This window comes from Flagellimonas sp. L-11, from assembly GCF_056857735.1.
Genome location: NZ_JBSXNR010000061.1, coordinates 57,672 through 115,342, shown reverse-complemented (window position 1 = coordinate 115,342; position 57,671 = coordinate 57,672). Strand labels below are relative to the sequence as shown.

General features: G+C 41.5%; 55 protein-coding genes and 1 tRNA gene (2 of these 56 cut by a window edge). 24 read left to right on the top strand and 32 right to left on the bottom strand.

Translation table 11 applies throughout. From position 1 onward, the window contains the following. Positions 1 to 1,084, bottom strand: partial view of a gliding motility lipoprotein GldJ gene (gene gldJ / locus AC13CC_RS10835; protein ID WP_326279142.1) — the 5' portion only. The gene continues 566 nt to the left of window position 1, outside the view; only the first 1,084 of its 1,650 coding nucleotides appear in the window; the start codon lies at positions 1,082 to 1,084; its stop codon lies beyond the left edge, outside the window. Positions 1,085 to 1,477: 393 nt separating this feature from the next. On the opposite strand from gldJ, the gene porV reads away from it, so the two are divergent. The 10 genes from porV to AC13CC_RS10785 all read left to right on the top strand — a co-directional run bounded on the left by porV (position 1,478) and on the right by AC13CC_RS10785 (position 12,639). Beyond that, a complete protein-coding gene (porV, locus tag AC13CC_RS10830) occupies positions 1,478 to 2,623 on the top strand; it encodes a type IX secretion system outer membrane channel protein PorV (RefSeq protein ID WP_482875656.1) in 1,146 nt (381 codons plus the stop codon). 74 nt (positions 2,624 to 2,697) lie between these two features. Further along, a complete protein-coding gene (cdd, locus tag AC13CC_RS10825) occupies positions 2,698 to 3,189 on the top strand; it encodes a cytidine deaminase (protein ID WP_482875655.1) in 492 nt (163 codons plus the stop codon). 81 nt (positions 3,190 to 3,270) lie between these two features. After that, positions 3,271 to 4,269 (top strand): pyruvate dehydrogenase (acetyl-transferring) E1 component subunit alpha, encoded by a 999-nt coding sequence (gene pdhA, locus AC13CC_RS10820; RefSeq protein WP_326279139.1) that lies wholly within the window; start codon positions 3,271 to 3,273, stop codon positions 4,267 to 4,269. A 4-nt stretch (positions 4,270 to 4,273) separates the two neighbouring features. Continuing rightward, on the top strand, positions 4,274 to 5,914 hold the full coding sequence (locus tag AC13CC_RS10815) for a pyruvate dehydrogenase complex dihydrolipoamide acetyltransferase (protein ID WP_326279138.1): 1,641 nt from the start codon (positions 4,274 to 4,276) through the stop codon (positions 5,912 to 5,914). A gap of 111 nt (positions 5,915 to 6,025) precedes the next feature. Continuing rightward, complete coding sequence (locus AC13CC_RS10810; protein WP_482875654.1) at positions 6,026 to 7,015, top strand: M20/M25/M40 family metallo-hydrolase; 990 nt, start codon at positions 6,026 to 6,028, stop codon at positions 7,013 to 7,015. Positions 7,016 to 7,105: 90 nt separating this feature from the next. Further along, entirely contained in the window at positions 7,106 to 7,783 is a 678-nt protein-coding gene (locus tag AC13CC_RS10805) for an SDR family NAD(P)-dependent oxidoreductase (RefSeq protein ID WP_326279136.1), read from the top strand. A 48-nt stretch (positions 7,784 to 7,831) separates the two neighbouring features. Continuing rightward, positions 7,832 to 8,431, top strand: coding sequence for a SprT-like domain-containing protein (locus AC13CC_RS10800; protein WP_482875653.1), 600 nt, complete (start codon positions 7,832 to 7,834; stop codon positions 8,429 to 8,431). A gap of 105 nt (positions 8,432 to 8,536) precedes the next feature. Then, positions 8,537 to 9,616, top strand: coding sequence for a mannose-1-phosphate guanylyltransferase (locus AC13CC_RS10795; RefSeq protein ID WP_326279134.1), 1,080 nt, complete (start codon positions 8,537 to 8,539; stop codon positions 9,614 to 9,616). Positions 9,617 to 9,619: 3 nt separating this feature from the next. Next, a complete protein-coding gene (locus tag AC13CC_RS10790; RefSeq protein ID WP_482875652.1) occupies positions 9,620 to 11,077 on the top strand; it encodes a DUF389 domain-containing protein in 1,458 nt (485 codons plus the stop codon). A 203-nt stretch (positions 11,078 to 11,280) separates the two neighbouring features. Continuing rightward, positions 11,281 to 12,639, top strand: coding sequence for a transposase (locus AC13CC_RS10785; protein ID WP_482878268.1), 1,359 nt, complete (start codon positions 11,281 to 11,283; stop codon positions 12,637 to 12,639). A gap of 263 nt (positions 12,640 to 12,902) precedes the next feature. Here AC13CC_RS10785 and AC13CC_RS10780 read toward each other — a convergent pair whose 3' ends face one another. From AC13CC_RS10780 to AC13CC_RS10700, 17 genes are all read right to left on the bottom strand, one after another. Then, a complete protein-coding gene (locus tag AC13CC_RS10780; RefSeq protein ID WP_482876776.1) occupies positions 12,903 to 13,379 on the bottom strand; it encodes a hypothetical protein in 477 nt (158 codons plus the stop codon). Between the two features lie 81 nt (positions 13,380 to 13,460). Next, complete coding sequence (locus tag AC13CC_RS10775; protein ID WP_482876775.1) at positions 13,461 to 13,904, bottom strand: Hsp20/alpha crystallin family protein; 444 nt, start codon at positions 13,902 to 13,904, stop codon at positions 13,461 to 13,463. A 257-nt stretch (positions 13,905 to 14,161) separates the two neighbouring features. Next, positions 14,162 to 15,445: an argininosuccinate lyase gene (gene argH / locus AC13CC_RS10770; RefSeq protein ID WP_482876774.1), complete on the bottom strand. Its 1,284-nt coding sequence runs from the start codon at positions 15,443 to 15,445 to the stop codon at positions 14,162 to 14,164. An 84-nt stretch (positions 15,446 to 15,529) separates the two neighbouring features. Beyond that, positions 15,530 to 16,600, bottom strand: a complete 1,071-nt coding sequence (locus AC13CC_RS10765) for a M20 family metallo-hydrolase (RefSeq protein WP_482876773.1) — start codon at positions 16,598 to 16,600, stop codon at positions 15,530 to 15,532. After that, positions 16,597 to 17,376 carry an acetylglutamate kinase gene (gene argB / locus AC13CC_RS10760; protein WP_326277557.1) on the bottom strand — a complete coding sequence of 260 codons (780 nt, stop codon included), beginning with the start codon at positions 17,374 to 17,376 and terminating at the stop codon, positions 16,597 to 16,599. Before argB ends, AC13CC_RS10765 begins: the two co-directional genes overlap by 4 nt. A 1-nt stretch (position 17,377) precedes the next feature. Then, positions 17,378 to 18,124 carry an SDR family NAD(P)-dependent oxidoreductase gene (locus AC13CC_RS10755; protein WP_326277559.1) on the bottom strand — a complete coding sequence of 249 codons (747 nt, stop codon included), beginning with the start codon at positions 18,122 to 18,124 and terminating at the stop codon, positions 17,378 to 17,380. Further along, on the bottom strand, positions 18,121 to 19,059 hold the full coding sequence (locus AC13CC_RS10750) for a Rossmann-fold NAD(P)-binding domain-containing protein (RefSeq protein WP_482876772.1): 939 nt from the start codon (positions 19,057 to 19,059) through the stop codon (positions 18,121 to 18,123). Before AC13CC_RS10750 ends, AC13CC_RS10755 begins: the two co-directional genes overlap by 4 nt. Beyond that, positions 19,056 to 20,183, bottom strand: coding sequence for an aspartate aminotransferase family protein (locus AC13CC_RS10745; RefSeq protein ID WP_326277562.1), 1,128 nt, complete (start codon positions 20,181 to 20,183; stop codon positions 19,056 to 19,058). Before AC13CC_RS10745 ends, AC13CC_RS10750 begins: the two co-directional genes overlap by 4 nt. Positions 20,184 to 20,281: 98 nt before the next feature. Then, positions 20,282 to 21,076 carry a pyrroline-5-carboxylate reductase gene (gene proC / locus AC13CC_RS10740; RefSeq protein ID WP_482876771.1) on the bottom strand — a complete coding sequence of 265 codons (795 nt, stop codon included), beginning with the start codon at positions 21,074 to 21,076 and terminating at the stop codon, positions 20,282 to 20,284. A gap of 79 nt (positions 21,077 to 21,155) precedes the next feature. Beyond that, positions 21,156 to 22,130: an N-acetyl-gamma-glutamyl-phosphate reductase gene (argC, locus tag AC13CC_RS10735; RefSeq protein WP_326277565.1), complete on the bottom strand. Its 975-nt coding sequence runs from the start codon at positions 22,128 to 22,130 to the stop codon at positions 21,156 to 21,158. Then, positions 22,127 to 23,314: an argininosuccinate synthase gene (locus tag AC13CC_RS10730; RefSeq protein ID WP_326277566.1), complete on the bottom strand. Its 1,188-nt coding sequence runs from the start codon at positions 23,312 to 23,314 to the stop codon at positions 22,127 to 22,129. The genes argC and AC13CC_RS10730 overlap by 4 nt, the downstream gene beginning before the upstream one ends. 79 nt (positions 23,315 to 23,393) lie before the next feature. Next, positions 23,394 to 24,008: a GNAT family N-acetyltransferase gene (locus AC13CC_RS10725; RefSeq protein ID WP_293165546.1), complete on the bottom strand. Its 615-nt coding sequence runs from the start codon at positions 24,006 to 24,008 to the stop codon at positions 23,394 to 23,396. Positions 24,009 to 24,228: 220 nt separating this feature from the next. After that, complete coding sequence (mptB, locus tag AC13CC_RS10720; protein WP_482876770.1) at positions 24,229 to 25,581, bottom strand: polyprenol phosphomannose-dependent alpha 1,6 mannosyltransferase MptB; 1,353 nt, start codon at positions 25,579 to 25,581, stop codon at positions 24,229 to 24,231. A gap of 9 nt (positions 25,582 to 25,590) precedes the next feature. Then, positions 25,591 to 27,075, bottom strand: coding sequence for a cellulose synthase family protein (locus AC13CC_RS10715; protein ID WP_482876769.1), 1,485 nt, complete (start codon positions 27,073 to 27,075; stop codon positions 25,591 to 25,593). Further along, positions 27,075 to 27,764 (bottom strand): glycosyltransferase family 2 protein, encoded by a 690-nt coding sequence (locus AC13CC_RS10710; RefSeq protein ID WP_482876768.1) that lies wholly within the window; start codon positions 27,762 to 27,764, stop codon positions 27,075 to 27,077. The genes AC13CC_RS10715 and AC13CC_RS10710 overlap by 1 nt, the downstream gene beginning before the upstream one ends. A gap of 341 nt (positions 27,765 to 28,105) precedes the next feature. Continuing rightward, positions 28,106 to 29,716: a 4Fe-4S binding protein gene (locus AC13CC_RS10705; RefSeq protein WP_482876767.1), complete on the bottom strand. Its 1,611-nt coding sequence runs from the start codon at positions 29,714 to 29,716 to the stop codon at positions 28,106 to 28,108. A gap of 50 nt (positions 29,717 to 29,766) precedes the next feature. After that, complete coding sequence (locus AC13CC_RS10700) at positions 29,767 to 31,116, bottom strand: NAD(P)/FAD-dependent oxidoreductase (protein ID WP_482876766.1); 1,350 nt, start codon at positions 31,114 to 31,116, stop codon at positions 29,767 to 29,769. A gap of 129 nt (positions 31,117 to 31,245) precedes the next feature. Between AC13CC_RS10700 and AC13CC_RS10695 the strand changes: the two genes are divergently transcribed. From AC13CC_RS10695 to AC13CC_RS10685, 3 genes are all read left to right on the top strand, one after another. Next, positions 31,246 to 32,268 (top strand): glycoside hydrolase family 113, encoded by a 1,023-nt coding sequence (locus tag AC13CC_RS10695; protein WP_482876765.1) that lies wholly within the window; start codon positions 31,246 to 31,248, stop codon positions 32,266 to 32,268. 92 nt (positions 32,269 to 32,360) lie between these two features. Further along, positions 32,361 to 33,293: a hypothetical protein gene (locus AC13CC_RS10690; RefSeq protein ID WP_482876764.1), complete on the top strand. Its 933-nt coding sequence runs from the start codon at positions 32,361 to 32,363 to the stop codon at positions 33,291 to 33,293. 1 nt (position 33,294) lies between these two features. Next, the gene (locus AC13CC_RS10685) at positions 33,295 to 34,311 is read left to right on the top strand and encodes an N-acetylmuramoyl-L-alanine amidase family protein (protein WP_482876763.1); all 1,017 of its coding nucleotides are present in this window, start codon (positions 33,295 to 33,297) and stop codon (positions 34,309 to 34,311) included. Positions 34,312 to 34,314: 3 nt separating this feature from the next. On the opposite strand, the gene arsM is transcribed toward AC13CC_RS10685, so the two are convergent. Genes arsM through AC13CC_RS10670 form a run of 3 tightly spaced genes read right to left on the bottom strand, consistent with a single transcriptional unit; the run spans position 34,315 to position 36,703 of the window. Then, positions 34,315 to 35,280 carry an arsenosugar biosynthesis arsenite methyltransferase ArsM gene (arsM, locus tag AC13CC_RS10680; protein WP_482876762.1) on the bottom strand — a complete coding sequence of 322 codons (966 nt, stop codon included), beginning with the start codon at positions 35,278 to 35,280 and terminating at the stop codon, positions 34,315 to 34,317. Further along, positions 35,277 to 36,092 (bottom strand): purine-nucleoside phosphorylase, encoded by an 816-nt coding sequence (locus AC13CC_RS10675; RefSeq protein ID WP_482876761.1) that lies wholly within the window; start codon positions 36,090 to 36,092, stop codon positions 35,277 to 35,279. Before AC13CC_RS10675 ends, arsM begins: the two co-directional genes overlap by 4 nt. Further along, positions 36,089 to 36,703: a TIGR04282 family arsenosugar biosynthesis glycosyltransferase gene (locus tag AC13CC_RS10670; RefSeq protein ID WP_482876760.1), complete on the bottom strand. Its 615-nt coding sequence runs from the start codon at positions 36,701 to 36,703 to the stop codon at positions 36,089 to 36,091. The genes AC13CC_RS10675 and AC13CC_RS10670 overlap by 4 nt, the downstream gene beginning before the upstream one ends. A 190-nt stretch (positions 36,704 to 36,893) precedes the next feature. Here AC13CC_RS10670 and AC13CC_RS10665 point away from each other — a divergent pair, with 190 nt between their 5' ends. Next, a complete protein-coding gene (locus AC13CC_RS10665; protein WP_482876759.1) occupies positions 36,894 to 38,441 on the top strand; it encodes a glycoside hydrolase family 32 protein in 1,548 nt (515 codons plus the stop codon). Positions 38,442 to 39,055: 614 nt separating this feature from the next. On the opposite strand, the gene AC13CC_RS10660 is transcribed toward AC13CC_RS10665, so the two are convergent. Next, a complete protein-coding gene (locus AC13CC_RS10660; RefSeq protein WP_014032240.1) occupies positions 39,056 to 39,283 on the bottom strand; it encodes a hypothetical protein in 228 nt (75 codons plus the stop codon). A gap of 306 nt (positions 39,284 to 39,589) precedes the next feature. Here AC13CC_RS10660 and AC13CC_RS10655 point away from each other — a divergent pair, with 306 nt between their 5' ends. Both AC13CC_RS10655 and AC13CC_RS10650 read left to right on the top strand, forming a co-directional pair. Then, entirely contained in the window at positions 39,590 to 39,886 is a 297-nt protein-coding gene (locus AC13CC_RS10655; RefSeq protein ID WP_482876758.1) for a hypothetical protein, read from the top strand. Positions 39,887 to 39,969: 83 nt separating this feature from the next. Next, a complete protein-coding gene (locus AC13CC_RS10650; protein ID WP_482876757.1) occupies positions 39,970 to 41,493 on the top strand; it encodes a GH3 family acyl-acid amido synthetase in 1,524 nt (507 codons plus the stop codon). Here the strand turns inward: AC13CC_RS10650 and AC13CC_RS10645 are convergent. The 6 genes from AC13CC_RS10645 to AC13CC_RS10620 all read right to left on the bottom strand — a co-directional run bounded on the left by AC13CC_RS10645 (position 41,488) and on the right by AC13CC_RS10620 (position 45,739). Then, the gene (locus AC13CC_RS10645) at positions 41,488 to 42,120 is read right to left on the bottom strand and encodes a hypothetical protein (RefSeq protein WP_326277592.1); all 633 of its coding nucleotides are present in this window, start codon (positions 42,118 to 42,120) and stop codon (positions 41,488 to 41,490) included. The two genes, AC13CC_RS10650 and AC13CC_RS10645, sit on opposite strands and share 6 nt — an antisense overlap. 186 nt (positions 42,121 to 42,306) lie before the next feature. Continuing rightward, positions 42,307 to 42,771, bottom strand: coding sequence for a hypothetical protein (locus AC13CC_RS10640; protein ID WP_482876756.1), 465 nt, complete (start codon positions 42,769 to 42,771; stop codon positions 42,307 to 42,309). A gap of 93 nt (positions 42,772 to 42,864) precedes the next feature. After that, entirely contained in the window at positions 42,865 to 44,286 is a 1,422-nt protein-coding gene (gene cls, locus AC13CC_RS10635) for a cardiolipin synthase (RefSeq protein WP_482876755.1), read from the bottom strand. A gap of 136 nt (positions 44,287 to 44,422) precedes the next feature. Next, positions 44,423 to 44,665: a hypothetical protein gene (locus tag AC13CC_RS10630; RefSeq protein ID WP_163624837.1), complete on the bottom strand. Its 243-nt coding sequence runs from the start codon at positions 44,663 to 44,665 to the stop codon at positions 44,423 to 44,425. A gap of 44 nt (positions 44,666 to 44,709) precedes the next feature. Next, positions 44,710 to 44,871 (bottom strand): DUF1328 family protein, encoded by a 162-nt coding sequence (locus AC13CC_RS10625; RefSeq protein ID WP_207070961.1) that lies wholly within the window; start codon positions 44,869 to 44,871, stop codon positions 44,710 to 44,712. 172 nt (positions 44,872 to 45,043) lie between these two features. Then, complete coding sequence (locus tag AC13CC_RS10620; protein WP_482876753.1) at positions 45,044 to 45,739, bottom strand: SOS response-associated peptidase; 696 nt, start codon at positions 45,737 to 45,739, stop codon at positions 45,044 to 45,046. A 215-nt stretch (positions 45,740 to 45,954) separates the two neighbouring features. Between AC13CC_RS10620 and AC13CC_RS10615 the strand changes: the two genes are divergently transcribed. Beyond that, entirely contained in the window at positions 45,955 to 46,992 is a 1,038-nt protein-coding gene (locus tag AC13CC_RS10615; protein ID WP_482876752.1) for a helix-turn-helix domain-containing protein, read from the top strand. 53 nt (positions 46,993 to 47,045) lie between these two features. On the opposite strand, the gene AC13CC_RS10610 is transcribed toward AC13CC_RS10615, so the two are convergent. Further along, positions 47,046 to 47,118: transfer RNA gene (locus AC13CC_RS10610), tRNA-Phe, on the bottom strand. Between the two features lie 102 nt (positions 47,119 to 47,220). Here AC13CC_RS10610 and AC13CC_RS10605 point away from each other — a divergent pair. From AC13CC_RS10605 to AC13CC_RS10575, 7 genes are all read left to right on the top strand, one after another. Beyond that, positions 47,221 to 47,949: a type III pantothenate kinase gene (locus AC13CC_RS10605; protein WP_482876751.1), complete on the top strand. Its 729-nt coding sequence runs from the start codon at positions 47,221 to 47,223 to the stop codon at positions 47,947 to 47,949. After that, positions 47,950 to 49,215, top strand: coding sequence for a BamG family beta-barrel-assembly machinery protein (gene bamG, locus AC13CC_RS10600; RefSeq protein WP_482876750.1), 1,266 nt, complete (start codon positions 47,950 to 47,952; stop codon positions 49,213 to 49,215). 102 nt (positions 49,216 to 49,317) lie between these two features. Beyond that, complete coding sequence (locus AC13CC_RS10595) at positions 49,318 to 50,688, top strand: hypothetical protein (RefSeq protein WP_482876749.1); 1,371 nt, start codon at positions 49,318 to 49,320, stop codon at positions 50,686 to 50,688. Between the two features lies 1 nt (position 50,689). Continuing rightward, positions 50,690 to 51,289: an LPS export ABC transporter periplasmic protein LptC gene (gene lptC / locus AC13CC_RS10590; protein WP_482876748.1), complete on the top strand. Its 600-nt coding sequence runs from the start codon at positions 50,690 to 50,692 to the stop codon at positions 51,287 to 51,289. Position 51,290: 1 nt separating this feature from the next. Continuing rightward, complete coding sequence (locus AC13CC_RS10585; protein WP_482876747.1) at positions 51,291 to 51,494, top strand: hypothetical protein; 204 nt, start codon at positions 51,291 to 51,293, stop codon at positions 51,492 to 51,494. Between the two features lie 2 nt (positions 51,495 to 51,496). Then, positions 51,497 to 52,786, top strand: coding sequence for a hemolysin family protein (locus tag AC13CC_RS10580; protein WP_482876746.1), 1,290 nt, complete (start codon positions 51,497 to 51,499; stop codon positions 52,784 to 52,786). A 359-nt stretch (positions 52,787 to 53,145) separates the two neighbouring features. Beyond that, a complete protein-coding gene (locus AC13CC_RS10575; protein WP_482876745.1) occupies positions 53,146 to 55,266 on the top strand; it encodes a peptidylprolyl isomerase in 2,121 nt (706 codons plus the stop codon). Between the two features lie 180 nt (positions 55,267 to 55,446). On the opposite strand, the gene AC13CC_RS10570 is transcribed toward AC13CC_RS10575, so the two are convergent. The 3 genes from AC13CC_RS10570 to AC13CC_RS10560 form a co-directional block, all read right to left on the bottom strand. Continuing rightward, a complete protein-coding gene (locus AC13CC_RS10570; RefSeq protein ID WP_482876744.1) occupies positions 55,447 to 55,599 on the bottom strand; it encodes a hypothetical protein in 153 nt (50 codons plus the stop codon). 470 nt (positions 55,600 to 56,069) lie between these two features. After that, a complete protein-coding gene (bla, locus tag AC13CC_RS10565) occupies positions 56,070 to 56,807 on the bottom strand; it encodes a subclass B1 metallo-beta-lactamase (protein WP_482876779.1) in 738 nt (245 codons plus the stop codon). 2 nt (positions 56,808 to 56,809) lie between these two features. After that, a protein-coding gene (locus tag AC13CC_RS10560; protein ID WP_482876743.1) for a GYDIA family GHMP kinase crosses the window boundary here: on the bottom strand, positions 56,810 to 57,671 show its 3' portion. It continues 47 nt past the right edge of the window; 862 of the gene's 909 nt are visible here — the last part of the coding sequence; the start codon falls outside the window, past its right edge; the stop codon is at positions 56,810 to 56,812.

The following is a 57,671-nucleotide window of genomic DNA, read 5'->3' as shown; positions in this document are numbered from 1 at the left end:
CGTCATCAACAATAGGACGGTACACATCGGCCACCCATTCGTTTACGTTTCCGGCCATGTCGTATAGTCCAAAATCGTTGGGCTTGTAGGATTTGACCTCTCCGGTAATATCGGCACCATCGTCGGACCATCCGGCAATACCGCCGTAATCACCTTTACCTTGCTTAAAGTTGGCCAATTGATCTCCTCGGCCTACTCGTTGTCCGTTACGGGTGTAATCACCTTCCCATGGATATTTTTTTCTACCTCTGTAGTTGTTGTATTCTCTGGTTCCAACAAGAGCTTGGGCAGCATATTCCCATTCGGTTTCGGTGGGTAGCCTGTAGGCAGGCATTATTATGCCGCTACTTCTTTTGGCAAATGCATTGATGGAGTCTTTCTTTTGTTTTCCTTGCAGGGAATCTATTTCACCACCATAAACAGATTCTGGATTGTTTAAATAAGCCTCGGTACTAAAAGTGCCCTCAATTTCGCCGTTTAGAACTTTGTATTTGGAATCTTCGGCCAAATACCCTTCTCTTTCCAGCATTACTTCGTTGACCCTATCCGTTCTCCATTCGGCATATTGGGTAGCTTGTACCCAATTAACACCCACAACGGGATATTCTGCATAGGCAGGGTGTCTTAGATAGTTGTTGGTCATTGTTTCGTTAAAGCCCAATCGGTTTCTCCAAACCAAGGTGTCTGGTAGTGCGCCTTTGTATATATTGGCGTAATTGGGGTTGTCGGGAGGATAAACTTCTTTGAGGTAATCCAAGTACTCCAAGTACATTACGTTGGTCACTTCGGTTTCATCCATATAGAAGGATTGCACGTGTTGTTGGGTCGGGGTGTTGTTCCAATCGTGCATTATATCGTCTTGGACCTTACCTTTGGTAAACGTTCCTCCCTCTACAAATACGGTTCCTGGAGGAGTTTCTTGCTCCTTAAAATCCGAATTGTATTGAAATCCCCCTTCTTTGGCATTAATTTTCCAACCGGTGGCTCTGGAGACGTTCTTGGATGAAGAGGAATTTTTGCAACTGGAAAAACCTCCCATCACTACGGCGCAAGAAAGTACAACTTTAATTAAGTGTTTTTTCATAATTTGGGCTTGAGTACTTTAAAACTCAGGGCTATATGCCCTCAGTAACTTCGACTTGTTTTGATTTTTAAAATCCTTCAATGGCATTAAAACGGTGTTTTTGCCATTATATTTTGTGCTCATCAAATATTTCTAGCAATGTGATAATTGGTGCATGCTACACTTCTGTAACGGAGAAGGGGGTAAATTAGTATAAGATGATTGGCTTTTAACGGTTTGGGAAAGATGTTCGACCCTAATTTTACCATTTAACCAAAATAGTAGTGTTTTGGACGATTAACTCTAAAAAATATGTGTTCCAATATAAGAATTTAGGCAAAAGACCGTTTAATTTGTATTGCTTCCAAAACTTTTTATTGGAACCAATACTACACTAAATGCTAAAATTTTAGAATGAAAAAGTTATTGATAGTGGTTGCCTTCCTGTCCATGGCAGCACAGCTTAGCGCTCAGCAAGAAAGGGCGATTACAACGGCCGTACCATTTTTGACGATTGCTGCCGATGCACGGGCTTCCGGTATGGGAGATATGGGCGTTGCCACTTCTTTTGATGTGTATTCCCAACAATGGAACGCTGCAAAATATGCCTTTGCCACTCAAAAAATGGGTGTTGGAGTTAGCTATACCCCGTATTTGGAAAGCATTGTAAACGATGTATCCTTATTAAATGCGAACTTTTACAACAAATTAAATGATAGAAGTGCTTTCGCCTTTAGTATCCGTTACTTTGGTTTGGGAGAGATTGAATTGAGACAAACATTTGATCAGCAGGCCACTTTGGTGAAGCCCAACGAATTTGCCTTGGATGGTTCTTATTCCTTAAAATTGAGCCAAACCTTTTCGATGGCCGTGGCAGGTAGATTTATCAGTTCCAATCTCAGGTTTCAAGATGGTATACAAGATTCTCAGGCGGCCAATGCCTTTGCAGTAGATGTATCGGGTTTTTACCGATCTCCGGAAATAGCTTATAGTAATTTTGATGGACGATGGAGAGCTGGGTTTAATATATCCAACTTGGGCGGTTCCATACAATATGATGAAGGCGGACAGGAAAACTTTTTGCCCACCAACCTAAAGTTTGGTGGTGGATTTGATTTTATCTTTGACCAAGACAATGTGCTGGCCATCAATACAGAGTTCAATAAACTTTTGGTGCCCACGCCAAGAGATTTTGATGGAGATGGGGATATTGATTCGGATGATAACAATGAATACCAGCAAATAGGGTTTTTCAAGGGAGTCTTTGAGTCTTTCGGCGATGCACCGGATGGATTCGGGGAAGAACTTAAAGAAGTAACATGGGCACTTGGCGCAGAATATAGGTTCAGAGAAGCTTTTATGTTGCGGAGTGGTTATTTTAATGAAAGTGAAGAAAAAGGTTCCCGTAAGTTCTTTACGCTCGGAGCTGGCTTTATGTTTAAATCAGCCCAAATAGATCTTTCCTATTTGTTCTCAACCTCACAGGTTAGAAACCCATTGGAAAACACCTTGCGATTCTCGCTCACTTTTAACTTGGGAGAAGAATTTTACAATGATTAAGAAAGCATAAAATAAATAGGAAAAAACCTGTCCCTTGGGCAGGTTTTTTTATTTTTGAATACACCCAGGTTTAGATGGAAAGAAAGAAAATTAGTTTTGAACTGCTCATTTATGAGAATGAAAACGAGTTGTCACAAAACGACCAAAAATTGTTACGAGACGCTGCGAAGGCCAGGGAGAATGCCTACGCGCCCTATTCTAAGTTTAAAGTGGGTGCGGCGGTATTGTTGGAAAACGGGGAAGTGGTCATTGGCAACAACCAAGAAAATGCATCGTATCCTTCGGGCCTTTGTGCCGAACGTGTGGCCATTTTCCATGCAGGCGCCAAATATCCTGGGGTGGCCGTAAAATCCATTGCCATTAGCGCTTCGTCCTCTAAACATGAGGTAGGGGTTCCAGCGGCTCCTTGCGGCAATTGCAGACAGTCTATTATAGAATACGAACAAAAGCAGAATACTCCAATTTCGTTGTTGTTAAGGTCGGAAAAAGGCCCGATATACAAATGTAGTTCCATGGCCGATATTTTGCCTTTGGCATTCAATAGCTCATTTTTGGGCGATTCTTAATTCAATTCTTTTTCCAAAACAGATATATATGTATTTTTGCTCTTCCCTACTACAGGGGAAATTCATTTAATACTACTATAGATGAAAAAAATTACCAAAGAAGTTTATCTTAAATGGTACGAGGACATGTTTTTCTGGAGAAAGTTCGAGGATAAACTTGCCGCCGTATATATTCAGCAAAAAGTTAGAGGGTTTCTACACCTGTACAATGGTCAAGAAGCAGTTCTAGCAGGTGCATTGCATGCAATGGACTTGGAAAAGGATCGTATGATCACCGCTTACCGAAACCATGTTCAGCCAATAGGTATGGGCGTGGATCCAAAAAAAGTGATGGCTGAACTTTATGGAAAAGTAACAGGAACCTCCAAAGGTATGGGCGGTTCCATGCATATTTTCTCCAAAGAACACCGCTTTTATGGTGGACACGGTATCGTTGGAGGGCAAATCCCTTTGGGAGCTGGTTTGGCATTTGCGGATAAATATTTTAAAAGGGATTCCGTGACCCTTTGTTATATGGGTGATGGCGCCGTAAGGCAAGGATCCCTTCACGAAGCCTTTAACTTGGCCATGCTGTGGCAATTGCCCGTAGTTTTTATTTGTGAGAACAACGGTTATGCCATGGGAACATCCGTAGCCCGTACATCTCACTCCACCGATATCTGGAAGTTGGGACTCGGTTATGAAATGCCATGTGGTCCCGTAGATGGAATGGATCCTGCGATCGTTGCCAAAGAGATGGACAAGGCCATTGAGCGAGCAAGAACAGGAGGCGGGCCTACTTTCTTGGAAATGAAGACATATAGGTATCGTGGGCATTCCATGTCGGATGCCCAACATTACAGAACAAAAGAAGAAGTAGAAGAGTATAAAAAGATAGATCCGATTACTCAGGTAAAAGATGTTATCCTAGAGAAAGGATACGCATCTGAAGATGACCTTAAGAAAATCGACAAAAAGGTGAAGGACTTGGTAAAAGAGTGCGAGAAATTTGCTGAAGATTCAGATTTTCCACCAAAGGAACAATTGTACGACACGGTTTACGAGCAAGAAGACTATCCATTTTTACAACATAAATTATAATTAGATGGCAGAAGTAATCAACATGCCTAGATTGAGCGATACCATGGAAGAAGGAACCGTGGCAAAATGGCTCAAGAACGTAGGGGACAAAGTCGAAGAAGGAGATATATTGGCTGAAATCGAAACGGACAAAGCCACCATGGAATTTGAATCTTTTCATGAAGGGACTTTGCTCCATATCGGAATACAGGAAGGTGAAGGAGCCCCGGTTGATTCACTTTTGGCCATAATCGGAGAGGAAGGAGAAGATATTTCTGGTCTATTGAACGGTTCTGGCAGTTCGTCCGAGGCGGCGGCGAAAGAAGATGCTTCTGAACCCAAAGCTGAAGCCGAAGAAAGTTCAGCTCCGGAGAGTGCGCCAGCCGATATTCCTGAAGGAGTGGAAATCGTGACCATGCCGCGATTGAGCGATACCATGGAAGAAGGAACCGTGGCCAGCTGGTTAAAAAGTGTTGGCGACGAAGTGGAAGAAGGGGATATATTGGCTGAGATCGAGACCGATAAAGCCACTATGGAATTTGAATCGTTCTACTCCGGAACCCTGTTGCATATCGGTATTCAAGAAGGCGAAGGCGCCCCGGTTGATTCATTATTGGCCATTATTGGCCCAGAAGGAACCGATGTTGATGCTGTGTTGAAAGCACAGGCGGGAGGTGGTTCTTCCAAGAGCACTTCAAAACCTGAAGCAACCAAAGAAGAAGCCCCAAAGGCTGAGGAAACTTCCAAAAAAGAAGAGGCCACTTCAACTTTACAAGATGGACAGCGCATTTTTGCTTCACCATTGGCCAAAAAGATTGCCGAAGAAAAAGGCATAAACTTAGCCGATGTAAAAGGAACAGGAGATAACGGGAGAATCGTAAAAAAAGACATAGAGAACTTTACGCCAGCTACTAAAGCAGCTATTTCAGCGGATAAAACAGAGGCAACTCCTGCAGTAGCGCCTGTTGCTTTGCCTGTTGGCGAAGAAAGCATAGAGGAGGTTAAAAACTCCACCATGCGTAAGGTGATTGCCAAGCGTTTGGGTGAATCCAAATTCTCCGCACCGCACTATTATCTTACCATAGAGGTGGATATGGACAATGCAAAGGCTTCACGTGCACAAATCAACAATTTGCCCGATACCAAGGTATCTTTCAACGATATGGTATTGAAGGCCTGTGCCATGGCACTTAAAAAGCATCCGCAGGTAAATACATCCTGGAACGGAGATACTACGGTTTACAAGCATCATGTTCACATGGGTGTGGCAGTAGCTGTAGATGAAGGTCTTGTGGTTCCCGTAATCAAATTTGCCGACCAATTGAGTTTGACCCAACTTGGAACCGCCGTCAAAGATTTGGCAGGAAGAGCTAGAAACAAGAAAATAAAGCCAGATGAAATGGAAGGGAGCACCTTTACCGTATCCAACTTGGGAATGTTCGGTATCTTGGAATTCACTTCCATCATCAATCAGCCAAATTCAGCAATTTTGTCAGTTGGAGCTATTGTGGATAAACCAGTAGTGAAAAATGGCGAGATTGTGCCAGGCAGCACTATGAAGATTACTTTGGCTTGTGATCACAGAACAGTTGATGGCGCCACAGGAGCTCAGTTCCTTCAAACATTGAGGGCATACATGGAAAATCCTGTGACCATGTTAGCGTAGTTTTAAAATACCACCCTGAGCGCAGTCGAAGGGGACATTCAATAACATAAATCAAAAGCATCCTTTTCGGGATGCTTTTTTTATCTTTAAAAAATTCAAAAAGCAACACAAATGAAAATACTGTTTTATACTCTGGCGTCAATTTTTGTAGTAGGCTGCGGATCTACGCAGCTAACTCAAACTGCAACTGTTGAAACTACTGAATCATCAAAGAGCACAGCGTCAAACAACACATTTACCGATGCAGAGCGAATAGGGGAGATGATGAATTATTTGGCTTCCGACGACCTTAAAGGGCGAGAAGCAGGGAGTGAAGGTATTGAAATGGCAGCAAAATATATTGAGAACTATTTTAAGTCTTACGGACTCAAACCGTATTTTGAAACCTATCGCGATACCTTATCAAATTTTAAAAAGACAGCTTACAACATTGTTGGGGTAATTGAGGGCAACGACCCTGATTTAAAAGATGAATTCATCTTGATCGGTGCGCATTACGACCATATTGGTGCCATAGCACCCGAAAATGGGGACTATATTGCAAATGGGGCCAACGATAATGCTTCGGGAACTTCTACGGTTTTGGAATTGGCCCGTTACTTCGGAACCCAAAAAACCAACGAACGTAGTCTGATTTTTGCTTTGTTCAGTGCCGAAGAGAAAGGTTTGTTGGGGTCCAAACATTTGGCCAAAAAATTAAAGGAAAAGGACTTGGACCTGTATACCATGCTCAATTTTGAAATGACAGGAGTTCCTTTGAAAGGAAAAGATTATTTCATGTACATAACGGGGTATGATATGTCCAATTTAGCAGAGATCAGCAATGCGTATGCAGAAGAAAAGCTAGTGGGTTTTTTACCTACGGCAAAGGAGTATAACCTCTATCAACGGTCGGACAATTATCCATTCCATGAAGAATTCGGTGTGCCCTCCCATACGTTTTGCACTTTTGATTTTACCAACTTTAACCACTATCATAAAGTAGGTGATGAGCCCGATCTTATGGATTTCGTTCACATGGCTACTTTGGTTAACAAAACCATTCCGGTAATTGAAAGTATTGCCAATACGCCGAACCAAGAAATCAAATTAAATGAGTAGAATGTAATTTCGAAACTCTTGAACAAGGGTGGAAAATCTGAAATATATGGATTCCCATTTATGCGGGAATGACATTCAATACAATACATTATGGCAAACATTATAATTACAGGAACAAGTAGGGGAATCGGTTTCGAACTGGTCAAGCTTTTTGCCAGGGAAGGGCATCAGGTTTTGGCCTTATCAAGGAATGACATGCCTGTAAAAAATCTCAATTTGCCCAATGTGCATTCCATTCCTTTTGATTTGGGCAACCCGGCCGACTTTGAAAAAATGAACGATTTTTTGGGGCAATGGCATGTAGTGGATGTGCTCATCAACAATGCTGGACGATTGCTGAACAAACCTTTTTCCGAAACTACATCGGAAGAGTTTGAAAATGTTTACAAAGTAAATGTATTCGGTGTAGCCGAAATTACCAAGGCCGTACTGCCCATGATGGGCAAGGAAGGACATGTGGTGACCGTAAGTTCCATGGGTGGGGTGCAAGGCAGTATGAAATTTCCCGGATTGTCCGCCTATAGTTCCAGTAAAGGAGCTGTTATTACCCTTACCGAACTCTTGGCCGAAGAACATAAAGAAACTGGTCCAAGTTTTAATGTGCTGGCATTGGGTGCAGTACAAACTGAAATGCTAGAGGAGGCGTTCCCTGGGTACAAAGCCCCTGTAACCGCATTGGAAATGGCTACATACATCAAGGATTTTGCCTTGACCGGACAGAAACTCTATAATGGAAAGTTGTTGCAGGTTAGTAATAGTACGCCTTAGTTTTAATTTGGGGTGAAAGTCTATGGATAAACTTGTAACTTTATCCCAGTGAACAATACCCTTCAAAAATACCTTCCAGAGCTTGCCGTAGCCCCCTGTTTTGAGCTCATCAAGACCCATGGGGTGCATTTAAAGATTGTAAGCCACAGGGTCACTCGGCATGGCGACTATCGTAGGTTGCCCAACGGATTGCACCAGATTACGGTCAATGCCTCGCTCAATAAATACAGATTCTTAATTACACTTGTTCACGAAATTGCACATTTGGTGGCCTTTGAAACATACGGGCGTCGAATAAAACCGCATGGTGTGGAATGGAAACGCACCTTTCAGCACTTAATGGTGCCCTTTATTAAACCAGAAGTGTTTCCCTCGCAATTGTTGCCCATTATTGCAAACCATTTTAAAAACCCAAAGGCAAGTAGTAGTACCGATGCCAGATTGTCCATAGCGCTAAAAGCTTTTGATGTGGAAGAAAGGCAACACAGTTACGTGTACGAATTGACTAAAGGCAGTATTTTTAGGTTGTACAACGGTAGACTGTTCAAAAAAGGAAACAAAAAAGTAAAACGGTACGAATGCGTGGAGTTGTCCACCGGGAGATTATATTTGTTCCAACCTAATGCGGAAGTTGAATTGGTAAAATAGTTGGTCATCTCGAGCGCAGTCGAGAGGTGGCAAGTTGCCTTAACAATCATTAGTAAAAAAACAGAATAGATTCCTGCGTTCGCAGGAATGACAGAAAATAAAATAATGAACAAGAATTATTATGCAGTTTTAATGGCAGGGGGCGTTGGTTCCCGATTTTGGCCTGTGAGTACATCATCAAACCCCAAACAGTTTCATGATATGTTGGGGACGGGCAAAACCTTGATTCAAAAAACATTTGATCGCTTAAACAAGTTTATCCCCACCGAAAACATTTTGATCTTGACCAATGAACGTTACAATGATTTGGTTTTGGAGCAATTACCAAAGGTAAAGCAGAACCAAGTTGTTTTGGAACCTGCCATGCGCAACACGGCACCCTGTATTTTGTATGCCTCCTTAAAGATTCAAAAAATGAACCCCAATGCGGTAATGATCGTGGCACCCAGTGATCACTGGATAGAAGATGAAACCGCTTTTGAAAAGGATGTAATAAGCTGTTTTGATAAATGTGAAAAGGAAAATGCACTTTGCACCTTGGGCATAAAGCCAACATTTCCAAATACTGGATTTGGTTATATAGAATTTGAAAAAGGGAGTGACGAGAACCTTAAAAAGGTGTCCCAGTTTAGGGAAAAACCAGATTACGAGACCGCAAAGAAATTTTTGGCACAAGGCAACTTTCTTTGGAACGCGGGTATTTTTATGTGGAGCGTGGAAACCATTGTTGAAGCTTTCAAAAAATATCAGCCAAGTCAATATGAATTGTTTGGCAAAGGTATTTCCAATTATAATACCGAAGATGAAAGAGCTTTTATCCAAGAAAATTATGCCAAGGCAGAAAACATATCCATTGATTATGCTATATTGGAACAATCCAAATCCATCTACACCTTGCCCGCAACTTTTGATTGGAACGATTTAGGTACTTGGGGAGCACTGTACGATAAATTGGACAAGGACGGAGAGGAAAACGCCGTGGTCAATGCCAAAGTGCTCTTGGAAAATGCCAAAGGCAATATGATTCGTTCACCAAAAGGAAAAATTGTAGTGGTGGATGGTCTGGAAGATTATATTATTGTGGATAAAGAAGAGGTGCTTTTGATTTATCCCAAGAACAAACAACAGGATATTAAAAAAGTATTGAACCAAGTAAAAGATAAATTTGGGGACCAGTTTGCATAATAGATGAGTGAAGATCAAAATAAAGATAAGGAAACATCTCCACCTCAGGACAGCGGAGATGAAGTAAAAAAGGACCTTAAGGGACTTTTGGGCAGTATGCGGAAGTTTCTTTCGGATTTGTTGGAAATTCGTTCCAATACCGATCCAGGCGCTACCAAAGAATCCATTATTGCCGATATTCCTTTCAAGGGGCATACCTCTTGGATTTTGATATGTTCCATTTTTATTGCTTCCGTTGGGTTGAATGCCAACTCGACCGCTGTGGTGATCGGAGCCATGTTAATTTCCCCGTTAATGGGCCCTATTTTGGGAATGGGGATGTCCTTGGCCATAAATGATATAGATACGTTGCGACGATCGCTCAAAAATTTTGCCGTTATGGTGGTTTTGAGTGTCATCACTGCTTTTTTGTTCTTCTATCTTTTTCCGCTTCGTGATGAATCGTCCGAACTTTTGGCACGGACCAAGCCAGATATTCGGGATGTGCTGATTGCATTTTTTGGTGGACTTGCCCTTGTGATTGCACGGGCCAAAAAAGGCACCATTGCCAGTGTTATATTTGGTGTGGCCATTGCAACAGCTTTGATGCCGCCTCTTTGTACTGTAGGTTTTGGTCTGGCCATTGGTAAACCCTGGTATGCGGCGGGGGCCATGTACTTATTTACTATCAATACCATTTTTATTGGTCTGGCCACTTTTTTGGTCATCAAGTTTTTGCGGTTTCCCATGGTGCGCTACGCCAACTCGCAGCGCAGAAGATTAATTGCCCGTTTGGCCTCCATTACAGGAATTTTGGTGATGATACCTGCTGGATTTACCTTTTATAAGGTATTCCAAGAATCACTTTTTATGAAGCAGGCACAAAGTTTTTTACAAGATACCGTGGAAGTGTACCAGTTTGAGGGTGCTGGAAGATATGTGGATAACCTTACCAAATTGGAATATGTGGATGATGGAACATCAATGATAGAAGTTGTGTTCATGGGCGATGAATCGGTTCCTGAAAATGTGGTGAATACATGGCGAACCCAAAAAAATGAATATAACCGACTTAAAAATGCCGAGCTACATATAATTCAGGGAGGGCAAGATGATTCAGAGGAAAAGTTCAACTACGTAAGTGAGTTGTACGAGAAGAACAAGGCCGAATTGTTGAACAAGGATGAGCAAATCCGAATGCTCGAAGAAGAATTGACTACTTTGACCAAAAATATAGGAAAACAGGTGCCTTTTCGAGACATTAGTGCAGAGGCCAAAGCTAATTACGAAAATATTGAAACACTTGGTTTTTCCTATCAAGTGCGTACCGATTTTAAAAAAATGGACACAGTTCCGGTTTTTGAGGTGGATTGGAAAAATGGGGTAAGTTCCGGACAAATAGAGACGGATACCAAAAAAATGCTTGCTTGGTTAAAATTGAGGCTTCAAGACACAACCCTTGTAATTAAGGATGTGGAGTAGTTTTTATTTATAAGTCGGAAGTCGGTGGGCAGTTTGCAGTAGGCAGTCAGCAATAACTCCTATCTTTTATTTTTGAAAATTGGGCACGTTCAGAAGTAGTGTAATTATTTGATTATCAGATAATTAATTCGTATATTTAGGTATGACAAAACCCCGAAAATGAGTCTTCAGCTCGAAAAACGGGGTTTTTTTAATCTTCAATTATGCACAAATTACGAAGAATATCCGATTTTCAGCACACCTTTTCTTTTTCTTCCCAAACAGAACAATTTGACATCTTCTACGATCGCTTCCTTAGGAGCGATCTGGGGAAGATCTATCGGGGGGTTCCCTGGGATGACCTGGTGAGATCCTTTGGGCTCAAGGAATCCAAAAAGGGCCCTGCCTGCATTTTTTCCCCGAAGGGCAAACTGGCCCTGATGTTCTTGAAACACTATTCGGGGGATTCCGACCGTAGCTTAATGGAACATCTGAACGGGAACCTGGAATGGCAGTTTTTCTGTGACATCTATCTGGGCCGGGACCGCCTTACCAACTTTAAGGCCATCAGCGAGATCCGCTGCGAGCTGGCCAAGAAACTGGACCTGGATAAGGTACAAGAGGTTTTTTACAAACATTGGTCGCCCCACATCGCGGACAAGCACTCTTTGGTGATGGATGCCACTTGTTATGAGAGTTATCTGCGCTATCCCACCAACATCAAGCTGTTATGGGAGAGCGTGGAGTGGCTCCATAACCTTATGGGACATCTCTGCAAAGAGGTAAGGGTGCCTGTGCCCCGCAGCAAGTATCTGAAATGGCAAAAGCGCTATGTCTCTTACAGTAAAATGAGAAGGAAGACCAAAAAGAAGAAAAGGGCCCTGACCCGTAGCCTGTTGCTATTGCTGAAAAAGTTTAGCGATGAACTTGACCGCCTGGAAGCCCAATACGGGATAGTAATGACCAAAGACCAGTACCGGCGAAGGGCCACGGCCAAAAAGATCTATGGCCAGCAACACGCATACTTTTACAGAGGCATAAAACCCAAGGCCCGTATCGTGAGCCTGGACAAAGACTATATCCGGCCCATCGTACGGGGCAAGGAAACCAAAGCCGTAGAGTTCGGGGCCAAGGTCAACAAGTTCCAGATCGACGGCATTGGTTTTATCGAGCACCTGAGCTTCGAGGCCTTCCATGAGGGCAATCGCTTCCAGGATACTATATTTAAGGCCCAACGCCTGACCAAGGTCAAGACCCGATTGGCCGGGGCCGATGCCATCTATGCCACCAACAAGAACCGCACCTTCACCACCCGCTATAACATCCACACCGACTTCAAGCGCAAGGGAAGGGCCGGCAAACACGAAAAACAGCGCAGGCAACTGGCAAGTGCCATCACCAAGGAAAGAGCCAGCCGCCTGGAGGGCAGCTTTGGCAAGGAGAAAGAACACTACCACCTGAAAAAGATCAAGGCCCGTACCAAGGCCACCGAGACCCTCTGGATCTTCTTTGGCATCCATACTGCCAATGCCCTGGAAATTGGCAGGCGCATGGCCAGGGAAGCACTGCAAAAAGCGGCCTAAGGGATGTAAGGCGGCAAGATGCCCCAGGGGATCCTATGCCCCATTGTCAACAAAATCCTTGAAAACGGACGCATCTTCGTTCAAAAGCATCAAGAGCACAACATATAAATGAAAAATGCCACTAAAACCAATATGGTTCAGTGGCATTTAGTTTAATGTTCATGAAAAAACAGGCTTACTCCTGAATGTCCCTTTTTCATCAAAAAACAAAATACCCCTGCACCTTGTACAGAGGCATTTTTTTTGGATGAGCAGGGTTATATTTATTGGTTTTCTTCCTCTTTGTGTTCGGGCACATATTGTCCCATAAATCTTTTATGCATTTCCTCCATGCGTTTGTGTAATAAGTCTAAATTGATAAAGTCTTTGCCCAAAGGACTTTCAAAAAAGTCTTCCTCAAAAAAATGTTTGGCAAAAATAGAATCGTCTTCAAAAAAATTATTGAAGTCATTTTGATTGAAATATGAAAAATGCTTGGAGAACTTGGATTTATATGATGAAAACAAACTATCCCTGTTCAAATCACCCAATCTGTTCTTGTAATCCGATGAGGACCACGAGTAAATCGAATCATAACGAATCAAATTGCCTTCTTTGTCAAATTCCTTTTTAACTTCCCAATTTCCTCTGGGCTGCTCTGTCATATTTTGATTTTCCTCAACTTTCCCAGTTGTGTTTTCCTGACCATTGCAGCCAAGACCAAACAATGAAAGCAAAAAAACTGCAACGAATTTTTTCATGGGATCAAATTTTGGTTAAACAAAACAAGTGAAAACATTGTGTTGAAAGAGAGACCGATTTCGGTCTCTCCCCAAACAATTTTATGCAATTTTGATGGTGCGCGCCGGTTTTTGAATGGCTTCTTCCAGCTTCGGCAAATGGATGCTCAAAACACCATTTTTATACTCGGCTTTTATCTTGTCTTCGTTTACCGTTTCTGGCAACGTAAAAGACCGCTTGAATGATGAATACCCAAACTCCCTTCGAATGAGATTGTCCTCGTTTTCTTGGTTTTCTGTTTTGGAATCAGCGGTAATGGACAAAATTTTATTGTCCAAGTCCACCGTAAAATCGGATTTTTTCAACCCGGGAACGGCCATTTCCACATAGTAGGAATCTTTGGTTTCCTTAATGTTTACTTTGGGAAGTGTGATTCCCGTGTTAAAGTTGGAGGTAAGTACGGTTGGCAACTCCTTGTTGAACAATTCATCAATCCAAGAAGACCACATGGGGAAGATTGGCCCATTCGAATTAGATTTTGCCATACTTCCATTTTTTGTTGCAACTAAATTACTCATAACTGCTAAATTTTAAAGTTAGACAATAATTCAAATAGTTCACATGAAAGCATTCAAATCAAATGCCAAATTCAGCAGTGCTGCATTCTTTATATTTTTTTAATATTCAGGTTTTCAGAATGTTAAATTTTTTCAGAAAAATGTCAAAATGACATTTTAGTAAAGGAGAACCTGTGAGATCAAGTATGATATGTTGTCAGGTTTAAATATGGTAGGTAGCTTTTTTAAGAGAACAGAGCATTCATCTTCTCCTTTATCTGCTCCAGACATAAATTGCCCAAGCTGCCCTCGTGGGTATGGTCAATGTCGCGTTTCGGTTTAAAATTGCCATTTTCTATGGCCTTGCCCATAGTTTTATAGGCATCGCGGAAAGGCATGCCACTTTTTACAAGTTCGTTCAAGGTGTCCACACTAAAGAGGTAATCATATTTGGGGTCGTCCAAAATAGCTTTGTTTACCTTGATTTCCTTTAGGCTAAAAGTCATCATCTCCAAACAAGCATGCATATCCTGCATCGCAGGAACAATGACCTCCTTCACCAATTGAAGGTCCCTGTGGTATCCGCTGGGCAAATTGTTCATTATTAAAATGAGTTGGTTGGGCACCGCTTGAATTTTATTGCACTTGCCCCTGATCAATTCAAACACATCCGGGTTTTTCTTGTGCGGCATAATGCTGCTTCCCGTGGTGAGTTCATTGGGGAAGGAGATAAAATCAAAATTCTGGCTCATGTACAGGCAAATGTCCATCGCCATTTTGGATAGGGTAGCCGCTACGCTCGAAATCCCGAAAGCCGTCGCTTTTTCCACTTTACCACGGCCCATTTGGGCGGCCACCACATTGTACTTTTGGGTGGCAAATCCCATTTCGGCAGTGGAGAAACTCCTATCAATAGGAAACGAGCTGCCGTAACCCGCAGCACTTCCCAGAGGATTTTGGTCGGCAACTTTATGAGCGGCCTGTACAAAGTACAAATCATCCACCAAACTTTCGGCATAAGCAGAAAACCAAAGCCCAAAAGAGGACGGCATGGCGATCTGGAGATGCGTGTACCCGGGCAGCAAGACATTTTTGTGTTTGTCCGCAAGATTCATCAACAAGTCAAAAAGAGCCTTTACCTGATTTTTGATTTCGGTAAGCTCATCTTTAAGATATAACTGCATGGCTACCAAAACTTGATCGTTACGGGAGCGTGCAGAATGGATTTTTTTACCGGTATCACCCAATTTTTCGGTCAACATAAACTCGATTTTGGAGTGCATGTCCTCAAAATCATCCTCAATGGCGAACTTTCCTTTTTGGATGTCCTTGGCAATGCCATCCAATGCTTTGGTCAAATCCTTGGCTTCCTCTTCGGAAATCAGGCCGACCTTGCCCAGCATTTTAGCGTGCGCCTTGGAGGCGATCACATCATATTTGGCCAATACCAAATCGAGCTCACGATCATTGCCTACGGTAAAATGGTCTATCTTTTTATCGGTACTGAATCCTTTGTCCCAGAGTTTCATAGTTTTTCCTTTTTCATTCCCGCGAAGGCGGGAATCTTATACTTTCGATATCTATTGCCCTTCGACTGCACTCGAACTGACAGGTTATTGCAAAAATCCCGTTAGGGTTTTAATGTAAATATCTATCCCTTCTTCAATTTCGTTGACGAATATAAATTCGTTGGCCGAATGGGAGCGTGTGCTATCACCAGGGCCTAATTTTACCGATTGACATGTCAGTGCAGCTTGGTCGGACAAGGTAGGGGAACCATAGGTTTTACGCCCCAAAGCCAATCCGCTTTTCACCAAATCATGGTCGGGATTTATGCAAGATGAATTCAACCGTAAAGAACGAGGAATCATTTTGCACGGTGCTTCTTTTTGAAGAATATCAGCAATTTCCTGATTGCTGTAACAATCGTTCACGCGAACATCGATCACCAGGTCTACATGGCCAGGCACCACATTGTGTTGGTTCCCGGCATTGATTTGGGTAGTGGTCAATTTTACCTCCCCCAGCGCATCGGAAACCTTATCAAAGGAATAATTTTTGAGCCATTGCAGCACCTCAATTGTATTGTAAATGGCATTGTTGTCGTTGGGATGTGCCGCATGGGATGGCGTTCCTTCCACAACAGCATCAAAAACCACCAGTCCTTTTTCGGCTATGGCCAAATCCATGAGCGTAGGTTCGCCCACGATGGCCACATCTATTTTTGGAAGGATAGGGAGCAATGCTCTAATACTTTTTTCCCCGGCATCCTCTTCCTCGCCCGTAGCGGCCATAATTATGTTATGATTTAGACCCTCTTTCTCATAAAAATGAACAAAAGTGGCCAGTAGAGACACCAAACATCCCCCGGCATCGTTACTGCCAAGTCCGTACAGTTTACCGTCCTCGATATGAGCATCAAAAGGGTCTTTGGTATAGGCGCTGTTCGGCTTTACCGTGTCGTGGTGCGAATTTAGTAACAAGGTGGGTTTGCTCTCATCAAAATATTTGTTGAAAGCATAAATGTTGTTGTGCTGCCTTTGGGTTTTTACGCCAAAACTTTGCAGAAAGGCTTCAATGGCATCACCTGTTTTCTCTTCCTCACCTGAAAAAGAGGGTATGCTTATGAGTTTTTCCAGCAGTTCAATGGCTTTTTCCGTTAATATGTCCTGGGTTATTTTCATAAGGTCAATGTGGTATAGTCTGAGTTGTTTGCCTCCAGCATATTGGTGTTTCCTACGCAAACTTTGGCAACATGGTTGCGCAAGGCATAAAAACAGTTGTGCATTTTGGGGAGCATTCCGTCCGCAATGATTCCATAAGCCAAAAGTTCATCATAGCCTTTGGAATCTATGTGCTGAATTACGGAGTTTTCATCTTCAACATCTTGGAGCACACCTTTTTTATCGAAGCAATAATAAAGTGTTGTTTCAAATTGGTCGGACATGGCAATGGCAAGTTCGGCGGCAATGGTGTCGGCATTGGTGTTCAACATTTGTCCCTTGCCATCGTGGGTAAGTGCACAAAAAATAGGGGTGAAACCAGCCTGAAGCAATTTAAAGATACCGTAGGTGTTTACCATATCCACATCGCCCACATAACCAAAATCAACATTCTTTTTAGGCCTTTTATGGGCTTTGATAGCATTCGCATCGGCTCCGCTCATTCCAATGGCATCGGTACCCAATGCCTGTAATTTGGCCACTATTTTTTTGCTTACCAACCCCCCGTACACCATTAGGGCAATGTCCAGGGTTTCGGCATTGGTAATCCTTCTCCCATTCACCATTTTGGATTCCACACCCAATTGATTTGCCAATTCTGTGGCTTTTTTTCCGCCTCCGTGAACTAAAATCTTATTTTCGTTCATTTTAGAGAAAAGCTCTAATACGTGCTTGAACCCTTCGGCATCTTCTATAAGGTTTCCGCCTATTTTAACTACGGATAATTTTTGTTTCATGCTATGTATTTATAATCCCTCCATCTATGGTAACTGTAGTTCCCGTAATCCATGAACTGTCATCGGATACTAAAAAAAGTACAAGTTTAGTAATATCTTCAGGCGTGCCCAATCTTTTTAACAATGTAGTCCTTTTCGCATTTTCCACAGCAGTTTCTGGTTGTTCAAATGCCTTGGCGGATTCCCATAATAAGGGAGTGTCCACTGGGCCGGGACAAATGGCATTCACTCTAATTTTTGGCGCATAATCAACCGCCATTTGCTTCATTAGGGCAACAGATGCCGCTTTTGATGCACAATACGCCGGGTGATTTGGAAAACTTTTAAATGCTGCTATTGATGCATTGATCAAAATATTGCCTTGCGGTTGTTTCTGTAAGTGTGGTAGGGCGTATTTACAAAGATAAAATATGGAGCTTAAATTGGTGTTGATGGTTTTTTGCCAAGATTCTATGGACAACTCTTGAACATTCCCTAATCCGAGAATACCAGCGTTCAATAATAGAATATCCAGTTTTCCGTAGGCCTCCAGAGCCGTTTCCACCAATTTTTTGTTATAGGATGGGTCCGTAATGTCGCCTGCCAGAAATACGGCATTGTCCAATTCTTCTTCCAAAGCCTTTCCCCTTTCTTGGTTTCTACCAGAAAGTACCAAGCTAGCTCCTTCGGCAGAAAGTCCTTTGGCAATGGATTTCCCCATTCCACTTGTTGCTCCGGTAACTATACAAACCTTGCCCTTTAGTTTCATATGTCTTCCAATATTTTCTTTAATACAATTTGAGCTGAGAAAACCCTGTTTTTGGCTTGCTCCACCACCAAAGATTGCCCACTGTCCAAAACAGCATCGTCCACAATCATATTTCTTCTTACCGGGAGGCAGTGCATAAATTTGGCATTGCCTAGTTTCTCTTTGGTGATGGTCCAATTTTTATCGGTACTCAACACTTTTCCATAATCCGAATAACTGCTCCAATTTTTTACGTAGACGAAATCGGCATCTTTCAACGCTTCATCTTGATTATACTCAATTGTACAACCCTTGGTTATCTCTGGATTGAGTTCATACCCTTTTGGATGGGTAATCACAAAATCAGCACCCTGCTTCTTCATCATCTGAATAAATGAATTGGCAACAGCATGTGGCAACGCTTTTGGGTGCGGAGCCCAAGAAAGCACGACTTTGGATCTCTTTTTGGCTTCATTCTCCTTCAAAGTGATGGCATCTGCCAAAGCCTGAAGCGGGTGACCCACCGAACTTTCCATATTTACCACGGGAATCGAAGCATACTTGGAAAATCCGTTGATGACTTCTTCGGCCTCATCTTTCTCCTTATCCTTTAATCCTGCAAACGCTCTAATGGCAACAATATCTGAATATTGGGAAACCACTTGCGCAGCTTCCTTAATGTGTTCCGAAGTGCCTTGGTCCATTACAGTGCCATCCCCGTATTCCAGCGCCCAACCTTCGTTTCCAAAATTCATGATCATTACTTCCATGCCAAGGCTCATGGCCGCTTTTTGTGTGCTCAAACGTGTTCTGAGACTATTGTTGAAAAACAACAAGCAGATGGTTTTCCTTTTGCCCAAATCTTCAAACTGATACGGGTCTTTTTTTAGGTTGATTGCTTGGTCCACCCAATCGGGTAGGGATGCTATATCGTCAACTGTTAGATAATGCTTCATTTCAATGCTTTTTTGAGGGCTTCAAAGAATAGGTCTATATTACTTTTTGTGATGTTCAGGGCCGGTAAGAACCGCAACAAATGCTTGTTTTTGGCACTGCCGGTGAACATATGCTGCTCCACGATCATTTTTTTACGTAGGGCGGCAACTTCAAAATCGAACTCCAGTCCAATCATCAACCCTTTTCCTTTTATATTTTTGATTTCCGGTACTTCCGCAGCTTTTTCCTTGAAATAGGAGCCAAGTTCAGCAGCGTTTTTTATCAGGTTTTCATCTTCCAAAACCTCCAAAACTGCCAGAGATGCCGCACAGGCCAAATGGTTGCCACCAAAGGTGGTGCCCAAAAGGCCATACGATGGTTTAAAAGATTCATGAATCAAGATACCGCCAACAGGAAAGCCGTTCCCCATACCTTTGGCTATGGAAATAATGCCGGGTTGAATGCCGTGATGTTGAAAAGCAAAGAATTTACCGCTTCGTCCGTAGCCTGATTGTACTTCATCTGCAATAAGAACAACATTATTTTCCTTGCATTTTTTGGAGATAAACTGGAAGAATTCCGTGGTAGGTTCATCCAATCCGCCCACACCTTGGATGGCTTCCAAGATAACGGCGCAATAATCATCGCTTTTGATGGCCTTTTCAAAAGCATTAAAATCGTTCAATGCCAAAAAAGTAACCTCTTGTTGCTTGTTGATGGGGGCATTTATGCTCGGGTTGTCCGTGGCAGCGACCGCAGCAGATGTTCTCCCGTGAAAACTATTGGTAAATGCTATGATTTTGGCCTTTCCCGTGTGGAACGAGGCCAGTTTCAGAGCGTTTTCATTGGCTTCCGCTCCTGAATTGCACATAAAAAGGTCGTAATCTTCGCATCCGGACATTTTGCCCAATTTTTGGGCCAAGGCTGTTTGCAGCGGATTTTGGACGGAATTGCTGTAAAACGCCATCTTATCCAATTGTTCCTTAATTCGCTTCACATAGTGCGGATGGGTATGGCCAATGGAAATTACGGCATGTCCACCATAAAAATCCAGATATTTTTCCCCTTTGTCGTCCCAGACCTCAATACCCTTGGCCTTTACTGGGGTAACATCGTAAAGTGGATATACGTCGAATAGTTTCATATTTTTTCTTTTATCCTTCCCACGAAGGTGGGAATCGTATCAAATCGTTCTCAATTGTCCTTCGATTCCGTTCGATGTGACAGTTCGACCTGACATTTTTATCCTTTTCTGATTTGGCTTATTTTTTCAAATGAGGAAACAATTCCCCTGATCAAAGATGAACTTAATCCTTGGTGTTCCATCTCGTTCAAACCCTCAATGGTACATCCTTTTGGTGTGGTCACCCGATCAATTTCCTCTTCGGGATGACTGCCAGATTCGATTAATAAACTTGCGGCACCATTACAAGTATGCATAGCCAGTTCTTGGGCTTCCTTGGCATCAAAACCTAATTGAATGGCTCCTTGTGTCGTTGCTCGTATCAATCGCATCCAAAACGCGATTCCACTAGCACAGATAACCGTTGCAGCTTGCATTTGCTCTTCTGGAATTTCCATGGTGTGGCCCATGCGGTTAAAAATGGCCTTGGCCAAATCCACACGTTTTTTGCCTGGTCCATTGCTACAGATGCACGTCATGGATTTACCCACCGAAATGGCTGTATTGGGCATACTTCGGATAATATATTTATCTGTACCGATGACTTCCTCAATTTTTGAAATGCTGAAACCCGTAATGGTACTGATCACCACATGCTTTTCGGTGAGCAGGTTTTTGGTTTCTTCCAAAATGGATGCAAAATGCCCCGGTTGCACGGCAAAAACAAGGATGTCCGAATTTTTGACGGCTTCTTGGTTATCAGAAGTAACGGTTACATTTCCATATTTTTCAAAATCCTGAATGGATTTGGTGTTCCGTTTGGTCAGGTACATGGTAGTGGCTCCATTACTATGCAAAATTCCTTTTGCAATGGCCAGTCCCAAGTTACCTGCTCCTATGATGGCTATTTTCATAATTATCTTTCTTTATCATTTCCGTGTAGGCGGAAATCTAATTTTATTTAAGCCCTTCGACTACGCTCAGGGCACCTATTTAAAATACTCCTGCTTTTAATAACAAACCTTCAGTTTCAGGGAAACCGAACATTAGGTTCATATTCTGTACTGCCTGCCCCGATGCGCCCTTTATTAAATTATCAATGGCAGATGTAATCAAAAGCAGATCATCATGCTTGTGCAAATGGATGTGGCACTGGTTGGTGTTCACTACTTGTTTTAGGTGCAATTCTTCGTCAGAAATATGGGTGAAAGCAGCATCTTTATAAAAATCGTTGTACAACCGCTGAGCTTCTTCCAAAGTGCCACTATACTTGGTGTAGGCTGTTGCTAAAATTCCTCTGGTAAAGTTCCCTCGGTTGGGGAGAAAAAATATTTCCCCTATCGAATTACCAAAAGAAGCTAGACTCTCACCGATTTCTCCCAAATGTTGGTGTGTGAAAGGTTTGTACCAAGAAACGTTGTTGTTTCTCCAGCTAAAATGCGAAGTAGCGGACAGTCCAACACCTGCTCCGGTGCTTCCTGTTACGGCATTGATATGAACATCATCGTTCAACAAACCTGCTTTTGCCAAAGGCAACAGCGCCAATTGAATCGCAGTGGCAAAGCAACCGGGATTGGCAATGGCCTCTGCGGATTGAATGGCAGACTTGTTCAATTCGGGAAGTCCATAAATAAATCGTTGACCATTAAAAATAGCATCGGCTTGTAATCTGAAATCATTGCTGAGATCTATGATTTTTGTTGTTTCTGAAAACTTGTTCTCGTTCAAAAACGAGGTTGAATTACCGTGTCCCAAACAAAGAAAAACAACATCCACTTCTGGATTTACCTCACCTGAAAACTTCAATTCCGTCTGTCCCAACAAATCTTGATGGGCGGAAGTGATGGGCTTTCCTGCTCGCGTGGTGCTGAACACAAAATCGATTTCTGTTTGGGGGTGATTTAGCAAAAGCCTGATTAATTCCCCGCCGGTGTACCCAGAACCTCCTATGATTCCTACCTTGATCATGAATCTTGGTTTACGTGGTTTGCGATTTTCCCTGAGTTGGACAAAATTTTGATAAAACCTTTGGCTTCATCGGCGGTCCAACCTTTGTTCATTTCCCCATAGCTTCCAAAGGAGGCATTCATTAAATCGTGTTTGGAAGCAATTCCGTTCAATTCAAATCGGTACGGATGCAAGGTCACGAATACTTCACCAGAAACGTGTTTTTGGGTATCGGTCAAAAAGGCCTCTATGTTTCGCATTACCTCGTCCAAATAGTTTCCTTCGTGCAACAACATACCATAAAAATTGCCCATTTGCTCTTTTTGGTATTGTTGCCATTTGCTCAAGGTGTGTTTTTCCAACAAATGGTGTGCTTTTATAATAATCAATGGGGCAGCAGCTTCAAAACCGACCCTTCCTTTAATTCCGATAATGGTATCACCCACATGGATATCCCTACCAATGGCATATTTGGAGGCAATGGCGGACAATTTTTCGATATTGGCCACAGGTGTGTCTTCTTTACCATCCAGCGCCACCAACTCACCTTTTTTAAAGGTCAATTTCAACTCTTTGGGCAATTCTTTCTCCAATTGGCTCGGGTAGGCACTCTCGGGCAAGGATAAATGCGAAGTCAAGGTTTCATCACCTCCAACGGAGGTTCCCCACAAGCCTCGGTTTACGGAATATTTGGCTTTTTCCCATGAGTAATCGATACCGTTCTGTTGCAGGTAGTTGATTTCTTCTTCCCTTGCCAATTTTTTATCCCTGATCGGTGTGATGATGTGGATTTCAGGCGCCAGGATTTGAAAGATCATATCAAATCTAACCTGGTCATTACCTGCTCCCGTACTTCCATGGGCGATGTATTTGGCACCAATTTTTTTGGCATGGTTTACTATTTCGATGGCCTGAACAATTCGTTCAGCACTCACGGAAAGTGGGTAAGTATTGTTTCTGAGTACGTTTCCGAAGATGAGGTATTTCACCACTTTGTCATAAAATGTGGAAACGGCATCGATGGAGGTGTATGAGGTAGCACCCAAAGCAAGGGCTTTTCCCTCAATCTCTTCGATTTCAGCTTTGCTAAAGCCTCCTGTGTTCACACTTACGGCATGCACTTCAAAACCCTCTTCCTGAGAGAGGTATTTGGCACAATACGAGGTATCCAATCCGCCACTATAGGCTATAACTAATTTTTCCATTTTTTGATTCTTTATATATTGTTGTCATATCGAGCGCAGTCGAGATGTATTTGTTTTCCCTACTGCTCGACCTGACAATTTATTTATCTTTCTTTTTAAGAAAAAGGCTTTCTTTTATGCTTTTGAGCCTTTTAAAAGCTTTTTTGTTGATTTTTTCGGGTTCTTGCTTTTGTGCTTTTGGATCGTGCAACATGCCGGTGCACAGGCACATCTTTCTATCGGTACGTGTGAGAATGTCAAAATTCTTACAGGTCTGACAGCCTTTCCAGAATTCGGGATCATCCGTAAGTTCGGAAAAGGTAACGGGTTTGTAGCCCAGCTCATAATTCATCTTCATTACGGCCAGTCCCGTGGTGATGCCAAAAATCTTGGCATCGGGAAATTTTTTTCGTGATAGATCAAAGACTGCTTTCTTGATTTTTTTGGCAAGTCCTTGGTTTCTATAATCTGGATGCACAATCAATCCGGAATTGGCCACAAAGTCTTTGTTTCCCCAGACTTCAATGTAGCAGAAACCAGCAAACTTATCCCCGTCCAAAGCAATAATGGCATTGCCATTTTGGAGTCGTTTTATGATGTACTCGGGTGTACGTCTGGCGATACCCGTACCTCGAACCTTGGCCGATTCGGTAATGGTATCACTGATAATCTGTGCGTATTTAAAATGTGATTCGTTAGCAACAATAATTTCCATTGCAAGCGATTGTTCTGTAAAAATTTAAAAAATGTATTTGGAGATTTTGCGGAAATGGACTCACCTATTTCCAATAGTTATGTTGCACCCTTACGGGCGACGACGACGGGGAGTAAACGGACTGATGGGAGCAGTGATGCTCAAAGTAGATAATATGTACAGTTGTCCTTTCATTCTGGGACTAATGTACAAATTAATTCGAATTGTACTAAAGTTGTGGTTACTTTTTGAAGAAATATAACTTTTTCGGTCTGCCACCTATCATTTCGTAAATAAAAAAGCCAATTACCAAGATGTATTCAACGGCCAACAACCACAAATTCTCCTTGTAGTCGGGATTGGAATAGGCATAATAACTCAAAATGATGGTACAGGACCACACCAAAGGGAACCTGTAATCGGTAAAGATGGCAAAGCCTAACAAGAACACCACGTACCACGGATGAACGGTGCTGGAAAGGAAATAGTAACAGGCCAGGGCAAACATCATGGAGGTAATGACACTTTCCAGTTTTTGGTTTTTTCTTAAGAAAGCAAACAACAACACAATTACAATGATGGCCTTTGTAAGCATGGAGCCGTAGGCATCGATAAGTTCCCAAGGTTTGGCTTTGTAATAGGCAACGGCAATCTTTTTTACCACATTGTACATGCTGGCGTTAAACTCAAAATTGGAGAACCATAAACCGACTGTTTCCGCATAATTATCGATAAAAACAGGAGTGTAAAAGGGAAGTAGCAAGGCGGCACACCCCAATATTACCAGTGTATAAAAAACGGCACTCTTTTTAAATCCATAATATTTTATGAAGAGGGGCAAAAAGAGGATAGGCATCAATTTTACCATTATGGAAATGGCGTATACGGGTGTGGCCCACAACCACTTGTTTTTTGAAATGAGGTATAAGGCCCACATAAAAAAGAAGAGCATTACGCCTTCAAAATGTAGGTTACCTGTTAGTTCTATAATGACCAATGGATTCAAAAAATACCAAAACGCCATGTGGTTGGCCTTGTTGAGGTTTTGCAATAGCTTCCTTCCAAAATAAAGTACTCCCAAGTCTGCTGCGATTACTGTCAAACGCATGGCAACCATGGAACCCATCACACTTCCTCCCCCTAAAATTGATGCGAGTGCAAACAAAAATTGATTAACTGGCGGATAGTTGCTGTAATGCCTTGCGTTAAGATTGCTCATGCCTTCATGGAGCTCATTCATAGTGGCAAAGATTACCGTACCCTGCTCCATAATTTGGTCGGGGGTGTACAAGTATGGATTGATACCGTTTTTGATGAGTTCGCCATCCCAAATAAAACGATAGAAGTCTTGGGAAAGATTGGGCTCGGCAATCAGGAACACCAACCGAAACAGAATTCCTATGACCAAGAGGAACTTAAAGTTCCATTTTTCGAATTGGATGAGTTTGTAACACAGAAAAAATAGTGCTCCAAAGAGCATGAACAACTTGACAAAGTCGGTACGCACCAAGTTGTAAGCGAAACTCCAGTAAAATAAAATACAGGTGACAGCAAATAATATCGGGTATCTGTGCAGTCGCCAATAAGATTGCATAGTGGTGGGTTATGCCTTGGAAGTTATGGATTTAAAGAATACAAAACCAAAACCTAGGAACAACATCAAGTGAAAAGGGAACAATCCGTAGTCGTTCAATGGTATGGCGCTGTACATTCCAAAAAGGAAATAAATCATCAGGGCAAATTCCAAAATCATGTTGGGCGACAATTTGTTGGTCAAATACTTATTGCCTTTCCAAGTATCCTTAATACTATTGATGTTGAATTTTGGGGTTCTTACAAATTCGCTGCGCTTGCCCAAATGTCCTTCCAAAACAGCTACGGTATTGTGCAATGAGAAGCCCAATGCCACGGAGAAGAAAGTAAAGAATAGTTTAATATAGTCCACAAAATTATCAAAACTACTGCCCTGAATACTCTTGTAGGTAAACCAGTAGCAGACAAACAAGATAATGGTGCTTAGGATGAAGAAGCTGGTTACTTCAAATACCCAACCTAAATGTCCGTAGGTATTTTTGATGTAGAGCATGGGAATGCTCAGCAAAGCCACGAGGAACACGCAAAGGAACATGGAGCTGTTCAACAAGTGCATTACCCCATGGAACTTGGTTTTGAAGGGTATGTTTTTGGCCGTAATGACGCTCCAAACCGTTTTTCTAAAATTTTCGGCCCCACCTTTGTTCCAGCGGAACTGTTGAGAGCGCGCTGCACTGATTACCACGGGAAGCTCGGCCGGCGTTTCCACGTCTTCCAAATACTTGAACTTCCAGTTTTTCAATTGGGCGCGGTAGCTCAAATCCAAATCTTCGGTAAGGGTATCACCTTCCCAGTTACCAGCATCAAAAATGCACTCTTTTCTCCAAATACCTGCGGTGCCGTTAAAGTTGATGAAGTGTCCTTTCGAATTTCTTCCTACTTGCTCTAGGGTAAAGTGGGCATCCAAAGCAAAGGCCTGGATACGGGTAAGGGTAGAGTAATCTCGATTGATGTGTCCCCAACGGGTCTGCACCACACCGATTTCTTCATCCTTAAAATATGGAACGGTTTTTTTAAGCCAATCGGCCTCGGGAAGAAAGTCTGCGTCAAAAATGGCAATAAAATCACCTTTGGCTATTTCCAGTCCTTCTTTAAGGGCTCCTGCTTTAAAACCTTGTCTGTTTTCCCGTCTTATGTGTTGAATGTCCAATCCCGCTTTTTGAAGCTCTTCGATCCTTCGGGCGGTCTCATTGACGGAATCATCGGTGGAGTCGTCCAATACCTGGATTTCCAATTTACTCTTGGGATATTCTATTTTGGCGATGTTGTCCAACAAACGTTCCATTACATATTCCTCGTTATAAATTGGAAGTTGAATGGTTACGAATGGAATTTCCTTGGGGTCGAGCAGGTTGAATTTTGGGGCTTCTTCGTTTCGCTTTTTATAGCCGAGATAATTGACCAAAAGATTTAATTGAGCAAGACTATAGAAGAAAATCAAAAGTAAGGCGAAACTATAAATAGCAATGATGATGTAAGCGATAGCGAGTCCCATTATTTTAAACTGTATTTAAAGATCCAACCCAATATTTTTATGCCCGCAAATATAGTACCTTTTACCGTACCTGATACTTTTGATACACCAATTCTTCGTTTGTAACGCACTGGTACTTCGATATATGACATTTTTTTTCGTAAAATTTTCAATTGCATTTCCACTGTCCAGCCATAAGTGGTGTCCTGCATTTTTAATTCTTTGAGCTTTTCATATTTTATCGCCCTAAAAGGTCCTAAATCCGTAAATTTTGACCTGAAAAACAATCGCATTAAGAATGTGGCCAATTGGTTCCCAAAAACCTGCTGTGGGGTCATGGAACCAGGTTCACGAAGTGATTTTTTTCGCGCTCCGACCACAAAATCAATGTCATTTTCCAAAATTGGGGCGACAATCTTATCCAATTCCTCTGGATAATCTGAATAGTCTCCGTCGATAAATACGATAATGTGGGGTGTTTTGGATCGCTCGGATATATAATTTAATCCTTTTAAACAGGCAAACCCATAGCCCTTGCGGTTTTCAGTGATTACGGTTGCTCCCGCTTTTTTAGCATTTGCCACGGTATCGTCCTGGGAACCATTGTCCACAACCACAATTTCAGATACGTGATCGGGGATTTCTGAAACTACTAAACCAATGGAATCTCCTTCATTGATTGCTGGGATAATGACTTTGATATCCGCCATTGGCTGGGAATAAATTTTAGTTAGTATTTAAGTGGCAAAACTAAAATTTTCATTGGATTCTCCTTTGAATTGTTTAAAAAGACTACAAAAAGGAAATTGTTTTGTAACTAGTAAAAAGTTAAAACCTTGTCCTTGTCGGTAGTCAGGTTTAATTGTAGTTACTTTAGTTTCCATCAAATTTTATGGGTCGTCCCCTCTCCAGTCTCCCCAAGGGGAGAAGTTTCCCTCCTTTGGAGAGCCTGTCCCTGACCTGTTTCGGGAGATTAAGGGAGGACCTGATACCGGATGACAAAGAATTTCATTCTTCTCTTTAAAACTATGGATTTCAAATTCATAGTGGTTTACTTTTTGTTTACAAGGGTCATTAAATCCACATCATTGCCCAATAGCACTTGATTGCTGTCAATTCTTCCTTCCAAAGGACCATTTTCCAATTTAAGGACGCCCCGCGGGCAGACTGCGGAACAGATACCACAACCTACACAACTCGACCGGACTATGTTTTCACCTTTTTGCGCATAAGCACGTACATCGATGCCCATTTCGCAATACGTGGAACAGTTGCCGCAAGAGATGCATTGTCCTCCGTTTGTGGTAATCCTGAATCGGGAGAACAATTTTTGCTGAAAACCTAGAATGGCGGCCATTGGACAACCAAACCTACACCAAACCCTGCTGCCAAAAATGGGGTAAAAGCCTGTTCCTATCACCCCGGAGAAAATACTGCCAATCAAAAAGGAGTACGATTTGCGAAGCGTTCCAGATTTGAAAAGGAAAACCTCCCCCTCACCACTAAAAAAGTGGAATCCGATCAATGCCATTATAATCACAAAATATCCGATGGCTCCGTATTGTGCATCTTTTTGAAGCTGGTCTCGTTTAAAAATCATAACCCAAGCAAAGACTAAGGTCAGCAAAACCCCTACGCCGATCAAAAAAGAGCTTTTCGTCAGCCAATAGTTGCTGGTGTCGGTTCCCAAATAGGAATAAATCACGGCGGTGGTCATCAAGGTTACAAAAACAACTACACTGTGCACCACCCAGCGTTCCACTTTCCAAGCAAATGTAGATTTGTCACTCAATTGCCTAAAAGAATCCCCAGCGGTTTCGGCCAATCCGCCACAGCCGCAGACCCAAGAACAATACCATCTTTTACCGTATTTATAAGTGAGAATTGGAGTGATAACGAAGATGGATAGGATGGCAAAAATCAACAAGGCAAAACCTATTTCACCAGAACTTAAAAACATTTTGATGCGGTACCCTTCAAAATTATAATAGTTGAGGGGCCAAATATTTTTCAAGTCAAAATAAGGGAGGCTTCCACCGTTCAAAACTTCATGTCCATTTAAACGGGCCATCAATTCTGGGATAATGAACGCGAAGGCAGTTTGAAAAAACATTACACTCCAAGTGCGCAGTCTCTCGTATCGGTTGTGACGGTATTTCCAAAGGAACTTTATGCCAAAAGCTAAAATGGCAACTGTGTAGAGGGTTCCGTAAACAAACCATTGACTGGCAGGATTACCGCTCAAAAATTTGCTAAGGGGGTCAAAAAGGGCAATGACTCCTTTGTTGTCTCCATCACTTACCAAACCCAGATATTCGGGATAAAAATAGAGCACAATGTAAAAACCTGTCAAGGCCAAACCAGAAACCCAACCCCATAAACCTCGACTGGAAATGGATTTGAACCAAACGCCATCGTTTTTAATTCCTGGGAGCTTGTTGGAGTAGGCGTCCCACGAAAACCAAATGGTTCCTAGTGCAATGGCTGAAAGCGATAGTGTTAACCACAAACTTTTGTTCGGAAAGTTTAGGTTGAAAACGGCCAATAACAGAATGCCCAATCCTGACAATCCCAAAAGGGTAGCGATTTTTTGGTTGATGCTCAAGCTTTTTGGTGGTTCCCCGGTCAGGGCCATACTTGGACTATGTGATTGATTGTTCATAGTTTGTTGTTCCTTTGTGTTGATAAACTTTTTATTAAAACGTAAACCAATCAACCCAATTGGAAGATGCGTTTTAGGTTTTTCTTTTTCAGTTTGATGGATTTTCCAAAATCGGTATTGTACTTCGACACAATTTGAGATTCAAAATTTTTATAAAATTCCGGATCAAAATTAGCATCTTCGAGATGCTGCATTACGTAATCGACATTTCTTTTTTCGTTGAGCCAACGGTCAAACACTTCGTGCCGTAAACGGATACCAAAGGTGTTGATGCCCAAAAGTGTTTCGGAATCTCTATCAAAAGCTATGGTGATACAGATTTTTTCGTTGGGATGTCTCCAGTGAAAATGCACTTCCGATTCTTTTTTCTTTTTTTCAGGAAATACCCAACCGTAGGTTTGGTATTCGATATCCAGAAACTTGGCCGAGTTGAACCAGTGTCCGGGATTGTACTCCATTCGGTTCCCGCAAATGGTCTGGGCAAGGACTTCTCCCATCATCCGTCCTGTGTACCAAACGGCTTCAACGGTTCGGCGGTTGCCAATGGCTTCGTGCTGTTCGGCACAATCTCCAATGGCATACACATCTTTTACGTTGGTTTCCAGATAACGATTTACTTTAACACCACGGTCGAGTTCAATGCCGGAATCGTGTAAAAAATCAATGTTAGGGGTAACTCCTGCGGTCAATCCAACTAGATTGCACTCGATTTCTTCCTTCGTTTCTTCAATCACAACAGATTTTACCCTCCCGTTTTCATCTGCAACAATTTCTTTGAGAGAGGCACCCAAACGCAGGTCGATATGATGTTCCCGAATATGCTCGTTGATCATTTCAGATTCACCTTGGGGAAGCACTCCGTTCCAAAAACTGGTTTCGCGTACCAAAAAAGTAACTGGAATATCACGTGTTCGAAGCATTTCGGCCAATTCAATGCCAATTAGGCCCCCTCCGACAATTACAGCGCGTTTACATACTTTATTGTTGGGGGCGTTTACTTCCAAAAGCTCCAAGTCTTGTTTGGAGTAAAGACCTTGGACCCCGTCCAACTCTTGACCGGGCCATCCAAATTTGTTGGGTTTGGAGCCTGTAGCAATGATTAGTTTATCGTAGTTGAGGTCTGGTGAACCATCAATCTGCAACTTTTTTTCTTGGGTATTGATCTCGGTGACGTATCCCTTCACCAAATCAACCCTGTTCTTCTTCCAAAAGTGGTTTTCGTAGGGTTGGGTATGTTCAAACTTCATGTGGCCCATGTACACATACATTAAGGCGGTCCTTGAAAAAAAATACTCGGATTCGGCGGAAACAATAGTGATTTTTTTGTCGGATAGTTTTCGGATGTGCCTTGCGGCGGTAACACCGGCTATTCCATTTCCAATAATAACAATGTGTTCCATGGGTTGGGTTTGATTGTATTTATGTGTCGAGTCTTACGGGAATAACTTAACAGTGAAATGAAATTTAATAAGAATTTGGCAGCTAAATGATGTTTTAAAATTATTATTTTAGAGGGTTTCACAATTCTTATGAAGAAGGTAGTTCTATTATGGGTCTTTATTTTTGCTTCTTGCAGTAGTGGCAAATTAGCCAAAGTCAACGGTGTCAGTTTTGTGTCGTCCCGGGAAGAAGTGGCGCAACACCACATAGATCCTGTCCTTAATGTCCAAGCTAATTATGCGGCCATTATGCCTTTTGGCTTTATTCGTGATTTAGATTCGCCCGAATTGGTTTTTGACTCGGACCACCAATGGTATGGGGAGCGGAGGGAAGGAGCCAAACAGTATATTGAAAAAATGCATCAAAACGGGATAAACGTGATGGTAAAGCCTCAAATCTGGATCCACAGGGGTGAATTTACAGGTAATATGAAGATGCCTACGGAGGAGGACTGGAAGAAACTCGAAGCATCATACGAAAAATTTATCTTGCTATATGCTGCATTGGCCGAAGAAACACAGAGTGATATTTTTTGCATAGGAACGGAGTTGAAAACCTTCATAAACGAGCGACCTGAGTTTTGGAAGAGCCTTATCCAAAAAGTAAAAAGGGTGTACCACGGTGAGCTTACCTATGCCGCCAACTGGGACGAGTATGCGAAAACTCCGTTTTGGTCGCAGTTGGATTATATTGGGGTCAACGCCTACTTTCCATTGTGCCAAAAGGAAAACCCTACCATTGAAACATTGACCGAGGGCTGGCAACCGTGGAAAGCCAAAATGCGGGAACTGGCTGCACAAGAGGATAAACCAATACTTTTTACGGAATTTGGGTACCGAAGCATGGACTTTACCGGCAAAAAACCTTGGTTGGTGGACCGAAACCAAATGGATGTAAACCTTAAGGCTCAAGCAGATGCTACACAGGTTATCTTTGATGAATTTTGGAACGAGGATTGGTTTGCCGGCGGCTTTGTTTGGAAGTGGTTTATGCAGCACGATCAGGTAGGGGGACACGAGGATAACCGGTTTACTCCCCAAAACAAACCTGCCGAATCTGTAATCAGAAGACAGTTTGCAAATGTAAAAGAATCCAGCCTTCAGGATCAATAAATTAATTTGTCCGAAATTTTGGGCTATTTCGTAACCGAGCTACGTGTTTTTTTGCCATATTTGCAATACATCCCACCCAAATACATACAGTAATGAAATCACGATTATCCCTTCTTTTTTGGGTTTGGGCCTGTACATTCATTTTTGGACAGGAAAGTACATACTACAAGGTGGTTGCAGAACAAGGAGACGGTATTTTTTCCCTGCTTCGCAAACAGGGATTGGACCCAGCCAAACACTACGGAGAATTTCTGGAACTCAATTCGGACAAGATAAAAAAAGGAAGCGCGCTAAAACTGGGTGAGGAATACAAAATTCCCTATGCCGATGATTCTTTTAAGAAGACCGGAGTAATGGTCGAAGCCATGGCAGATGCGGAAGAACCGATTTTTGATAAGGAACTTGCCCAAATGTCCCTTAAAAGTGATAAACTCAAAGATGCCGTTTATTATTTAATCACTGAAAACAGTACGGATAAGGACAAAAGTTTCGCAAAGGATGTTAGCCAACGCTTGGCGGCAGAGTTAATGGTGCATGGAGCAAAGGTCTACATAATGGGGGAAGATGCTTCCTGCAATGTGTTGAAAGATAATGTATCCGATGATAACCCAATGGGTAACTATATCAAAGTAATCAATAAGCGTTACTTGCAGAACACAGGTAAATATCAACGCGTGCTTATTATTCGTTCCAAAAATATTACGGAAAGTAGCAACATGAGCGTTGCCGTTTATCATTACAACAAAAGCACCCAAGGGCAACGTTTTGCACAAAACCTTCAAAATGTGTTTAAGGAAAAAAGTATTTCCAGTAGATCTTCCAATGAAGCCAGCCTGATTTTCAAAGATTTGAATAGTTTGTATTTGGCAAGAAACATGCTGCCGGCCATTAGTTTACTTACTATTGAAAGTGGATCCAATACATCGGCCAGCAAGATTTCCCTCAAACCCAACAAAAAAGAATTTGCAAACTTAATCAGTGATGGCATTATGAATGATTACGTTGATTTAGAATTTGAGAATTAACATGAAACCTTTTCAGTTTACTTTTTTACTTATCCTTTTGCTTCAAGGAGCAATATGGGCCCAAGAGGAATCCCCAAAAGTTGTTGCGCAAGAAGGAGATGGCATCTATTCACTTTTGCGGAGACATGGCGTGAGCCCAACAAAGCATTACAACAAGTTTGTGACGTTGAACGCAGAAGATTTGGGGGAGGATGAATCGTTGTTTATGGGACGTTCCTATGTATTGCCGGATACTTTGGCAACGAAGAAGGTGGAGGAGCTTGATCACGGAATTACTTACCCCATTTTTGGAGATGATTTTAAAAAAGTTGATGCCGTAAGCAAACGCTTGGACAATACAGTCTATTATTTAATTTCAGGACACGGAGGGCCAGACCCGGGCGCTGTGGAAAAGTACCGTGGTAAATTAATTTCCGAAGATGAATACGCATACGATGTAACACTTAGATTGGCCCGAGAATTATTGTCACACGGCGCAGAAGTGCACATTATTGTGCAGGATGAAAATGATGGTATCAGGGATGAAAGGCTTCTTGGGCTGGATACGGACGAAACAGTGCTATCCAATAGCATTCCCCTAGATCAACTAGAACGTTTAAAACAGCGTAGCGAGGCGGTCAATAGGCTGTACCTGAAGAATTCGGGGAAATATCAACGCTTATTGGTTACCCATGTGGATAGTCGAGGCGAGGGTACCAATATTGATGTGTTCTTTTACCATCACGAAAAAAGCAAAAACGGTAAAAAACTGGCTGAGAGTATCCACCAGACCTTTTTGGGAAAGTACAAAAAATTTCAGCCCAATCGATTGTACAATGGCACTTTTATGGAACGTAGTAGTTTATACGTTGTGAAAAATACGCTTCCGGCCATGGCTTACATCGAGATAGGGAACATTAGGAGCAAAAAGGACCAGCGTAGGATTCTAAACCCAGATAACAGGCAGGCTTTGGCCAATTGGATTTCCGAAGGAATTCTATTGGATTATGAATCTTCCAAGACAGAAATTTCAAAATAACCCTTAACAACACCCGCCCCCATTATAATGCCAAGTACTTTCACTAACATGGATTTCATCTGAAGCATTGGCCAAGGCCCCTGCGGTTTTATCGCATACCGCCAAAGGTTGGTTTTGGAGCAGCACATGGCCCTTTCCGTCATCAAAATATTCCTTATCACCGTAGTAGATGGCCGTTTTTCCCGTGAACATACATGGGCCATCTTCTGGCATGGGGTCTTTAATGGCGGCTATCTCAATGGATTCAATATGGATGAGCTCGTCCGTTGGGTAGTGGTTGGGCGATAATACCCTGTACGACCTTCTGCCCCTGATTTCTATAGTGCCAAACCCGGCATCGGTCAAAACCTTTACGTAATCTTTTAATGGAATGCTTCCGCTGAGGCATTGCGCCCTTAATCTATCATCGTTTCGGAGTTCCTCGCTCATGCGTTGCTCGCAAATGGGGTCGCTCATCACCAATCTTCCGTGTGGCTTTAATACGCGGTACATTTCGGAAACCGCTTTTTTCAAGTCTTCTATCTTAAAAATATTGAAGAGGCAGTTTTGTGCGGCCACGTCAATACTTTCATCTTCCACAGGTAGGTTTAAGGCATTCCCTTTTACCAAGTTTACATACTCACTGTTGAACCAATCGTTCTCGGCTCCAGCAATTTTAAAGTTTTTTCTAGAAGCTTCCAGCATTTCATCCACGGAATCCACTCCGGTAACCCCGCCTTTTTGTCTGGAAAAATAGGAGAATTGGAGCAGTTCCATTCCACCACCTACACCTACGTAAAGAATTTTGGGATTGTTTACCAAGTCCTGGGCAGATACCGTGCTGCCACAACCATAGTTCATTTCTTGCATGATTTTGGGTATGGAAAGCCCTGGAAATTGCCATATTGGGTTTGTGGTGCAGCATAGCCCTACATCTGGAGTTAGGGCTGCTTCTTTATACAGGTCTTGGGTCGCTTCTAAATAGCTCATAGTTCTTTGATTAATTCTTTAAACAGCTTGATCATTTTTGGCTCCGTTTGTCCGGCAATTTCCAAAATCTCCTGAACATCAACCGGTTTCAGGTTATCTGGATCACATTCATCTGTTAAAACGGAAACCGCTACAATAGGTAGTCGTAAATGATTGGCCACAATTACTTCGGGAACGGTGCTCATACCTACGGCATCGGCTCCCATAATTTTGAGCATGCGGTATTCAGCCTTGGTTTCCAGTTGCGGGCCTACTACCGAAGCGTACACCCCTTTTTGCAGGGAAATATTTTCCCGGGATGCTATGGCTTCAATTTTTTTGCGCATTTCCACATCGTAGGGTTCGCTCATATCCACAAATCGGTTGCCAAATTCAGATACATTTTTGAACGCCAAGGGAGAACCTCCTTGCAGATTGATATGGTCTTCGATCAACATAATATCCCCTTTTTTAAAGTCGAGGTTGATGGCTCCCGCGGCATTGGACACAAAGAGATTTTTTATGCCTAACTGATGCATCACCCTAATGGGATAGGTGATATCCAAGAAATCGTAGCCTTCGTATAAATGGAAGCGCCCCTGCATTACCACTGCTTTTTTGCCCTCTATGGTTCCGTAGATCAGTTTGCCTGTGTGGAACTCAACAGTTGCCAAAGGAAAATAGGGTATGTGGTTGTAATGGGCTTCGATGGGATCTTCAATGCTATCTATGAGCTGTCCTAGACCGGTTCCCAGTACAATGCCTATTTCCGGGGTCTCGAACCCTCGTTTTTTTAAGTATTCAACCGATTCGTCAACTTGTTTTAGTGTCATTCGCTTATATGTTTTAAAAATGGCTCAAAGGCCTCAATATCTTTAATGTCTTCGTAGTGATCAACGTCATTTTTTTCGTCCAAAAGGGCGATTTTTTCTGATTTTAAATCCGATAGGGTATCGGAAAGAACGGTATCTGTGCCCCAAGCTTTGTTTTGGAACAGTTCAACCTTTAAATATTTCATTCCCAAAAGATAATATCCGCCATCTTCGGCAGGCCCCACAACATAGTTGTGACCTTTAAATTTTGAGAAAGCCTCTTCCAAACCGGACTGGTTTAGGTGGAACATGTCGCTTCCAATAACAATGATGTTTTCAAAACCGGCACGGAACCCTTCCCTAAAGGCGTTCATCATGCGTTCACCCAAATCTTTTCCTTTCTGAAGCTTTTTTTGGTACAGCTTGTTGTCCCAAATGTCATCTTCCCAAATACTTTCGGAATAATACACCCATTTTTCAACTTTCAAATCCTTGGTAAACGATACGGTTTTGTCCAACAAAAACTTGTAAATATCCAAAGCCACTTTGTCGCCTACCTTGGTCGCCAAGCGGGTCTTACATTTACCAAGTTCGGGGTTTCGGGTCAGGATTAAAAGTAGGTTTTTGCTCAACTTATTTAGATTTAGTTGGGGTTTGCAAAACGCTGTTTAAAGATAGGTAGATTTTTGGTTTCATTCCTTTCATGAAAAGGGGAATTATTTTTTTGAATATAACGGTGATTGTCCTTCAAAATGGTATATGAAGCATGTAAAGCGGGAGATATAATTTGTTTATCTTGAAAAAGAATTTTAACCCAAGGTGATGTTAAGACTAATTATTAGCTGTATAGTGGTGGTTGCACTTGTCTCTTGCAAGGAAAAAAGGGAAGAAGTGGCAAATCAAACGGAAAAAGAATCATGGTACAAGGAGGAATATCGTCCGCAATTCCACTTTTCACCAAAGGAAAAATGGATGAACGACCCCAATGGTTTGGTCTTTAACCAAGGGGTTTACCATCTTTTTTACCAATATTACCCAGAGGATATTGTTTGGGGGCCCATGCATTGGGGACACGCGGTAAGTGAGGACTTGGTACATTGGAAGCACAAGCCCATTGCGCTTTACCCGGATGAACACGGCTATATTTTTTCTGGAAGTGCAGTTGTGGACAAGAAAAACACATCGGGTTTTGGAGAAAATGGGGAAGCTCCTTTGGTAGCCATATTTACATACCATTCCAAGGAAGGAGAAGAGGCTGGTAGAATGGATTTTCAAACACAGGGTATTGCTTATAGTTTGGACAATGGGGATACTTGGAATAAATATGAAGGCAATCCTATAATACCAAATGATGGCATTAAAGATTTTAGGGACCCCAAAGTATTTTGGCACGAGCCGTCACAAAGTTGGATTTTGACCTTGGTTGCCGGTGATCATGCCAAATTTTATACATCTAAAAACTTAAAGGATTGGGACTATTTGAGCGATTTTGGTAAATCGCAGGGGGCTCATGGCGGGGTATGGGAATGTCCTGATCTTTTTCCATTGCAAGTAGATGGTTCCGAGAAAGAAAAGTGGGTGCTGATCATAAGTATAAACCCCGGAGCGCCCAATGGCGGTAGTGGAACCCAATATTTTGTTGGGGATTTTGATGGTAAGGTCTTTACTTCCGATCAAAAAGAGCCTAAATGGTTGGACCATGGCACGGATAATTATGCAGGGGTAACTTATAACAATGTTCCAGAAAACAGTCGATTTTTTATTGGTTGGATGAGCAACTGGAACTATGCCCAGGACACACCGACCAAAAAATGGCGAAGCGCAATGACGGTACCCCGAAAATTGTCGTTGCACAAAGTTGCGGATGATTACTTTTTGGCCAATTACCCAATTGACAAAATAAGTGATTTGACGAATTCAACACTGGTCAATGAGGTTGGGGTAGCGGCCAATACATCGGATACCTTGCAGGTAGAAGGGCTCAATCAATCAGAGATTCGGTTTAGGACGGCCGCTAAAAAGTTCAAGCTATTATTTAAAAACGAATTGGATGAGGTACTTGTATTGAGCATGGATTCTGAGAACCGGATTTTTTCGGTAGATAGGGCCTTATCGGGTAAGGTTGATTTTCAGGAAGACTTTGGAGCCAAAAAGCATGTAGCACCTTTAAACGGTATAGCGGGAGATGTAAAAGAGTTCAAAATATTAATGGATTGGTCGTCCATGGAATTGTTTGTGGACAAGGGGATGCTTGCCATGACTGAACAAATATTTCCAACAAGCCCTTACAATACCTTAATTATTGTAAATGAGGATAAACAGGCTCCCATTGCAATTGAATCCATAAAGAAGATGGAATCGATTTGGTAAGGATAAACGATATTGGTTCATTTACAAGGAAATAGTATATGTCCAGCTCTAGTTATTGTAAGGGATGTGAGCAACTTAAAAGAACGAGTAAAACTGGAATTTGGCACTTCTTTCAAGAATGGAATAGAAAAAAAGGGGCGCCTGAATAGGAGCCCCACGAAGACACATTACTAACTATACTGGGTATTTTGATTGATGTGCTAGTGTTTATATAGCTAACTAATGTAAAGGTAGATACTGCTTAAAAGAGAGTAGACGGATAGTGCAATTACAGCGTACCAAAAAAGGTATCCTAGCTTTGCTTCTATAGTGTTCATTTTTTCTGAGTGTTTATTTAGTTGAGTTAAAACTACACTCCTAAATTATCTAAAACACAACCAACTGCAACCCATATTTTTATTGGTTGCAGTAATTAAGACATAATTGGTCGCAAAACTTATGTAAATGGAAAAAGTGTTCCTTGTGGGACAGGAATGAGCTAGCGAATAAGGTTTTATTTTCTGAAATTCAGTTGTTTATGACTTTGTGGAAAGTGGGAGGGCAAAAGTTTTGGGAAGGATATTCGTTTTTGGAAGTACAAATATCCTTCCACAAAAGGATTATAATTATAGTAATTAAACTAAAGGAGAACCTTTAAGTCTTTTTTCTATTTTACGCTTCTTAGCTGTAATGTTCTTCATGGTTTCCATTAATTTGGAATCCTTGGTTTTTTTGTAGATCTCGTTAATGGAAAGAATTAAGCTCTTTGCTTCCCTTGAGGCCTTAACCCTATCGCTGGTGGACATGTGGCTCATGGGCCTTTTTTCAAACTCTTCCGCCTTTTCTAGTAACTCGTGGGTCATTTTTTGTTTTTAAAATTATTCGTAATCGGCTAAATATAAGAGTTAGTTTGATATTTTTTGCCTATGGAACCATTTGATTTTCATATTTATGAAAAGATTAAGAAGTTGAATCCAATAAGTCCTATTGAAATCTAAAAAAATAACGGTATTGGGTTAATCTCACTTCTATCCATTTGATAATCTGTCCATCCTCTAATTGTAAGTTAAATTTGGGACAAGGTGTTTTGTGCTATTTTCAATGTTAAATTAATGTAACTTAAACGTAAAGTACGTATTATTTGAGCTATTTTTGTATGAAAACGAGGCTTGAAGATTATCTGGAAAAAAGTATCGGGCAAAAGTAAATTGAACCATCTGCATATTGTTAATTTGGAATATGCTGTACGGCTACAAGTTGTAAGAATCCTTATCAATGAGGCAGAACACCTTATGGATTATCTTTCCTTGGTCGTAATTGAGGTCAACTCATCCAGTGGGCATGTTTCCGTACACGAAGAAACTCCAGAGCCTCTTTTTTCCAAAATTGCCAATAACTTTGTGCAGCCCGAAACCCAAAAAGCTTCTAGAGTATCGCCATCCTTGGAGGCAACAATAAATCTTTAAGATCATTTGAGTCAATCTAAAAATGGATTGAGTAAATTGGATTGTAGCTATGTAGGTATATTTGATTCTATAAGTTACCCAATATGGCAATCATAGGAAATATTATAAAGGGCGTTATCGAAGCACGAGATGCTCTCAGCAAGGCAACAAGCCCAGTCGAGGAGCAGAAAAAAGTCCTTATAGAATTATTGGACCAGGCGAAGGATACGCAGTTTGGTAAGCAATATGATTTTGCTACCATATTAAAATCCGATGACCCCCAAAAGACTTTTGCAGAAGCTGTACCCTATCATGATTATAACAAGATCACCGATGAATGGTGGAACAAGACCATTGAGGGCAAACCTGACATTACCTGGCCGGGGAGTCCTGATTTTTTTGCACTATCATCCGGTACTACGGGAAAAAACCCAAAAAGAATACCGGTTACCAAAGATATGTTGGATTCCATTACCCGCGCAGGCAGGCACCAGGTGTTTGCCATGAGCAATTTTGATATGCCCGCAGATTTTTTTGAGAAGGAAATTATGATGTTGGGGAGTTCCACCAATCTACAGGAGCGCGGCGGTAAAAAGGAGGGTGAAATTAGCGGAATAAGTGCCAGTAACATTCCATTTTGGTTTAAAAAATACTATAAACCTGGAGATGAAATCGCCAAAATAGACGATTGGGACGAGCGTGTCCTTTCCATAGCAAAAAATGCCAAAAATTGGGATATTGGAGCACTTAGTGGAATCCCTTCATGGATGGAGCTAATGCTCAAAAAGGTTATAGATTATCATAATGTGGACAATATTCACGAGATATGGCCCAATTTGCAGGCCTACACCTCCGGAGGGGTTGCCTTTGATCCCTACGAGAAAAGTTTTAATGCCTTGTTGGACCATCCCATACAAATTATTGATACCTATTTGGCTTCCGAAGGATTCTTTGCCTGCCAAAATCGACCAGGGACATCGGCGATGAAACTCATAACAGATAATGGTATCTATTTTGAGTTTGTGCCCTTTGAACCGGAATATGTGAATCAGGATGGTTCGTTGACCGATAATGCTCCGTCCATAACCTTAGAGGATGTTGAAAAGGATAAAGACTATGTTCTGATTATATCCACCGTATCTGGAGCGTGGCGTTATATTATTGGAGATACCATCGCTTTTACCGATGTGAAACGTGCTGAAATAAAAATTACGGGGCGTACCAAGTTTTTTTTGAACACCGTAGGCTCTCAACTTTCCTTGAACAAACTGAACGATGCCGTTAAACATTTGGAAAAGGAACTGAACATAAAAGTTCCCGAATACACACTTTGTGCCAAACGTTTTGATGATGGCTTCTACCACTCCTGGTATTTGGGGTCCGATAAAAGTTTGGATGAAGAAAAAACAGCAACTGTTCTGGATAACTACCTAAAAGAGGCCAATAAAAACTATAAAGTGGCCCGAAGCAAGGCTTTGGAAGGTGTAAAAGTGAATTTTGTGCCCCAACAAATATTTACCGATTGGAACGGGGCCAACAAGAAAAAGGGCGGTCAGGTAAAAATGGAACGGGTAATGGGCGAGGATCGCTTTAAGGAATGGGAGGATTTTATATCCAAACAATCATAAGAGGTTGTTTTTAATGGAGTCTTGCTCCTTTACCATTTCCATAATTTCATCAGGAGAGAGGTAATATTGCTTTATCCTTGTTTTGTAGGTTTCATCAATTTGGGAATGGTTGAGAATAAACCGTTTGGTCTTCAAAATATATTCGGACATACCCCGAGATACCGCAAACGAATCCGCAGCACGTTCCGCTTTTTTTACAAATTCCTTCAAGAGCACATAGCGAATTCCAAAACCAATAAGGTTAAGGTTGCCCCGCTCTTGGTAGTCCATAACATGGCCGAGTTCGTGGCCTATCCATCCAATTAAAACATCTTTGGGAACATCTGCCGTTTTAAATTCTTCCCCGGATATTTTAAACTTTTCACTGATCAAAATTACATAGCTGCGCTTGTTTTTGGATTTAAGAAGGCCGCTCCATGTGGGTTGGGCTTGCATCACCGATTTTTTAATGTTTTTTTTAAACTTGAACTCAATGGGAATGCCCTTAAGTTCTGGAAAATACTGCAAGGCAATTTTAACCTCTTGTTTTATTCTGTCCGGAATTGTGTTTTTGGGTTCTTTCAAAATAACGATAACTAAAAATACGGCTATGAGTAGTAGAAAAAGTAGCTTTAGTTTTCTTTTCAAGATTAAAGGGTTAAAAAAAACAGGTCTAAAAAGTATTGACACGGCGTTCTGAACCTGCCTTCCGATAGGCGGGTTTATTTCAGAATCCCACTATATTGATAAACAAATCATTATAAGGGCCCGAAACAAGTTTAGGTTGACAAAAATCGACTTTATAGACCTATTTTCGATTTGATTTTACTTTATTTAGAACTGATATCGGAGTCCAAGTGCAATATCCAAGTCGAGATCATCGGAATAATTGTCGTTAAAACCTAGTTCCGGTCTCATGTCCAGCGAAATGAGCAATGGAATATCAAAATCGTATTCAATACCAATATCACCGGCGACAAGGGCAAAAACGCCATCGTTCTCACCTGCATCAAAAGACCCTACACCTCCACCGGCACCAACATACCAATGAAATCCTCCGTCTATGGGCATTACCCATTGGTAAAGACCTGCCAATTTAAATGCATCAACATTGTTTGAATCCCTCCAACCCAGATCAAACTCCAATCTGTTGTTTTCCTTGAGATAGCGTTGATAGGAGATTTCCCCTCCAAATCCGTCGTTATCGCCCACTCTTATACCCAATGCGTTTTTTGATATGCTCTGGGCACTTACGGTTGTTGCTCCAATTAAAAATAGTATTGAAAATAGATTCTTCACGATTGTTTTCTTTTGAAGCAAAGATAGTTTTGTACTGGGGTTGACTTATCTCTATTGAATTAATGATTGATGCAAATAAGAATTGAGATGGGCTTATAACAGCGGTTTGAAGAATTTGAACAATCCTTCCAAAAATCTGAACCAAATGGTCCTGCTCTGAAAGCGCTCCAAAGTAACGGGTTCCGACTTTTCACATATTTTTTGAAACTTCTCGGTCATTTCGGTGTTAATTTCCTTGTTGTAAATAAGGATATTGGTCTCGTAGTTAAGTTCAAAGCTTCGGATATCAAAATTTCCAGAGCCGATGGACACCAAATCATCGTCGACAATCATTATTTTGCTATGCGAGAAATCTTCTCGAAGGTATATTTTAACACCAACCTGAAGCAATTCTTCAAAATGGGAGAACATGGCAAACTTAGCTGCTTTGGAGTCGGATTTTTTGGGCACCAAAAGGGAGATATTTACACCCTCCATTGCGGTAATTTTTAAACTTTGTAAAAAAGCCTCCCCAGGCACAAAATAGGGATTTGCTATGCAAATGGAATTTTTTGCCTGGTTCATCATGCCAATATATTGTTGCATAATGGTCGGATGCTTGGAATCTGGCCCCCCTGCCACCACTTGTGCACGAACATCGCCCGCCGTTTGTTGCTCGGATAGGTAGTCTGCGATATGGAAATCCTCTTTGTTGCTTGCAAAAAAGTAATCCTTCAGGAAAATCAGATGTATATCGTTTACAATGGGCCCTTCGAGTTTTAAGTGGGTATCTTTCCATTTGCCCAATTCGTTTTCTCGTTTAATGTATTTATCGGAAACATTGACACCACCTGTAAAAGCCACTTTGTTATCTATGATCACAATTTTTCGATGGTTCCTAAAATTGAGCGAGAACAGTAGGTTTTTAAGTCGAATCGGCATTATGGGATAAATCTTTACCCCAACATCCTGAAACTTTTTCCTGGGGCGCCCCCTTAATTGGTAGCTGCCCAAGGAATCGTAAATAATTCTAACTTCTACACCTTCTTTGATTTTTCTTTCAAAAAGTTCCAACATTTTATCCAAAAGGGTACCTCTTTCCAAAATATAGTACTGTACATGGATAAAGTTTTTGGCTTCTTCCATGGCTTTGAAAAGCACATTGAAGGTTTCCTCGCCATCTTGAAGAGGTATTATTTTGTTCCCTGTTTTTGCAGTGGTGTTGGAGTTGGCTTTTATTAATCGGTTGAGTCTTTCTTTTCGAATATCTGCATCAAAATGGGTCAGGAATTTTTCTTGGGCAGAAATTTTAGGGGGAGTGTATCTGTTTCTTTTTTCAAATTCTTTTGTGTTGAAGAATTTAAACTTTCTGCGATTCATCCCAAACAGATAGTAGAGAACTGCTCCCAAAATGGGCAAAGTTATAATGGCAAGTGCCCAGCTTATGGAGCGCGACGGCCTTCTTCCGTGATAAATTATGGCCCCAATGGCCCAAACGGAGGTCAGAACATATAGGATGGTAAGGACGGTCTTCAAAAAAAATGGTGGTGTTTATTTGTCCTAAGGTATAAACGAATATTGGTTTATCAACATTTTGGGGAGAGAATTAGGGGGGAGGGCAATAAAAAACTCTGGCAAATTTTTACCAGAGTTATGTGGTATAATGTGAAAATTATTGTGGACTGTCGTCTGTGGCATCTTCTACTTCATCTTCCACGTCATCGGCAGCATCCTCAATGTCGTCCCCAACATCTTCTGCGGCATCTTCCACATCATCGGCAGCATCCTCCACTCCGTCTTTCACATCTTCAATGGCCTCTTCGGCTTTATCTTCTTTTGTTTCTCTGCAACTGGTTATACTCAAGGTAAGTGCCATTGCAATTAGCATTGTAAATAAACTTATTGACTTTCTCATGGGTTCTCGATTTTAGTTTAATGATTTTTAATTAGTGTGTGTTTCTACAACTTTTTTCTTCCTGTTATCAACGAAATAATAAATAGTACAATAAATATGAAGAAAAGAATTTTAGCTATACTTGCCGCTCCTGCTGCAATTCCACCAAATCCGAATATACCGGCTATAATGGCCAATATGATAAAGATGACCGTCCAACGTAACATAATAGTAGTGTTTTTTATTAATGTCTGATTGATTGTTAATCAGCATATTACAAATGTAGCTTGCTTTTGGTCTGAAGCTTGCCGTTTTTCATGTTAATGTTGACTCAAAAGAAGCATTTCACGTTTTTTTTGGCATGAAAATCTTCTTTTTAGAAGGTTATGAATTTGTTTTTTAATGTTGCAGTCCAACAAACAATGGCCCCAATTGGGTGTTTGAGCTTAAATTTTTTAGAAAAAAATCGTTGGATAGGCGTTTGGCCTTCAACTTTACCTTTTTGGGATTTTGGATAATTTCTTCCAATCTTTTTGCGTCGGAATCTGTGCTAAGCCAATCGGAGGCCTGTTCTTTGGGAAGAATAACAGGGGCGCGGTTGCTAATGTTGTGGTAGCTGGAAACGAATGGGTCCGTTTTGCCCACCGTTAACGCAGCACACAAAAAACCATCGTTTAACCTGTTGTAAGTGCCTGCCAAGTAAAAGGGTTTTTCGGTTGCCCGGTAAATATAGTAGCTACATGTATTGCCATTTTCCAAAAGATGGGTGTAAAAGCCTGTTGCAATAATCAAGCAGCGTCTCTTTTTATAAGATTCTTGCATCCAGCCAATGCTTTGCAGCTCATCCATCTGCACGTTCAATGTATTGGTCTTGTCCTGAAATATTTGCCAGTCTTCTTTAAAGTCTTGGGGCATAAGTCCCCAAATGGCAAACAATATTTTATTTGGGTTTTCCATGGTCACCACACTTAAGTTGTTTTCATGAAAGCCATTGATAATAGGGTTTGGCAGGTATAAATTTGGATATCTGAACGGGATTCCAAACTCTTTTTCTATCTCTTCTCTCCCTGCTTCATTTGAAAGTTTGTAAATCATAATTATCTGGAATCTTATCTCCAAATAAGCATTAAGTTGGCAAAAAGGTTGACTCAAACCAATTATATTGTAATGCTTTCCATAAATTTTATCAAAAATGCACAACAGGTTAAAACTATTTTAAAGGTAAAGGTGTATAGTTGTACAAACCGCCACAAAGCCTATCTTTATGGGATTAAGACCTAATTTGAAATAAACAGCAGTATAATATCCCAATGATAAAAATCAATGTTGACGCTCAAGATACCGCCGAATCGGTGGGGCAAATAAAAAATGTGATTGGTGGGGAAATAGAGGAAAGATGGGGACAGTACACTTTGAGTGTTTCCAACGATAAGGCAAAGGGGAGTATCCGTTTTATCACCTTCGATTGGGGGGTAAGTTTATTGGAACTGGACATTACTTTTTTTGATGAAGTATTGATTGAGGTTGACACTTCAAATTTTAACCCCATCAATTTTTACTATTGCCTGGAAGGGTATTGCGGACATAAATTCGGGTACCAGCCGGAGGATAAGATCAAGATCATGGAGCAATTCCAATCCGTTATCCTTACCAATCGTGATGGCGGGATTACGGACAGGTATTTTCCCAAGGACGTGAAGGTTTCCCAGACTGTGATACAGGTGCGTAGAAAGCCCTTTTTGCGCAAAAGGCTTAATCAGGGAGAGGAACTCAATAAACAGTTGTATAAAGTATTTTTGGACACCGACCAAGAGAAAGTGTTTGCTTACTACGGTTCTTACAATTTGAAAATAGCCGAGGTCATGTCTGCAATGAAAAAGATCAAGGCAAAAGGAATGATCCGTATTATGATGATCGAGGGCTATGTCTATCAAATTCTATCCATGCACATGATGCAGCATAACAAAGAGGTGATGAACAAAAGGCCCCAAACCAGTTTGTTGAAAAGGGAGCTGAAAACGATTCGCAGCTATGCAAAAAAAATAGAGAAGAACATCGCCAAGGACTTTTCGTTGGAAGATATTTCTGCCGAAACAGGCCTTACCCAAGCAAAGCTCCAAGAAGGATTTAAGTTGTTGTACAATAAAACGGTAACGGAATATATAAGGCATGCAAGGCTGGAACTGGCCCGCGATTACATTACAACAACCGAAATGAACATTTCCGAGGTGGTATACTCCATTGGATTTACCAGCAGGAGTTATTTTTCCAAGATTTTCAAGGAACGATACGGTTTGAGCCCCAGTGAATTCAAGAACAGTAAAAAGGACGCACAGGTAGCGGATTAAAGTTACTTTGATCGCATAAAACAAAAAACCCGGCAAATTTGCCGGGTTTTTTGTGGTACCTCCAGGAATCGAACCAGGGACACACGGATTTTCAGTCCGTTGCTCTACCAACTGAGCTAAGGTACCATGCTGTATTAAGCGGGTGCAAATATAATTTCAAAATTAGGATATACAAACAAAAACCCGAAAAAAAGGCCCTGATTTTTTCCAATTACCGATCTTTGCTGTATGAATTTGGTTATCGACATAGGCAATACCCTAATCAAATACGCTGTTTTTGAGAATAGAAGGATAATCTACGACCATAGCTTTGAATCTGGCCTATTCTTGTCAAAAATTAAAGAGCTGTTCGAGAAATATCCGCGAATCAATAACGGCATACTGTCATCCGTAGGCAAATTGAATCGAAAGGAAAGGGATGTCGTGGCCCTTTTTTGTAAGGTACACGTGCTCACAAGTGAGTCCAAAGTCCCTTTTAAAAACAGTTATGCCACCCCAAACACCTTGGGAGTGGACAGGTTGGCCTTGGCCACAGCGGCATTTTACCAAAATCCGCGCGGAAATACCTTGGTAATAGACGCTGGCACTTGTATTACCTACGATATGGTAAACAATGCGGGAGAATATGTAGGTGGGGCCATATCCCCGGGCGTTAGGATGAGGTACAATGCCATGCACAACCAAACGGCAGGGCTTCCTTTGCTTGGCCCTAGCGATTTGTTGGACTTTATTGGCAACTCTACGGAATCGTGCATGCATAGCGGTGTGATTAACGGTGTAACGCAAGAAGTGGACGGGGTAATTCGCCAATATCAATCTCGTTTTCAAGATTTAACAGTTATTTTAACAGGTGGAGACTCCCATTTTTTTGCCAAAAGGCTAAAAAACACCATATTTGCGAACTCCAAATTTCTCTTGGAGGGGCTAAATTGCCTGCTGGAATACAATACAAATTGAATGATTAAAAAAATTCTGATCGCTTTTTTCTGCGTGACTGCCCATGGCTTGTTCGCACAAAATGGAACTATTTCGCCATATTCTTATTTCGGAATCGGCGACCATCGGGACAACGGGTCCGTGGACAACCAAATGATGGGCGGCATAAGTATGTATGGGGACAGCATCCATATTAATCTATCCAATCCGGCAGCATACTCCAAGCTTAGGTTAACTGCATATACAGCGGGGTTGTCCCATAAAGAATACCGACTTAAGAACTGGACGGAAGAGCAAAATACATCAGTGACCAATCTGGATTACCTTTCCATTGGTTTTCCTTTGGCAAAAAATGTAGGTTTTGGTTTTGGCCTAATGCCTTATTCCTCTGTTGGCTACAGTTTAAACTCCTCCTCCGAAAACAGCCAAGGTGCGGAAGTGGCCAATTTTTTTACGGGAGAAGGAGGGCTTAACAGATTATATGCCTCCATTGGGTTTGAGCCCATAAAAAATCTTAGTTTGGGAGTTACTGCCAACTTCAATTTTGGAACTTTGGGATACGAAAGAATCCAGAGTGTTGAAGGGGTGCAGTTCGGAACTTTGGACAATCGTGAATCAAAAATAAATGGTTACGATTTTAAATATGCCTTAAACTATACGCCTAACATAAAAGATAAATACACACTTTACACCTCGGTTTTGGTAAATACCCAAGGCAATCTGGTATCAAAAAACACACAAACACTTGGGTCCTTTTCACTTTCAAACGGAAACAATGTAGAGGTAGTGGATGTAAACCTAGATGCCTCCAACCTGCGGAACACCGAGTTGAAGATACCTACACGAACAACGGTTGGCCTTGGTTTTGGGGAGGACAAAAAATGGTTTTTGGGAGCGGAGTACAGTTTTCAGCAAATGAGCGATTTTGACAATACGTTCCTGGGTTTGGACAACGTAACATATAACGATGCCAGCACCTACGCCTTTGGAGGGTATTGGGTGCCCGATTACCGTTCGCTTTCCGGTTACTTTAAGCGGGTCACCTATCGTGCCGGATTACGGTACGATGTAAGTGGTATGACGGTGAACAACAAAGAAATAAACAACTTTGGCATAACTTTTGGATTAGGATTACCCGTAGGGGCAAACTTTTCCAATCTCAATGTAGGATTTGAATTGGGAAGACGTGGAACTACCGATCAAAACTTAATTGAAGAAAGTTATTTCAAAATCAATATAGGCTTATCGTTAAATGATAAGTGGTTTAGGGAGATAAAAATAAATTGATAGGCCATTTTTTAAAAATTTGATAATTAACCACCCATAGAGGGTCCTCTAGGAGGATTTTTTAATGAAAATTTGTACTTTAACACCTTTAAAACTAGTAAGATGAAAAAGAGACACTACTTAACAATGATAATGGTCACCATGTTGACGGGATTAAGTATGGCACAAGCACAGAACCCCGAGTGCATGACCAATCTATCGATTTATGCAGAACACGTAAAGGTTAAAAATTATGATGCGGCATACGAGCCATGGAAAATGGTTTACGAAAGCTGCCCGGATATCAATAAAGCCAATTTCTCCTATGGAGAAAGAATTCTGAAGGCCAAAGTTGAGAGTTCGACAGGAGCCGAAAAAGATGGTTATATCCAAGATTTGTTGGACCTGTACGATAATAGTCTAAAATACTTCCCAACAAAATACAGTAAAGCTGGTGTAGCGATAGACAAGGCATTGTTGATGTACGAAAGCAAAATGGCTTCAGATGAAGAGTTGTTCAATATGTTGGACAAAGCCTTTCAGGAAGATCAGGCCAATTTCAAGAACCCAAGAGCTTTGTACCTATATTTCTCTAGCCTTGTAGATTTACATGGTGCTGGTAAAAAAGACCTTCAGGATGTATTTAATACCTACGATGATGTCACCGGAAAAATAGAAGAGGAAAATAAACAGTTGACCGATGTGGTAACCAGGCTTCTTCCAAAAGATTCTTTGGGTACATTGACATCTAAGGAAAAAAGAGCACTTAGAGTAGCAACTGTTAATTCTGAGTCATACGGTAAAGTCGCAAGCAGTGTGGATTCCAAATTGGGTGCACTGGCCGACTGTGACAACCTTATTCCATTGTACGAAAAGAGTTTTGAGGAAAAGAAAACCGATGTTAAGTGGGTAAAACGTGCCGTAGGAAGAATGTTCTCCAAAGAGTGTACCGATGACCCCATGTTCAGGAAATTGTTCGAGGCCCAATTGGCATTGGATCCATCTGCAGATGCATACATGTACGGTGGAGTGCTAAAACAAAAATCTGGAGATATGAACGGTGCCCTTGCTGACTTTAACAAAGCAGTGGGACTGGAAACAGATTCCTATAAGAAATCCGAAATCCTTTATAAAATTGCCACTACCGTTAGAAACAGTAGTAAATCACAAGCAAGAAGCTATGCGCTTAAAGCAATAGATGCAAACCCGGCCAACGGTAAAGCATATTTGTTGATCGCCAACCTTTATGCAACAAGCGCCAACTCCTGCGGTAGTACACCGTTCGAGAAAAGAGCAATCTATTGGAAAGCTGCCGACATGGCCAGAAAAGCCGGTAGGGTAGACCCTGCTTTGAGCAGTCGTGCAAATCAAACAGCGGCCAGTTATGCTGCCAAGGCACCATCCAAAGAGATGATTTTCAGCTCAGGAAAAGCCGGTCAAAGCATTTCTTTTAGCTGTTGGGTAGGAGGTAGCGTTACCGTACCTAATCTATAGGGTGAAACAGAAGTTACAACATATTTTAAAGAGCTTTGCCACGGTTTTTACCGTGGCAATCCTTTTTATATCATGTGGTGACGATTACGAAAGGGTGGGTGAGGAAGCCGTTAAACCTTTGTTTCCACAAGGCGTGGCACAAAATTTCACCTTGACCTATACGGAGACGGTTGAGACCATGAGTACCCAAGACTCTGCCAGTTCGAGGGTGGTGGCCGTGCTTAGTAGTCCATTGTCCGAGGATTTTGACAATCAAAGATTTAAATTCCGTACCTTCCCAAAAGGACTTCAGGTTGATTTTTACGATGAAAAAAACCAAAAAAGTGTTATTGTGGCCGATTATGGTATTGTATATTCACAGACCAATTTGATAGATTTGCAAGGAAATGTGGTGATTGAGAGCCACGATGGCAAAAAACTGGAGACAGACCAGTTGTACTTTGACAGAAAGAACAATTGGATTTTTACCGAAGCCGCATTTAAATACACCAATCCTGAAGACGGAACCGTAATGGACGGCGAAGGAATGGATTTTAATAAGGATTTCACTTTTTTCAAGGCGCACAAGACCTACGGATTAATGACGATTAAAGAAGAATAGGATGATCAAAATTTTACGATACACAGAATATCTATACTTGGCCGTAGCGGTCATTTCCATTTATAATATTGTTACACTTTGGAGCATAAACCCAAAGGAGACCTACATATTTATCTTCTTTGCAGTGGTTTCCATTGCCATGTTCGTTTTCAGAAGAAGGTATCGGAAACGCTTTGAACAACGAAAAAAGGATAATCAACAATAACATTGGATTCCTCCCTTATAATTATAGTTCTTTCCCTGCTGTTCTCGGCATTTTTCTCAGGAATGGAGATTGCCTTCGTTTCAGCCAATAAAATTCATATTGAAATAGAAAAAAAACAAGAAGGTTTCTTGGCCAAGGTGCTTACCCTGCTCACCGATAAACCTTCAAAATTTATTGCCACCATGCTCATAGGCAATAACATTGCGCTGGTTGTATACGGACTTTTTATGGGAGATGTGCTTATGGAATGGTTCCAGAATTTGTTGCCTACAAATTATCAGTTCCTAAATGCCTTGTTGACGGATTTTAGTTTGCTTTCCCAAACGGTCATCTCAACCTTGTTGATTCTTGTGACAGCGGAGTTTTTGCCCAAGGTGTTTTTTCAGATATATTCCAATGCACTGATTAAGATTTTAGCAATTCCTGCCTATTTCTTTTACCTCTTGTTCTCCATCATATCTTGGTTTGTGATCAAAGTGTCCGATTTTATCTTGAGGGTATTTTTCAAAACCGAAGGAGATGAGGTACAACTATCCTTTACCAAACTGGAATTGGGAGATTATATCAACGAGCAAATGGAAACCGTTGAGGAAGAGGATGATGTAGATTCCGAGATTCAGATTTTTCAGAATGCATTGGAGTTTTCAACCGTAAAAGCGAGGGAAGTAATGGTGCCCCGTACCGAGATTACCGCGGTTGAAATTAGCGAGACACCAAAAAACCTTGCCAAACTATTCTCTGAAACCGGTTATTCAAAAATTCTGATCTATAAAGACAGCATTGACGAAATAATCGGTTATGTTCACTCCTACGAGCTGTTCAAAAGGCCAAAGACCATCAAAAGTATATTGCTTCCCGTTGAATTTGTTCCCGAGACCATGCTCATTCAAGACATATTGAATGTGCTTACAAAAAAACGTAAAAGTATGGCGGTGGTTTTGGACGAATATGGGGGCACATCGGGTATTTTAACGGTCGAGGACATTATCGAAGAACTTTTTGGGGAGATTGAAGACGAACACGATTCCACCGATCTTTATGAAGAGCAAATAAGTGGGACCGAGTATAAGTTTTCGGCCCGTTTGGAGGTGGATTATATTAACGAGAACTATAAATTGGAGCTGCCCGAAGGAGAAGAATATGAAACCTTGGGAGGATTGATCGTAAATAAAACGGGTGAAATTCCCGAACAGGATTCAGAAGTGACCGTCGGTAACTTCACCTTCAAAATTTTGGAGGTATCCACTACCAAAATAGATTTGGTAAGTGTACGCGTCCATACTGAAGATTAACCCCTTTTGCATGATGTTTTCATTTTTTCCAATAACACTTCAGCACGAGTGCGAAGCATAGCCAAAACAAGTGTTTTTAGGGTGAAAAATCGTATTCTACATACAATTTTCACTACTCCACACTGAAAAACCACAGGAATTGACGATATGTGTCCAATTGTACTATAGGCTGAAGATTAATAATTTCCGTCCCTTTTTTAGCTTTCCTATTTGAAAAGAAAGTGGTATTTTCGCCCACTGAAATCAACTACCCCGGGGCAGGGCCACGAGGTATTCAGACGAAAAAAATAATTCATTTCGACGTAGAACGTCGGGGAATAATGCCCTCAATGAGGGATTTAAAGAAAACAAGCAGTAAAATGGCAATATTAGAGAATATTAGAAAACGGACAACAGTTCTTATTCTAATCATTGGTTTGGCGTTGTTCGCATTCGTAATATCGGGAGTTTTCAGCAGCGATAATTTTTCTGGCGGAAAAGTAGGCTCCACGGTTGCAGAGGTAAATGGAGAAAATATTCCCATCAACGAGTTTAGAGCTCAGGTAGAAACCGCTTCCAGAAGATATGGCCCCAGTGTTACTTCAACCCAGTTGGTGAACATGGTATACGATCAAGAAGTAAGAAAAGCCATTTTGAACCAACAGTTCGAAGAATTGGGAATTGATGTGGAAAGCGACCAGATCATTGAGTTTGTGAGAACTTCGGGTTATGCCCAAATTCCAGATTTCCAGGACGAGAACGGAGTATTTAACGAACAAGTATTTAAAAGTGCCATTGCCGATTGGAAAGCAAACGACCCTTTGCGTTACGATGCCTGGTTGCAAGATGAGGCATCCATTATACAAGCGGCCAAGGAGCGTATGTACTTCAACTTGGTAAAAGGAGGGGTTACTGCTACCCTTACCGAAGGAAAGATGAACTACGACATGGCCAACGATAAGGTGGATTTGCAATACGTTCGCATTCCTTACACTTCCATTGCTGATAGTACGGTCGAAATTTCCAAAGGTGATATAGAAGCGTACATCAACGACCACAAGGCAATGTTCGAGCAAGATAAGGCACGCGATATCCGTTTTGTGTATTTTGAGGAAAAGCCTTCTGCTGAAGATGAGAACAGTGTAAAAGAAGAGATTACCGCTTTGATGGATGATTCTGTTGAATATTCAGAGGCAACGGATAGCAACGATACCATACTTGGTTTTAGAAATACCAAGGATATGGCCGCGTTTCTGGACAGATATTCCGATTCCAAATTCGATACCATTTACAAAGCTAAAAAGGACCTTCCATCTGTAGTGGCTGATACTTTGATGGCGATGAGCATTGGAGAAGTATACGGGCCTTACAAGGATGGGGATTCTTATAAAGTGTCCAAAGTAATGGACCGAAAGGAAAATGGAACCGTAAAAGCAAGTCATATCCTTATAACTTGGGAAGGAGCCGAGCGTGCCAACCCATCTATTACAAGAACCAAAGAAGAGGCCGAGGCCGAAGCAAAAAGATTATTGGCCGAGGCCAGAAAAGAAGATGTGACCTTCACTGCTTTGGCGAGAGACAACTCAGACGGGCCTTCTGCGCCACGCGGAGGAGACCTTGGGTATTTCCAAGAAGGAGTAATGGCAGATGAGTTCAACGATTTTTGTTTTGGAAATCCGACCGGAACCATAGGTTTGGTAGAAACACAATTTGGATACCACGTTATTAAAGTTGACGACAAACAAGATGTTATTCAGGTAGCTACCTTGGCAAGAGAAATTGAACCATCGGAAACGACCATCAACAAATTGTTTACCGATGCAACCAAGTACGAAATGGCCGTTATGGAGGCAGAACCGGAAAACTTCGGGGATATTGCTAAAGAAAGCAACTACACAGTTAGGCCCGTAAACAAAATCAAGGAGATGGAGGAGAACCTTCCGGGTCTTGGTTCGCAACGAAGCATTGTACAGTGGGCTTTTAACGAAGATACCAGTGTAGGGGATATTAAACGATTTAATGTAAACAACGGTTATGCCGTGGTACAGTTGACCAAAAAGTACAAAAAAGGACTTATGGCCCCCGAGGATGCTTCAGCAACAGCATTGCCAGCTATTAGAAAAGAACTAAAGGCAAAACAAATCATAGCAGCAAACAAAGGAAAAGCCATGGATGCCATTGCTTCGGACAACAATGTAAGTCAAAGTACTGCCTCTGCCGTAACATTGTCGTCACCAACCTTGCCTGGAGCTGGTAGAGAGCCTTTAGTGGTCGGAACAGCGTTTGCCATGGATAAAGACCAGACTTCCGATTTAATTGAAGGAAACACAGGAGTGTATATGATCAAGGTTACCAACAAAACCAAAGCTCCAGATGTAGAAAACTATAGCACCTATGCTCAAAATTTGCAGGCAAGTGCAGCCGCAAGGGTCAATGGTGCGGTTTACAACGCTTTGAAGGATAAAGCCGATATTGAAGATAAAAGAGCTACGTTCTACTAGAATTTAGCTATATGAGATAATAAAATGCCTCCCGAACGGGAGGCATTTTTTGTTGTTGATTACATTATTAGTTGCTTTCAGGTTAATCCCATTTCATATTATAGCAGATATGGGTGGTTTTCCCTTTGGAATCAACTGTAATTTCAAAACCTTGTTTGGTGCTGAAGTAGGCATCACGGATCAAATACCATTTGCCATTTTTGAAAAGAATTCTCTTTTATCGGGTTTCCATTCTGCAATAGGGTAGATGTAATCTAAAAGTACTTGAAAATACGGGGCGGATTCTTTGTTCAAAATAAAATCGTCACTGATATAACCGGTAAGTTCCGGCAAGTCGGTATTGGTTTTAATACGTTCAAACGGTTTTACTTGATTTCCATTGTCTATTACAATAAACTCATTGACCTGTTTTTCCTTTTCACCATAGATGTTTTTGGTCTTACATTCCCTTCAAAGTTTTCTGGTTTTTAATCAAAGTGTAAATAATGATTCCATAAAACAGCAATGGGACAAGCTGTGCATAAATGTTCAGTAGCTTAAAATCATCAATTGAGGTGGTCCAACTGTAAATGGTTAAAAAACAGTGTATAAAAACAGAAACATAAAGAGGAAAAGGAGTTTTTTTGTTAAAAAGCTCACTTTATCCTTGGAGAACAATGGTGTGTTTTCCCAGAACGACATAGCTATCATTTATGTCTTCTGGCTTTAAGTTGCAAAAAAGAGAGGTTTGACGTAGAGGTTAACTGACCGATGCCCCAAATCGATTAATGGATGGATGGGCTGAATTGATACAGGAACAAAAATCAACCTTTAAATAGTGTAATTGTATAATCTAGAAGCTCACCATCCCCATAATTTCCATGACCGGGAACAATTATGGAGGTATTGGGATATTTGGACTTTATTTTGGAAACTGTTTTGTGCCATTCCATAACATTGGCATCTTCCAAATTGCCTTTTCCGGCACCAATGGATTTGATCAGGCAGCCACCGAACATGATCTTTTCACTGGGGAAGAATCCAATAATGTTGTCGTTGGTATGCCCCGCTCCCATAAACTCAAGAATCACTTTTTTGTTTCCCACTCGTAACTCAGTAAAATCGGTGAATCCGTTTTGGGGAATTTCTGTCTCTTTTCCAGCAAGGAGCCTTATGGTTTCTTGGTGGGCATACGATGGAACGCCTCTTTGATGAAAGGTTTTCAAGCCCCCGACACAATCATCATGAAAATGCGTGGCAACAACAGCTTTTACAGTAACATTCTGTGTGTCCAACCAATCCATCAGTTCCTTGGAAACTATGTTGTTGGAGGGAGTGTCAAATACAATGGCCTCCCCATTATTCACCACAATCATGCCATTGCAGGCTACCCTGCCAAAACTCTCGGTTTCTAAAAAAGAGGTGTGCAGGTAGGTATGCTCAGTAAGTGTCCCTATCTCTAAAGAATCCGTTTTGTAGGCCATTTGCTTTTCTGTTGTTTTGCATGAAAGAACAAGAAGAGCGATTAGTAAAGAAAACAGGTTTTTTTCCATATTGGAAATAGTTAAAGCATCATTTTGGAAAAAGGGATTACAGTTTCGTACCCGTTGTGTTTAAAATAGGAAATCGTTTTTTCATCACCAGTGGCCAATACAAAATCCCCGCCCCAGGCACCAAGGCTTTTTACCGTTCCAAAATAGTCTGGAAAAAGGCGTTGCTTTACGGGTTCTATATTCAAAACCTTGGAAAGCAAAGTTTCATGTTCCTCCATTAATGTCTCGAACCCTGCCAAAGTGGGTGTATTTATCATTTTTTGGGTAATGCCGGAAATACTTTTTATGAGTTGGGGCCTATCAAATTGTTGCTCCTTGTACTTGGCAATAGCTGCTTTGCTGCTCTGTTTTTGGTTGAGGTGCACAAAGTAAAGGGAATCCTTAAAAAAGGGATTAAAATTGATTGCCCCAATATGGGGCACTCCATCTTTTACCTGATACGTTATGGGTGAATTGTGCTGAGCACAGGCAATATCGTAGCCACTTCCGCCAAAGGCATTCCACAAGAGCTGATACGCATCAACCCGAGCCCATTGTGCCAAGTTGTTAATAAGGGTCGAGGATGTGCCCAGTCCCCAGGATTTTGGAAAGGTAAGGTGCGTTTCTATCCGGAAGCCATCTCCATCGATTAACAGCAATGGATTTTGTGCATTGGCTTCCAAAAGAAGGGTTGCCAATGTTTTGGCCATCCCTTCGTCCGAAGTAGCAACGACGTTTAAATGGGCAAGATCAAACGTTGCAGTGAACCAAATTTTATCGTTTTCATCCAAACTGGACCACTCTAAAAATCCAGATGTTGTTGGAGTTACATGGAGTGATTGCCCATAGCTGGTGGGAATGGCCAATCCCAAGGCACCGTCCAAGATGGCATAC

Coding starts and splice junctions, on each gene's coding strand:
- porV (WP_482875656.1), top strand. CDS start 1,478: ATGAAAAAGTTATTGATAGTGGTTGCCTTCCTGTCCATGGCAGCACAG.
- cdd (WP_482875655.1), top strand. CDS start 2,698: ATGGAAAGAAAGAAAATTAGTTTTGAACTGCTCATTTATGAGAATGAA.
- pdhA (WP_326279139.1), top strand. CDS start 3,271: ATGAAAAAAATTACCAAAGAAGTTTATCTTAAATGGTACGAGGACATG.
- AC13CC_RS10815 (WP_326279138.1), top strand. CDS start 4,274: ATGGCAGAAGTAATCAACATGCCTAGATTGAGCGATACCATGGAAGAA.
- AC13CC_RS10810 (WP_482875654.1), top strand. CDS start 6,026: ATGAAAATACTGTTTTATACTCTGGCGTCAATTTTTGTAGTAGGCTGC.
- AC13CC_RS10805 (WP_326279136.1), top strand. CDS start 7,106: ATGGCAAACATTATAATTACAGGAACAAGTAGGGGAATCGGTTTCGAA.
- AC13CC_RS10795 (WP_326279134.1), top strand. CDS start 8,537: ATGAACAAGAATTATTATGCAGTTTTAATGGCAGGGGGCGTTGGTTCC.
- AC13CC_RS10790 (WP_482875652.1), top strand. CDS start 9,620: ATGAGTGAAGATCAAAATAAAGATAAGGAAACATCTCCACCTCAGGAC.
- AC13CC_RS10785 (WP_482878268.1), top strand. CDS start 11,281: ATGCACAAATTACGAAGAATATCCGATTTTCAGCACACCTTTTCTTTT.
- AC13CC_RS10780 (WP_482876776.1), bottom strand. CDS start 13,379: ATGAAAAAATTCGTTGCAGTTTTTTTGCTTTCATTGTTTGGTCTTGGC.
- AC13CC_RS10775 (WP_482876775.1), bottom strand. CDS start 13,904: ATGGCAAAATCTAATTCGAATGGGCCAATCTTCCCCATGTGGTCTTCT.
- argH (WP_482876774.1), bottom strand. CDS start 15,445: ATGAAACTCTGGGACAAAGGATTCAGTACCGATAAAAAGATAGACCAT.
- AC13CC_RS10765 (WP_482876773.1), bottom strand. CDS start 16,600: ATGAAAATAACCCAGGACATATTAACGGAAAAAGCCATTGAACTGCTG.
- argB (WP_326277557.1), bottom strand. CDS start 17,376: ATGAAACAAAAATTATCCGTAGTTAAAATAGGCGGAAACCTTATAGAA.
- AC13CC_RS10755 (WP_326277559.1), bottom strand. CDS start 18,124: ATGAAACTAAAGGGCAAGGTTTGTATAGTTACCGGAGCAACAAGTGGA.
- AC13CC_RS10750 (WP_482876772.1), bottom strand. CDS start 19,059: ATGAAGCATTATCTAACAGTTGACGATATAGCATCCCTACCCGATTGG.
- AC13CC_RS10745 (WP_326277562.1), bottom strand. CDS start 20,183: ATGAAACTATTCGACGTATATCCACTTTACGATGTTACCCCAGTAAAG.
- proC (WP_482876771.1), bottom strand. CDS start 21,076: ATGAAAATAGCCATCATAGGAGCAGGTAACTTGGGACTGGCCATTGCA.
- argC (WP_326277565.1), bottom strand. CDS start 22,130: ATGATCAAGGTAGGAATCATAGGAGGTTCTGGGTACACCGGCGGGGAA.
- AC13CC_RS10730 (WP_326277566.1), bottom strand. CDS start 23,314: ATGGAAAAATTAGTTATAGCCTATAGTGGCGGATTGGATACCTCGTAT.
- AC13CC_RS10725 (WP_293165546.1), bottom strand. CDS start 24,008: ATGGAAATTATTGTTGCTAACGAATCACATTTTAAATACGCACAGATT.
- mptB (WP_482876770.1), bottom strand. CDS start 25,581: ATGCAATCTTATTGGCGACTGCACAGATACCCGATATTATTTGCTGTC.
- AC13CC_RS10715 (WP_482876769.1), bottom strand. CDS start 27,075: ATGGGACTCGCTATCGCTTACATCATCATTGCTATTTATAGTTTCGCC.
- AC13CC_RS10710 (WP_482876768.1), bottom strand. CDS start 27,764: ATGGCGGATATCAAAGTCATTATCCCAGCAATCAATGAAGGAGATTCC.
- AC13CC_RS10705 (WP_482876767.1), bottom strand. CDS start 29,716: ATGAACAATCAATCACATAGTCCAAGTATGGCCCTGACCGGGGAACCA.
- AC13CC_RS10700 (WP_482876766.1), bottom strand. CDS start 31,116: ATGGAACACATTGTTATTATTGGAAATGGAATAGCCGGTGTTACCGCC.
- AC13CC_RS10695 (WP_482876765.1), top strand. CDS start 31,246: ATGAAGAAGGTAGTTCTATTATGGGTCTTTATTTTTGCTTCTTGCAGT.
- AC13CC_RS10690 (WP_482876764.1), top strand. CDS start 32,361: ATGAAATCACGATTATCCCTTCTTTTTTGGGTTTGGGCCTGTACATTC.
- AC13CC_RS10685 (WP_482876763.1), top strand. CDS start 33,295: ATGAAACCTTTTCAGTTTACTTTTTTACTTATCCTTTTGCTTCAAGGA.
- arsM (WP_482876762.1), bottom strand. CDS start 35,280: ATGAGCTATTTAGAAGCGACCCAAGACCTGTATAAAGAAGCAGCCCTA.
- AC13CC_RS10675 (WP_482876761.1), bottom strand. CDS start 36,092: ATGACACTAAAACAAGTTGACGAATCGGTTGAATACTTAAAAAAACGA.
- AC13CC_RS10665 (WP_482876759.1), top strand. CDS start 36,894: ATGTTAAGACTAATTATTAGCTGTATAGTGGTGGTTGCACTTGTCTCT.
- AC13CC_RS10660 (WP_014032240.1), bottom strand. CDS start 39,283: ATGACCCACGAGTTACTAGAAAAGGCGGAAGAGTTTGAAAAAAGGCCC.
- AC13CC_RS10650 (WP_482876757.1), top strand. CDS start 39,970: ATGGCAATCATAGGAAATATTATAAAGGGCGTTATCGAAGCACGAGAT.
- AC13CC_RS10630 (WP_163624837.1), bottom strand. CDS start 44,665: ATGAGAAAGTCAATAAGTTTATTTACAATGCTAATTGCAATGGCACTT.
- AC13CC_RS10625 (WP_207070961.1), bottom strand. CDS start 44,871: ATGTTACGTTGGACGGTCATCTTTATCATATTGGCCATTATAGCCGGT.
- AC13CC_RS10620 (WP_482876753.1), bottom strand. CDS start 45,739: ATGATTTACAAACTTTCAAATGAAGCAGGGAGAGAAGAGATAGAAAAA.
- AC13CC_RS10615 (WP_482876752.1), top strand. CDS start 45,955: ATGATAAAAATCAATGTTGACGCTCAAGATACCGCCGAATCGGTGGGG.
- AC13CC_RS10605 (WP_482876751.1), top strand. CDS start 47,221: ATGAATTTGGTTATCGACATAGGCAATACCCTAATCAAATACGCTGTT.
- bamG (WP_482876750.1), top strand. CDS start 47,950: ATGATTAAAAAAATTCTGATCGCTTTTTTCTGCGTGACTGCCCATGGC.
- AC13CC_RS10595 (WP_482876749.1), top strand. CDS start 49,318: ATGAAAAAGAGACACTACTTAACAATGATAATGGTCACCATGTTGACG.
- AC13CC_RS10585 (WP_482876747.1), top strand. CDS start 51,291: ATGATCAAAATTTTACGATACACAGAATATCTATACTTGGCCGTAGCG.
- AC13CC_RS10575 (WP_482876745.1), top strand. CDS start 53,146: ATGGCAATATTAGAGAATATTAGAAAACGGACAACAGTTCTTATTCTA.